General features: G+C 45.2%; 51 protein-coding genes, 1 tRNA gene and 1 pseudogene. 29 read left to right on the plus strand and 24 right to left on the minus strand.

Annotation, left to right across the window (positions count from 1 at the left end; translation table 11 throughout):
* Nucleotides 1–44: 44 nt before the first annotated feature.
* A complete protein-coding gene (locus BP688_RS10745; RefSeq protein WP_290597018.1) occupies nt 45–1,055 on the plus strand; it encodes a DUF1464 family protein in 1,011 nt (336 codons plus the stop codon).
* On the opposite strand, the gene BP688_RS10750 is transcribed toward BP688_RS10745, so the two are convergent.
* Nucleotides 1,052–2,455, minus strand: a complete 1,404-nt coding sequence (locus BP688_RS10750) for an NAD(P)H-hydrate dehydratase (RefSeq protein ID WP_290597017.1) — start codon at nt 2,453–2,455, stop codon at nt 1,052–1,054. The genes BP688_RS10745 and BP688_RS10750 overlap by 4 nt on opposite strands.
* 48 nt (nt 2,456–2,503) lie before the next feature.
* Here BP688_RS10750 and BP688_RS10755 point away from each other — a divergent pair, with 48 nt between their 5' ends.
* Genes BP688_RS10755 through BP688_RS10775 form a run of 5 tightly spaced genes read left to right on the plus strand, consistent with a single transcriptional unit; the run spans nt 2,504 to nt 6,982 of the window.
* Complete coding sequence (locus BP688_RS10755; RefSeq protein WP_290597016.1) at nt 2,504–3,769, plus strand: serine hydroxymethyltransferase; 1,266 nt, start codon at nt 2,504–2,506, stop codon at nt 3,767–3,769.
* 25 nt (nt 3,770–3,794) lie between these two features.
* Entirely contained in the window at nt 3,795–4,748 is a 954-nt protein-coding gene (locus BP688_RS10760; RefSeq protein ID WP_290597015.1) for an NOL1/NOP2/sun family putative RNA methylase, read from the plus strand.
* The gene (locus BP688_RS10765; RefSeq protein WP_290597014.1) at nt 4,679–5,140 is read left to right on the plus strand and encodes a methyltransferase RsmF C-terminal domain-like protein; all 462 of its coding nucleotides are present in this window, start codon (nt 4,679–4,681) and stop codon (nt 5,138–5,140) included. Before BP688_RS10760 ends, BP688_RS10765 begins: the two co-directional genes overlap by 70 nt.
* Before the next feature lie 31 nt (nt 5,141–5,171).
* Nucleotides 5,172–6,056, plus strand: coding sequence for a malate dehydrogenase (gene mdh, locus BP688_RS10770; RefSeq protein ID WP_290597013.1), 885 nt, complete (start codon nt 5,172–5,174; stop codon nt 6,054–6,056).
* A gap of 50 nt (nt 6,057–6,106) precedes the next feature.
* The gene (locus tag BP688_RS10775) at nt 6,107–6,982 is read left to right on the plus strand and encodes an SDH family Clp fold serine proteinase (protein WP_290597012.1); all 876 of its coding nucleotides are present in this window, start codon (nt 6,107–6,109) and stop codon (nt 6,980–6,982) included.
* Here the strand turns inward: BP688_RS10775 and BP688_RS10780 are convergent.
* On the minus strand, nt 6,975–7,919 hold the full coding sequence (locus BP688_RS10780) for a TPD domain-containing protein (protein ID WP_290623520.1): 945 nt from the start codon (nt 7,917–7,919) through the stop codon (nt 6,975–6,977). The two genes, BP688_RS10775 and BP688_RS10780, sit on opposite strands and share 8 nt — an antisense overlap.
* Nucleotides 7,916–8,188 carry an NMD3-related protein gene (locus tag BP688_RS10785; RefSeq protein ID WP_290597010.1) on the minus strand — a complete coding sequence of 91 codons (273 nt, stop codon included), beginning with the start codon at nt 8,186–8,188 and terminating at the stop codon, nt 7,916–7,918. The genes BP688_RS10780 and BP688_RS10785 overlap by 4 nt, the downstream gene beginning before the upstream one ends.
* 76 nt (nt 8,189–8,264) lie before the next feature.
* Between BP688_RS10785 and hxlA the strand changes: the two genes are divergently transcribed.
* Nucleotides 8,265–9,563, plus strand: a complete 1,299-nt coding sequence (gene hxlA, locus BP688_RS10790) for a 3-hexulose-6-phosphate synthase (protein ID WP_290623522.1) — start codon at nt 8,265–8,267, stop codon at nt 9,561–9,563.
* Nucleotides 9,564–9,575: 12 nt separating this feature from the next.
* Here hxlA and BP688_RS13575 read toward each other — a convergent pair whose 3' ends face one another.
* The 3 genes and pseudogenes from BP688_RS13575 to BP688_RS10805 all read right to left on the minus strand — a co-directional run bounded on the left by BP688_RS13575 (nt 9,576) and on the right by BP688_RS10805 (nt 11,320).
* Nucleotides 9,576–10,013 carry a class I adenylate-forming enzyme family protein gene (locus BP688_RS13575; protein WP_394335550.1) on the minus strand — a complete coding sequence of 146 codons (438 nt, stop codon included), beginning with the start codon at nt 10,011–10,013 and terminating at the stop codon, nt 9,576–9,578.
* 45 nt (nt 10,014–10,058) lie between these two features.
* Nucleotides 10,059–11,107 (minus strand): annotated as a pseudogene (locus tag BP688_RS13530) (AMP-binding protein); the annotation flags it as partial.
* A 120-nt stretch (nt 11,108–11,227) separates the two neighbouring features.
* Nucleotides 11,228–11,320 (minus strand) — tRNA-Ser (locus BP688_RS10805).
* Nucleotides 11,321–11,396: 76 nt separating this feature from the next.
* Here BP688_RS10805 and BP688_RS10810 point away from each other — a divergent pair.
* The 15 genes from BP688_RS10810 to BP688_RS10880 all read left to right on the plus strand — a co-directional run bounded on the left by BP688_RS10810 (nt 11,397) and on the right by BP688_RS10880 (nt 25,360).
* Complete coding sequence (locus tag BP688_RS10810; RefSeq protein WP_290597008.1) at nt 11,397–12,716, plus strand: FAD-dependent oxidoreductase; 1,320 nt, start codon at nt 11,397–11,399, stop codon at nt 12,714–12,716.
* A gap of 175 nt (nt 12,717–12,891) precedes the next feature.
* Nucleotides 12,892–13,902 carry a radical SAM protein gene (locus BP688_RS10815; RefSeq protein ID WP_290597007.1) on the plus strand — a complete coding sequence of 337 codons (1,011 nt, stop codon included), beginning with the start codon at nt 12,892–12,894 and terminating at the stop codon, nt 13,900–13,902.
* Nucleotides 13,899–15,521 (plus strand): DEAD/DEAH box helicase, encoded by a 1,623-nt coding sequence (locus tag BP688_RS10820; RefSeq protein WP_290623524.1) that lies wholly within the window; start codon nt 13,899–13,901, stop codon nt 15,519–15,521. Before BP688_RS10815 ends, BP688_RS10820 begins: the two co-directional genes overlap by 4 nt.
* Nucleotides 15,522–15,598: 77 nt before the next feature.
* A complete protein-coding gene (locus tag BP688_RS10825) occupies nt 15,599–16,024 on the plus strand; it encodes a cobalamin-dependent protein (protein WP_290597005.1) in 426 nt (141 codons plus the stop codon).
* Nucleotides 16,025–16,028: 4 nt separating this feature from the next.
* Nucleotides 16,029–16,424, plus strand: a complete 396-nt coding sequence (mce, locus tag BP688_RS10830; RefSeq protein WP_290597004.1) for a methylmalonyl-CoA epimerase — start codon at nt 16,029–16,031, stop codon at nt 16,422–16,424.
* A gap of 9 nt (nt 16,425–16,433) precedes the next feature.
* The gene (gene mmdA, locus BP688_RS10835; RefSeq protein ID WP_290597003.1) at nt 16,434–17,984 is read left to right on the plus strand and encodes a methylmalonyl-CoA decarboxylase subunit alpha; all 1,551 of its coding nucleotides are present in this window, start codon (nt 16,434–16,436) and stop codon (nt 17,982–17,984) included.
* 9 nt (nt 17,985–17,993) lie between these two features.
* Nucleotides 17,994–18,119 carry a hypothetical protein gene (locus BP688_RS10840; protein ID WP_290597002.1) on the plus strand — a complete coding sequence of 42 codons (126 nt, stop codon included), beginning with the start codon at nt 17,994–17,996 and terminating at the stop codon, nt 18,117–18,119.
* A complete protein-coding gene (locus BP688_RS10845) occupies nt 18,116–18,532 on the plus strand; it encodes a biotin/lipoyl-containing protein (protein WP_290597001.1) in 417 nt (138 codons plus the stop codon). Before BP688_RS10840 ends, BP688_RS10845 begins: the two co-directional genes overlap by 4 nt.
* Nucleotides 18,533–18,541: 9 nt before the next feature.
* Entirely contained in the window at nt 18,542–20,188 is a 1,647-nt protein-coding gene (locus tag BP688_RS10850; RefSeq protein WP_290597000.1) for an acyl-CoA mutase large subunit family protein, read from the plus strand.
* A gap of 147 nt (nt 20,189–20,335) precedes the next feature.
* Nucleotides 20,336–21,286: a GTP cyclohydrolase MptA gene (gene mptA, locus BP688_RS10855; RefSeq protein ID WP_290596999.1), complete on the plus strand. Its 951-nt coding sequence runs from the start codon at nt 20,336–20,338 to the stop codon at nt 21,284–21,286.
* The gene (locus tag BP688_RS10860; protein ID WP_290596998.1) at nt 21,240–22,559 is read left to right on the plus strand and encodes a phospholipase D-like domain-containing protein; all 1,320 of its coding nucleotides are present in this window, start codon (nt 21,240–21,242) and stop codon (nt 22,557–22,559) included. Before mptA ends, BP688_RS10860 begins: the two co-directional genes overlap by 47 nt.
* Before the next feature lie 36 nt (nt 22,560–22,595).
* The gene (locus BP688_RS10865) at nt 22,596–23,231 is read left to right on the plus strand and encodes an Era-like GTP-binding protein (RefSeq protein WP_290596997.1); all 636 of its coding nucleotides are present in this window, start codon (nt 22,596–22,598) and stop codon (nt 23,229–23,231) included.
* A 10-nt stretch (nt 23,232–23,241) separates the two neighbouring features.
* Nucleotides 23,242–23,589, plus strand: coding sequence for a DUF2073 domain-containing protein (locus BP688_RS10870; protein WP_290623526.1), 348 nt, complete (start codon nt 23,242–23,244; stop codon nt 23,587–23,589).
* Between the two features lie 8 nt (nt 23,590–23,597).
* Nucleotides 23,598–23,921 (plus strand): Zn-ribbon domain-containing protein, encoded by a 324-nt coding sequence (locus BP688_RS10875; RefSeq protein WP_290596995.1) that lies wholly within the window; start codon nt 23,598–23,600, stop codon nt 23,919–23,921.
* Between the two features lie 47 nt (nt 23,922–23,968).
* Nucleotides 23,969–25,360 (plus strand): PAS domain S-box protein, encoded by a 1,392-nt coding sequence (locus BP688_RS10880; RefSeq protein ID WP_290623528.1) that lies wholly within the window; start codon nt 23,969–23,971, stop codon nt 25,358–25,360.
* On the opposite strand, the gene BP688_RS10885 is transcribed toward BP688_RS10880, so the two are convergent.
* From BP688_RS10885 to purS, 6 genes are all read right to left on the minus strand, one after another.
* Complete coding sequence (locus BP688_RS10885) at nt 25,344–25,730, minus strand: 4Fe-4S binding protein (protein WP_290596993.1); 387 nt, start codon at nt 25,728–25,730, stop codon at nt 25,344–25,346. The genes BP688_RS10880 and BP688_RS10885 overlap by 17 nt on opposite strands.
* Nucleotides 25,731–25,736: 6 nt before the next feature.
* Complete coding sequence (locus tag BP688_RS10890; protein ID WP_290596992.1) at nt 25,737–27,212, minus strand: homocysteine biosynthesis protein; 1,476 nt, start codon at nt 27,210–27,212, stop codon at nt 25,737–25,739.
* A 94-nt stretch (nt 27,213–27,306) separates the two neighbouring features.
* Nucleotides 27,307–28,194 carry a 3-hydroxyacyl-CoA dehydrogenase NAD-binding domain-containing protein gene (locus BP688_RS10895; RefSeq protein WP_290623530.1) on the minus strand — a complete coding sequence of 296 codons (888 nt, stop codon included), beginning with the start codon at nt 28,192–28,194 and terminating at the stop codon, nt 27,307–27,309.
* Nucleotides 28,195–29,022 carry an enoyl-CoA hydratase-related protein gene (locus BP688_RS10900; RefSeq protein WP_349677328.1) on the minus strand — a complete coding sequence of 276 codons (828 nt, stop codon included), beginning with the start codon at nt 29,020–29,022 and terminating at the stop codon, nt 28,195–28,197. It lies immediately after the preceding gene.
* Nucleotides 29,023–29,087: 65 nt separating this feature from the next.
* Entirely contained in the window at nt 29,088–31,388 is a 2,301-nt protein-coding gene (gene purL / locus BP688_RS10905) for a phosphoribosylformylglycinamidine synthase subunit PurL (protein ID WP_290623531.1), read from the minus strand.
* Nucleotides 31,389–31,392: 4 nt separating this feature from the next.
* Nucleotides 31,393–31,635 (minus strand): phosphoribosylformylglycinamidine synthase subunit PurS, encoded by a 243-nt coding sequence (gene purS, locus BP688_RS10910; protein WP_349677331.1) that lies wholly within the window; start codon nt 31,633–31,635, stop codon nt 31,393–31,395.
* Between the two features lie 113 nt (nt 31,636–31,748).
* Between purS and hisI the strand changes: the two genes are divergently transcribed.
* Genes hisI through BP688_RS10925 form a run of 3 tightly spaced genes read left to right on the plus strand, consistent with a single transcriptional unit; the run spans nt 31,749 to nt 34,604 of the window.
* The gene (gene hisI, locus BP688_RS10915; RefSeq protein ID WP_290596987.1) at nt 31,749–32,081 is read left to right on the plus strand and encodes a phosphoribosyl-AMP cyclohydrolase; all 333 of its coding nucleotides are present in this window, start codon (nt 31,749–31,751) and stop codon (nt 32,079–32,081) included.
* On the plus strand, nt 32,065–33,834 hold the full coding sequence (locus tag BP688_RS10920) for a PINc/VapC family ATPase (RefSeq protein ID WP_290596986.1): 1,770 nt from the start codon (nt 32,065–32,067) through the stop codon (nt 33,832–33,834). Before hisI ends, BP688_RS10920 begins: the two co-directional genes overlap by 17 nt.
* Nucleotides 33,831–34,604 (plus strand): presenilin family intramembrane aspartyl protease PSH, encoded by a 774-nt coding sequence (locus tag BP688_RS10925; RefSeq protein WP_290596985.1) that lies wholly within the window; start codon nt 33,831–33,833, stop codon nt 34,602–34,604. Before BP688_RS10920 ends, BP688_RS10925 begins: the two co-directional genes overlap by 4 nt.
* A 7-nt stretch (nt 34,605–34,611) precedes the next feature.
* Here the strand turns inward: BP688_RS10925 and BP688_RS10930 are convergent, their stop codons facing one another.
* A complete protein-coding gene (locus tag BP688_RS10930; protein ID WP_290596984.1) occupies nt 34,612–34,941 on the minus strand; it encodes a nucleotidyltransferase domain-containing protein in 330 nt (109 codons plus the stop codon).
* A complete protein-coding gene (locus BP688_RS10935) occupies nt 34,934–35,290 on the minus strand; it encodes a HEPN domain-containing protein (protein WP_290596983.1) in 357 nt (118 codons plus the stop codon). Before BP688_RS10935 ends, BP688_RS10930 begins: the two co-directional genes overlap by 8 nt.
* Before the next feature lie 147 nt (nt 35,291–35,437).
* On the opposite strand from BP688_RS10935, the gene BP688_RS10940 reads away from it, so the two are divergent.
* Entirely contained in the window at nt 35,438–35,674 is a 237-nt protein-coding gene (locus BP688_RS10940; protein WP_290596982.1) for an antitoxin VapB family protein, read from the plus strand.
* On the plus strand, nt 35,647–36,018 hold the full coding sequence (locus BP688_RS10945) for a type II toxin-antitoxin system VapC family toxin (RefSeq protein ID WP_290596981.1): 372 nt from the start codon (nt 35,647–35,649) through the stop codon (nt 36,016–36,018). Before BP688_RS10940 ends, BP688_RS10945 begins: the two co-directional genes overlap by 28 nt.
* Before the next feature lie 19 nt (nt 36,019–36,037).
* Here the strand turns inward: BP688_RS10945 and BP688_RS10950 are convergent, their stop codons facing one another.
* Genes BP688_RS10950 through BP688_RS10965 form a run of 4 tightly spaced genes read right to left on the minus strand, consistent with a single transcriptional unit; the run spans nt 36,038 to nt 39,716 of the window.
* Nucleotides 36,038–37,771, minus strand: coding sequence for an Ig-like domain-containing protein (locus BP688_RS10950; protein WP_290596980.1), 1,734 nt, complete (start codon nt 37,769–37,771; stop codon nt 36,038–36,040).
* Nucleotides 37,772–37,830: 59 nt separating this feature from the next.
* On the minus strand, nt 37,831–38,100 hold the full coding sequence (locus BP688_RS10955; RefSeq protein ID WP_290596979.1) for a ubiquitin-like small modifier protein 1: 270 nt from the start codon (nt 38,098–38,100) through the stop codon (nt 37,831–37,833).
* Complete coding sequence (locus BP688_RS10960) at nt 38,087–39,259, minus strand: pyridoxal phosphate-dependent aminotransferase (protein ID WP_290596978.1); 1,173 nt, start codon at nt 39,257–39,259, stop codon at nt 38,087–38,089. Before BP688_RS10960 ends, BP688_RS10955 begins: the two co-directional genes overlap by 14 nt.
* Nucleotides 39,225–39,716 carry an Lrp/AsnC family transcriptional regulator gene (locus BP688_RS10965; protein WP_290596977.1) on the minus strand — a complete coding sequence of 164 codons (492 nt, stop codon included), beginning with the start codon at nt 39,714–39,716 and terminating at the stop codon, nt 39,225–39,227. The genes BP688_RS10960 and BP688_RS10965 overlap by 35 nt, the downstream gene beginning before the upstream one ends.
* Before the next feature lie 105 nt (nt 39,717–39,821).
* Between BP688_RS10965 and BP688_RS10970 the strand changes: the two genes are divergently transcribed.
* Complete coding sequence (locus tag BP688_RS10970) at nt 39,822–40,625, plus strand: sulfite exporter TauE/SafE family protein (protein WP_290596976.1); 804 nt, start codon at nt 39,822–39,824, stop codon at nt 40,623–40,625.
* On the opposite strand, the gene BP688_RS10975 is transcribed toward BP688_RS10970, so the two are convergent.
* From BP688_RS10975 to BP688_RS10985, 3 genes are read right to left on the minus strand one after another with little or no spacing between them, the layout of a single operon-like run.
* Nucleotides 40,617–41,267, minus strand: a complete 651-nt coding sequence (locus tag BP688_RS10975; RefSeq protein WP_290596975.1) for a DUF166 domain-containing protein — start codon at nt 41,265–41,267, stop codon at nt 40,617–40,619. The genes BP688_RS10970 and BP688_RS10975 overlap by 9 nt on opposite strands.
* Nucleotides 41,264–42,010, minus strand: a complete 747-nt coding sequence (locus tag BP688_RS10980; protein ID WP_290596974.1) for an ATP-binding protein — start codon at nt 42,008–42,010, stop codon at nt 41,264–41,266. Before BP688_RS10980 ends, BP688_RS10975 begins: the two co-directional genes overlap by 4 nt.
* A gap of 22 nt (nt 42,011–42,032) precedes the next feature.
* Nucleotides 42,033–43,439, minus strand: coding sequence for a radical SAM protein (locus BP688_RS10985; RefSeq protein WP_290596973.1), 1,407 nt, complete (start codon nt 43,437–43,439; stop codon nt 42,033–42,035).
* Nucleotides 43,440–43,512: 73 nt separating this feature from the next.
* Between BP688_RS10985 and BP688_RS10990 the strand changes: the two genes are divergently transcribed.
* Nucleotides 43,513–44,136, plus strand: a complete 624-nt coding sequence (locus BP688_RS10990) for an SCP2 sterol-binding domain-containing protein (RefSeq protein ID WP_290596972.1) — start codon at nt 43,513–43,515, stop codon at nt 44,134–44,136.
* 44 nt (nt 44,137–44,180) lie between these two features.
* Here the strand turns inward: BP688_RS10990 and BP688_RS10995 are convergent, their stop codons facing one another.
* The 3 genes from BP688_RS10995 to BP688_RS11005 all read right to left on the minus strand — a co-directional run.
* Nucleotides 44,181–44,588: a hypothetical protein gene (locus BP688_RS10995; protein ID WP_290623533.1), complete on the minus strand. Its 408-nt coding sequence runs from the start codon at nt 44,586–44,588 to the stop codon at nt 44,181–44,183.
* Complete coding sequence (gene ilvD, locus BP688_RS11000; RefSeq protein WP_290623535.1) at nt 44,572–46,215, minus strand: dihydroxy-acid dehydratase; 1,644 nt, start codon at nt 46,213–46,215, stop codon at nt 44,572–44,574. The genes BP688_RS10995 and ilvD overlap by 17 nt, the downstream gene beginning before the upstream one ends.
* 58 nt (nt 46,216–46,273) lie before the next feature.
* Nucleotides 46,274–47,574 (minus strand): DUF362 domain-containing protein (locus BP688_RS11005; protein WP_290624650.1); only part of this gene is annotated, 1,301 nt, incomplete at its 5' end.

The raw sequence follows: 47,574 nt of genomic DNA on the forward strand, positions 1-47,574 counted from the left end.
CAAAAATTTCAGGACTATACACATGGAAATGAAGGGTAGATAAAATGATAGCTGCTGGAATTGATCCCGGAACGGGTTCTTATGATGTTGTTGCCATTGAAGGCAGAAAGGTCGTTTTCAGAGAGAGTGTTCCAACGAATGTTATGAGAAGAAGCCCAGAAGAACTCATTTCTGTCATTGAGAGCTCTGAGGCAGAAATTATTGCCGGTCTCTCAGGCTACGGATTACCAATAAAGAAGTTCTCAGAGCTTGATGATGTTGATATGCTTTTAATGACACTGAACTTTGATGAAGAAAAGTCCATAGGTTTGAGAAATCTTGTAAAAATTGTCAGAGAAAAAGACCTAAACCTCTATACAGTTCCCGCCGTGATCCACCTACCGACAGTACCCGCATGGAGGAAAATGAACAGAATTGACCTTGGAACAGCTGACAAGCTCTGTTCTGCAGTCCTTGCTGTTGCAAAGCTATCGGAGAGGGAAGAGATCACAAAGCTGAACTTTATTCTGGCAGAAATTGGAGAAGGGTTCAATGCCTTCATAGCTGTCAAAAACGGGAGAATAGTTGACGGAATTGGTGGAACAGCATCATTCCCTGGCTACTCCTCGATCGGTGCTCTGGACGCAGAGCTTGCTTATCTCATCGGAGAATTCCCAAAATCAATGATTTTCGATGGAGGGGTGAGAAGCTTTGCCAAAGAATGGAGGCTGAATGATGTTGAGACAATGAATGTCCTCGCAGAGTTCGTGATGAAGGGGCTTAAGGCAATGGAGGTGTCCGTAAACCCCGACTTTTATGTTTTGTCCGGCAGATTTGCTTCAGAGATGGCGAGAAGGATAAGAGGAGAGGGCAAAGAAGTGCAGATACTAAGAGGATTCGGAACAGGAAAGCAATCCGCACAGGGAGCTGCAATCATCGCTGATGCAATCGGCGGTGGAGAGTTTAAAGAAATTGTGGAGTACATGAGGATTCTCGAAGCCAAAGGAACGGTGCTGGATTACATAACCAAAGACATTATGGAGCACGTGAAAAAAGGGATGCAGAGAAGGTATTAGAATTCGACGCAGCGCGAAAAAGCTTCGGGCAGAGCTTTTATAAGATCAACAGCGGTGTAATTATACCCAAACCTGTCGAAGCATTTATCCCCGGCATAACCATTCACGAAAGCTGCTGCACATGCTGCATGAAAAGCATCGTCGCTGCAGAGTAGGGCACCACAGACTCCCGCAAGAACATCTCCAGTCCCGCCTACAGTCATCCCGGCGTTTCCTGAATAGTTCACCTTAACCTTCTCTCCATTCGTGATCAGATCCTCCTTGCCCTTGAGCAGGATAACGCTTTCAATTCTCTCAGCCACTCTCACAACATTATCGGGCTCAGGTTCTCCGAAAACCTTTCTGAACTCCCCTTTGTGAGGGGTTAGGATGCACTCGCAGGTTTCCGGTATGTCTCTGACAATGCCTTGAGCGTCCAGAACAGCCTTTTTACAGCTTTTCAGCATCTCGACCACAAACGCACCAAACTCATCATTGTCGCCAACACCCATCCCGGCAACTACTACGTCGTGCTTTCCGATAAGTTTCTCAACCTCTTTCAGATTTTTAAGAGTGATCACATCACCCTTTGTCCCTTTCACTATCAGATTGGGGCTGTAGGCTGCAACTATCGGCTTTATGGTTTCGGGCACCACTGTCGTGACGATGTCCGCGCCGGAATAGTAAGCAGCAAGACTCGTGAGGGCTGGAGCGCCAGTATAATCCCCGCCCCCAACAACAAGCACTCTGCCATGCTCCCCTTTATGCGCATCCTCTCTCCTTCTGTAGCTGCTCTGAACGTCCCCGGGACCGCACAGCCTTTCAAATCTCTCAGGAATTCCGATATCTTTAATGACGATTTCCCCACAAACTTCTCTGGCTTTAAGCAAACCGGGCTTTGCTTTGTGAAAAGTTACGGTCATATCCGCTCTAACAGCTTCCGAATACTCTCCAGTGTCTGGATTTAGACCAGTAGGAACGTCAACTGCAACTGTAAAAGCATCACTGTGATTTATCATCTCGACTGCAGAGGCATATGGCTCTCTTAACTTCCCTCTCACACCCGTCCCGAGCATTGCGTCAATAATCACATCAGCCACTATCTCGCCCGGTAATCCATCTCTGACGGGAATCTCAGAGGTGCAGCATATCTCGAAATTCCTTCTTGCTATCTCAGTCTTAGGCTGCCCCATCAGGTAAACCTCAACATGAAAGTTTTTCAGATGTCTTGCAGCTACGAATCCATCTCCACCGTTGTTACCGCTTCCAGCAAAAATTAACACCTTTCCGCTTTCAAACCTCTTCACAATCTCATCTGCAAGAGCTTTTCCGGCATTCTCCATTAACTGTAACCTGCTCAAACCGTAATACTCGCAGTTAGTGTCGAGAATCTGCATATCTCTTGATGATATAACTTCCATGCTGAAGGTTCGCGGAAGCCTTAAATATTTTTGTCAGTAGCAGACCTCATGAATCCCTCAGAAGTCTTCGAGATTATTGAGAAACACACCAAAATGATGGACGATTCAATCCCACTGATTGCAAGCGAGAATCTCACATCTCTTGCCGTAAGGAGATGTTATGTTTCCGATTTCGGCCACAGGTATGCTGAAGGACGGGTAGGAGAGAGATTCTACGAGGGTTGCAAATACATAGACGAGATAGAGGAGCTTGCTCTTGACCTCACGAAGAGGATTTTTGAGGCTCAGCATGCGAATGTTCAGCCCATTTCTGGTGTAATTGCAAATATAGCAGCCTTTTTTGCCATCACAAATGTTGGAGATACGATTATGAGCATATCTGTTCCGTGCGGAGGACATATAAGTCACGATACTGTCTCTGCTGCCGGACTTAGAGGTTTGAATGTCACTCACTACCCCTTTGATAATGAAGCTGTGAATATTGATGTTGACGAGACGGCAAAGATTGCGAGAGAGGTAAGACCAAAGCTCTTCGTTCTCGGATCAAGCCTGATCCTCTTCAGACAGCCCGTGAAAGAGATCAGGGAGATTGCAGACGAGATTGGTGCTTACGTCATGTATGATGCAAGCCATGTTCTTGGACTTGTAGCCGGTAAAGCCTTCCAGAACCCGCTGAAGGAGGGGGCTGATGTCATGACCGGCAGCACCCATAAAACCTTTTTCGGCCCGCAGAGGGCTATAATAGTAAGCAAAGAGGAACTGGCAGAGAAAATTGACAGGGCAGTTTTCCCGGGCGTCGTGAGCAACCATCATCTCAACACCCTTGCAGGATACGTTGTCGCTGCAATGGAAATAATTGAATTCGGGCAGGATTACGCGAAGCAAGTAGTGAGAAATGCCAAAAAGCTCGCTGAAGAGCTTTATAACCTCGGATACAGAGTTCTGGGCGAGGAACATGGTTTTACGGAGACGCATCAGGTTGCGGTTGATGTGAGTGATTATGGAGGAGGAGAGAAGGTGGCAAAAAAGCTTGAGGAGGTTGGAATTATCCTCAACAAGAACCTTCTCCCCTGGGACCCAATTGACAGGTCTGCAAATCCGTCCGGGATAAGGATTGGCGTACAGGAGATAACAAGGCTCGGAATGGGAGAGGATGAAATGGGAAGACTTGCAGAACTTATAGACATGACAGTTAGGGAAAGGAAAAGTTTTGATGCGATAAGAAAGGAAGTTAAGGAATTCAGAAGACCCTTCAGAAGGATAAAGTATTCATTTGATGAACGGGAAGCTTACAGATTTCCTGAGCTGAGATGAGTTGGGATAAAGGTAAGATTCCGAGATGAAAGTCTGGATAGACCCAGAGGCAGATATCGAGGAGATAAAGGAGCAGATTAAAGCTATAAACAGAGAGCTTTACGAGCGAATGATAAAGATTGACCCAAGTGACGCTTTTTTCAGATACATGGTCAAGCCTCTGAGAAATAGCATCAGGGTAAATACTCTCAAAGGCAAAATCGATCTGGTAAGAGGAAGTCTAGAGGAGATTATCATCGGAGAAGTACCGTGGTGCAGGGAGGGATTTTTTGTGAATACAGATGATTTTGGAAAAATACCTGAGCACCAGCTCGGAATAATATTCTCTCAGGAAGCATCCTCGATGATACCGCCCGTGGTCATGGCACCCGAACCGGGTATGACCGTTCTGGATATTGCCGCTGCACCGGGTGCAAAGACAACTCAAATCGCCCAGTATATGGAAAATGAAGGATGTATCGTTGCGAACGATGTAAAGCATTCGCGGATTAATATTCTGATCTCCAATCTGCAAAAATGTGGAGTTCTGATTGCGAGAGTTACAGAAAAGGATGGACGGTTTTTTGGGCGCTTTAGGGAAAGATTCGATGCCGTGTTAGTAGACGCTCCGTGTAGCAACATGGGGATGATAAGGAAGAACTACAAAAACATACGCTTATGGAGACTCAGAGACTGTTATGGGCTCTCCAAGCTTCAGAAAAGCCTGTTAATGTCCGCCTACAGTGCTGTTAAGCGGGGTGGTGTTGTTGTTTACTCGACCTGCACACTTGAGCCGATGGAGAACGAGGAGGTTGTAGATTATCTTCTGAGAAACACAGATGCTGAGATAGAGAGAATAGACCTACCTGTAAAGAGGACAAAGGCATTTTTGGAGTTCGATGGGAGAGAATACGTCGAAGAGGTGAGTAAATGTCTGAGAATTCACCCTCAGGACAACGACACGGAAGGATTCTTCGTGGCGAAGCTGAGAAAACCATAAAAGATTTGATAAAAGAGCAGTTTGGAGTAGACTTGGAGGAGCTCGAACTGAAATTTTACATTGGTGGGAAGGGGAGGGTGTATGCATACAGAGAATGTGAATTTGATGACATTGCCAAGCACAAGGGGATTTACTTCGGCACACTGGAAAGGGATGGATTGAGGCTTTCGATTGAGGGGAGCTTCATAGTTGGAAAGCTGGCGAGAAAGAACGTCATTGAACTCGATGATTTGCTTGCACTTAAATGGCTCTCAGGAGAGGACATTGAAACAAATGTTTACGGTTACCACATCGTAAAGTGGAAGGGAAAAGATTACTTTCTTGGGTGTGGGAAGGGGAATGGAAGAATCCTGAGAAACTTCGTTCCCAAAGATAGGAGGATAAATAAGTGAAATCTTTTAAAGTAGACATTGATTTTTTAATATGAAACTCGGATTTGTTGGTGCTGGAAGAGTTGGCAGCACATCTGCTTTCACTTGTCTTCTGAACCTCGACGTTGACGAGATTGCACTTGTTGACATTGCAGAAGACCTTGCAGTTGGAGAAGCTATGGATTTATCCCATGCAGCAGCCGGAATTAACAAGTATCCGAAAATTGTGGGTGGAAGCGACTATTCTTTGCTGAAAGGCAGCGAGATAATTGTTGTAACTGCTGGACTTGCCAGAAAGCCCGGAATGACGAGACTTGATCTTGCAACGAAAAACGCCGGGATTATAAGAGATGTGGCAAATAAGATTGCGAAAAATGCTCCGGAGAGCAAGATACTGGTTGTTACAAACCCAATGGATGTGATGACCTATATAATGTGGAAGGAGAGTGGAAAGCCGAGAAACGAGGTCTTTGGGATGGGAAATCAGCTCGATTCGCAGAGACTGAAGGAAAGACTGTACGCTGCGGGGGCAAGAAACATAAGAAGGGCATGGATTATCGGAGAGCATGGAGACAGCATGTTTGTTGCCAAGAGCCTCGCAGACTTTGATGGAGAGATTGATTGGGACGCTGTCGAGAAGGACACAAGGTTCGTTGCTGCAGAGGTCATAAAGAGGAAAGGTGCCACAATTTACGGTCCTGCTGTTGCCATCTACAGAATGGTCAGGGCTGTTGTTGGGGATACAGGAGAAATAATCCCGACAAGTGTTGTTCTGCAGGGTGAATATGGTATAGAAAATGTAGCCGTTGGAGTTCCAGCAAAGCTCGGTAGAGACGGGGTGGAAGTTGTCAATATGAACTTAACCGAGGAGGAAATTGAGAAACTGAAAAACTCCGCAAGAATACTGAGGGAAAGATTGAGTGAGCTTGGTTATTGATTCTAAAAACACACCAAAATTTATTTAACAATAAAAAAGGCAAAAAGTCTATGAACGGATACTCCGATCCATTTGGTTTCCTGAGCGGATTGTTCTGGATACTTCTGTTCCTTTATTTGATTTTTGCCCCTCAGATCAGACACCAGCAGCTTCTGGCAGCGAGAAGAAAAACTATGCAGAGAATCGGAGCCAAGAGAGGTAGTAATGTCATAACGATGATACACAGGCAAGAAAGTATCGGCTTCCTCGGCATACCCATCTATAGGTTCATTGATATAGACGATTCCGAGAAAGTTTTGAGGGCAATAAGGAGCACACCAGAGGATAAGCCTATTGACCTAATCGTACACACTCCCGGTGGGCTTGTTTTAGCTGCAACGCAGATAGCCAAGGCTTTGCACGACCATCCAGCAAAGACCACTGTAATTGTGCCACACTACGCCATGAGTGGAGGAACATTAATTGCCTTAGCTGCGGATGAGATTCTGATGGACCCTCATGCAGTCCTTGGACCGGTTGACCCCCAGCTCATGAACTATCCAGCACCATCAATTCTTAAAGCTGTAGAGAAGAAGGAGGCGAAGGATATTGACGATCAGACCCTCATCATGGCAGATATCGCAGAGAAAGCCATTAAGCAGGTCAAAGATACAGTTTTCAACCTACTAAAGAACAAAATGGATGAGGAAAAGGCTAAAGAGGTTGCAAACATTCTCACAGAGGGTAGATGGACTCACGATTACCCGCTCAGTGTTGATGTCCTGAAGGAGCTTGGGTTGAAGGTCTCAACTGATGTGCCCAATGAAGTATACGAGCTTATGGAGTTCTATCCTCAACCGATGATGCAGAGACATCCCGGTGTGGAATTTGTACCAGGCCCAACCCCGAAAGGGAGAAACGGCCAAGGTTTTATCAAATTCAGATAACAACAACGTCAAACCCCATATTTTTCAATATTCTGACAACCTCTTTCTTTCTCTCTGTATGAGCCAAAACCCTACCATCCGAGTATGCGTCCACCACTTTTTCAGCCGCCAATACTTCATTGTCCTCGCTGACCTCGACAAAAGTAGCATTTAACCTTTCAGCGTAGCTTTCATCCTTTGAATCTGTAACATAGATAAGCATATCCAGCAGGGAATTCCTGTAACTATTTCTGAGCTCTGAGCCATCACTGACCTCAAAGCCATTAACACAGCCAAGCCAGTAAACCACCAGTCCATTCCCAAACATCTCATAGTATTTTGAATACTGTTTTTTCCAGTAAAGTTCATGGCTTCTTGGGTCTCCAAATAGTGCTTTGCTCTCTATCCACTTCAACTCTCTACCAAGAAACTCTACGGGCTCTTCAAAGTAAAAATCAGGTGTTTTGCTGAACTTACCCTTCAAGTCCCTCTCCGTCTTAAACTCAATCCCTGCCTTCTCAAGTTCATGGGCAAGTGCTTTTTCCCCTAGATTCCCCCTCGCCCTCTGAAGTCTCGCAGCGATAGGTGAGTAAACATAGTCCCTCAGAACGGCCCTTCTAATTTGCTCAGCGAACCTCTCATCCTCAACTACCTCGTCAGGAGTTCTGAGAGCTTTGTTTATTGACTTAGCTGAGAATCCCATCCCCTTCATCAGCAGCCTTATTTTCATGACAGGAGGAAGGGTGAGCCATTTCGGAAAGGTTTTGTGCCTCTCCCAATACGTCGTTATCTCGGGAATTCTCTCGGCAAAAGTGTGGTACTTTCTCTTGACGCTGTCAACCTTTTTCTGCTGTAGAATGCAGTGCAACGTTCCCCTCGGATAAGAAAACTTTCCAATATCCCTGATTGTTTTCAACTCTCTCCTTACTCTCAAAAATTCGTTCACTGGAATCCTCATCGGCATCCCCTTAATGAATAGACAAATAACACTCTAACTCTGCTCCCTCTAAGTCCTGCATATTTCGTTGACATCTTAATCTTGAACCTCATAGACTTTCTAAGCTTGGAAATAAACTTTCTCGCCTCATTAACATCCTCAAAATAGATATCCAGACCGTTCTTTGAATCCTCAATTTCAGCATTCCTCTTTAAAGCCATATTCCTCACAATTTCAATTTTTTCAGATTTTATATCTCTCACCTGTACTATGCAGGGATGATTCACCACTCTATCTACTGCGATCTCGCGATTTTAAAGTTATCTTCTAAAAAAGATTAAATTTCCCACAAAGCTATAATCCTTCATGAACCGACCTATCCTTCAGGTTGCCCTTGACCTCCTTGAACTTAAAAGGGCAATCGAGATTGCTGGAGAGGCAATAGAGGGTGGAGCTGACTGGCTTGAAGCTGGAACGCCCCTGATAAAAAGTGAAGGGATGGATGCAGTTAGAGAACTGAAGAAAAGATATAAAGGATACAAAATCCTTGCAGACATGAAAACTATTGACACCGGCGCAGTTGAAGTTGAAATGGCTGCCAAGAGCGGTGCTGATGTTGTGATTATCCTTGCCCTTTCTGATGACGATACTATCGCAGAAGCGATAAGGGCTGCAAGAAAATACGGCTGTCAGGTAATGGCTGACCTCATCAATGTGCCTGATCCGGTAAAAAGAGCGAAGGAGGTTGAGGAGTTAGGTGTTGACTATCTGAACATCCACGTTGGCATTGATCAGCAGATGAAGGGTATGGACCCGCTTGAGGTTTTAAGTGACGTGGCAAAGAATGTATCCATTCCAGTAGCTGCAGCAGGTGGTTTGGATGCTGATAGAGCAGCAGCATGCGTTTCCATGGGAGCAAGCATTGTCATAGTGGGGAGCAACATTGTGAAGTCGAGAAATGTAACTGAATCAGCAAGAAAGATCAGAGATGCCATAGATAAAGCCTCAGAGAGAGCAGAGATGCAGATAAGGAAGAAAAGTCTCGATGACGAGATAAGGGAATTGTTGATGAAGGTCTCAACGCCCAATGTAAGTGATGCAATGCACAGAGCAAGGGCGATGGATGGTGTTTACCCCCTTGTTAGAGGTAAGAAGATTGTTGGAAGAGCTGTAACTGTAAGCACAATGGATGGAGACTGGGCTAAAACCGTGGAGGCGATTAATGTAGCTGGTGAAGGAGATGTTCTGGTTATTAAATGTTCAGGAGATACAGCAGCGGTCTGGGGAGAGCTTGCAACGAGAAGCTGTCTGAACAGGAAGATTGCGGGAGTGATAATTGATGGAGCGGTAAGAGATGTTGATGATATCAGAGAGCTTGGTTACCCATTATTTGCAAGGAAAGAAGTTCCAAATGCGGGAGAGCCAAAGGGTTTTGGTGAGATAAACGTCAAGATAATCTGCGGTGGGGTTGAGGTTAATCCTGGCGACTGGATTATTGCCGATGACAATGGAGTTATGGTTATTCCGAAACAGAGAGCTTATGAAATAGCGAGAAGGGCACTTGAGGTTAAGAAGTCGGAGGACAGAATAAGGGGTGAGATAGAGGAGAAGGGAAGGACTTTAGCAGATGTTGTTGAACTTTACAAGTGGGAGAAGGTTCAGTAAAAATGAATTTGTCTATTCAGCCGACTTCCAGTACTTCTCCCTTAACTCCCTCTTGTTCACCTTTCCGAGTGGGGTGAGAGGCAACGAGTCGGCGAATTCGACCCTTTTCGGTACCTCATATCTTGCCAGTTTAGCCCTACAGAACTCGATGATTTCTTCTTCTGTCACCTCCATCCCCGGTTTCAGTTGAATGACAGCCGTAACGGCCTCTCCCCACTCTGGATGTGGTGTCGCGATAACGGCGACGTTTGAAACGGCTGGATGCTGGGAAATAACATTCTCTACTTTTGTTGAGTAAACATTGTAACCACCACTTACAATCATATCCTTCTCTCTGTCAACAAGGTAGAGGTAGCCTTCCTCGTCCATATAGCCTACATCGCCCGTGAGAATCCACTCTCCCTTTACCGTTTTTGCCGTTTCCTCCTCATTTTTCCAGTAACCTTTCATGTTGTATGGGGTTTTTGCAGCAATTATCCCAATCTCCCCTTGTTTCAAAACCCTACCCTCTCTATCAACAATCCTCACATCAGCCATTAGCGATGCTCTGCCAGCTGACCTGAGAATCTTCTCCTTGCCAGCAATTCCAATTGCGTGATCATCCTTTGTCAGAACCGTGATAAGCTGAGGAACTTCCACCTGTCCGTAAAGCTGAATGAAAATGTTGCCAAAAACTTCAACGGCCTCGCGAAGTCTCGCTGGGGAGATTGGGGCAGCGCCGTAGACAATAGTCCTGAGTGAGGAGAGGTCGTAGTCCTTTACTTTTCCGCTATCCAGCATCCTGTAAATCATCGTTGGAACAGCCCACAGCCATGTTATCTTCTCGTCCTGAATCAGCCTCAAAATCCTTTGATAATACTTGCAAGAGCTATAGCACCGGCAGCGTGAACGAGAGGTGTAACCAACAGTAACTTCTCTCCATCCCTTATGTCGAATTCCACAACATGGGCAAGCATATTCATCGCCATGCCTTGGTGGGTGTGAATTGCACCCTTGGGCACACCTGTTGTTCCACCCGTGTAAACCAAAAATGCAATGTCGTCAGGTCTTACATCTACCTTCAGTTCTTCATTACTACCTTCCTCAATTAAGTCATAGAGGTTTATAAATTCCTCATACACCTTGCCGGTTTCTCCATAAGGCGCGGCAATAATGTATTCTATCCCCATTCTTTCATATCTCTCCCTAAGGAAATCCTGAAGCCAGTAGTCAACCACCACCGCCTTGGCTTCGCTGTTTCTGATTATGTGCTCCATATCATCCTGGGAAAGAATTGGATTGATCCCCACACCAACCAATCCGCTCCTGATGGATGCAAAATTTACAGTCACAGTTTCGGGCCTGTTCAGAAGCAAATAGGCAACTTTGTCTCCTTTCCTTAACCCAAGCTCTCTCAAGGAGTTGGCAAATTTTAAGGACATGAAATCGAACTCTGAATACGTTATTTCCTGCCTTATCCCTCTCACCGAGTCCACATAAGTCATCAGCACCCTTCTTGAGTGTCTGTTGAGGGAGCTTTCAACTAATCTCTTTAATGTCAGCATATTGATATGTGAAATTTTAAAGATATAATCATTTTTATCCGATTGCCTGAGTGTTAAAACCTCTATCTTGATTTCTATTTTCTAAAATTTCAGAGAAAAGATTAGTGATTCTGACAAACACGCCGGGGGTGGGATTCGAACCCACGCGGGCGAATGCCCACACGCTCTCTGTAAACACTCCAGGCGTGCGCCTTACCACTCGGCAACCCCGGCTTTTACGTGGTTTTGATACTACGGAATTTAACCTTTGCCTACGAAAACCTTAAAAATTATTATTTTTAGTGGCAGTGTGAAAGTTGCAATTATCGGCGGTGGAGCAGCTGGGATGACTGCAGCTTCAAGGGTTAAGGCTCTCAGACCAAATTGGGATGTGATGGTCTTCGAGAAATCCGGATTTGTCAGCCACGCTCCATGTGGTATCCCATTTTATGTTGGCGGTGCGGTCAACCACTTTGAGGAATTATGTGCCTATGACATCCAGCACTTCAGAGTTGAGAGAGGAATTGACGTTCACGTGAATTCAAGAGTTGTCTCCGTTGACGATGGGCAGATAACGGTTGAGGAGGAGGGAAGAGAGAAAGAATACGAATGGGATAAACTACTCTTTGCCACAGGCTCAAGGGCTCAAAGGCTTAATGTTGTCGGAGAGGAGCTTGATGGAATTCTTTGCGTTAATGATGTTGACAGGGCACAGGAAGTTAAAGCCAAGGCTATGAATTCAGAGAACGTCGTTATTATAGGTTCAGGATACATCGGGGTTGAGATGGCTGACGCCATTTCAAGATTGGGCAAAAAGGTTACAGTCATAGAAGTGAGAGAGAGACCACTACCCGAATACGACGCTGAAATTGCAGCAATAATAAAATCGGAGATGGAAAAAGTTGTCGAATTGAAGCTTAGTGAGAGAGTGGTGGCTTTTGAAGGCAAAGAGAGAGTTGAAAAGGTTATCACGAACAAGGGTGAGTATCCTTGTGATTTAGCAATAGTTGCCGTGGGTGTGCATCCCAACACGGAAATTGCATCAAGATTCATCAAACTTGGAAAGAGTGGGGCGATTAAGACGAACAGCCGCATGGAGACGAGTCGAGAGAACGTTTACGCTGCTGGTGATTGTGCAGAATCAACCAATGTTGTTACAGGCAAAGAAGACTGGATACCACTTGCCGCTCCAGCGAACAAGATGGGGTATGTTGCGGGTGTAAACATTGCCGGGCTGGAGATGCACTATCCCGGTTCACTCAAAAGTCAGCTAACGAGCTTTCGAGACCTCGAGATCGGAAAGGCAGGTTTGAGCGAGAGTGAAGCAATAAGAGAGGGATTCGAAGTCGTTTCAGCGTTTATAACTTCAAGGACTTCCGCGAGATATCTCCCCGGAGGGCTGATACATCTCAAGGTTGTGGCAGACAGAAATGGAAAACTACTTGGAGTTCAGGCTGCAGGAAAAGATGTTTCGATGAGGATTTACGCAGCATCAGCCCTGCTATATAACGGCTGCAATGTAAAAGACATGTTCTTCACGGACTTCCCCTACTATCCGCCAATATCGAGGGTATGGGATCCGCTCGTTGTTGCAGCACGAAATCTGTTCAGGAAGCTCGGCATACCCTGATGTTGATTTTTTAGGTCATGCGTTGTTGAATCTTCGATATCAATACCGCAAGTAAAACAATCAGCCTCTTAACATACTGTTCATAGTGAACAGGAGAAAGGGACTAAGAGGATGAATAAACACAGCTTCATCGGTTTCAATAAATGTTTTTAATTCTTCAATCAACTCTTTTAATGTGGTGAAGGGACTTGAGAGGTACGAGGCGATAAATAGGAGTGAGTGTCCGGCAAAGTTCCAGATAGCCAGAAGAATTGAAGCTGAGAGGGTAGATAGTCTTGAAGAAATGCTAAAAATACATGGAAGGTTGAAGAGAGAATTCAAGAAAATTCTAAACAATTCGGATTCTTCGCTTCTCAGAACTGAACCCTATGAATACTCGCTTCTGCATCTAAAGAAGGACATCCTCTACGAGATGCTGAAAAATTGTAACTTCTGCGAGCGCAGATGTGGAGTGAACAGGTACGTGAAGAGGGGTTTTTGCAAGTGTGGAATCACGAGTTACTTTAGCAGTGAGTTCCTGCATGTTGGGGAGGAGCCTGAGCTTATACCTTCTCACACCATTTTCTTCAATCGTTGCACCTTCGCGTGTGTTTTCTGCCAGAACTACGACATAGTTTACGAGGACGATTACATTGCTGACCCGAAAGAGCTTGCTTATATCATAGACAGGCGCTACAGGCAGGGTAGCAGAAACGTCAATTTTGTCGGAGGCAATCCTGACCAGCATGCACACACAGTAGCCGAAATTCTGCTTCATGTCCAGTCAAACATCCCAGTGGTGTGGAACTCGAACATGTATCACAGCACAGAACTTGCAGAGATAGTAGAGGACATTGTTGACGTCTGGCTTGGGGATTTTAAGTATGGAAATAACGATTGTGCAAAAGAATACTCGAAGGCTCCGAAGTACTGGGAGGTAGTAACAAGAAACTTTTTGAGAGCTAAAGACAACGGAGAGCTGTTGATAAGACATCTTGTCCTGCCCAACCACATAGAGTGCTGCACAAAACCCATTGTGAAGTGGGTTGCAAAAAATCTTGGCAGTGACACCCGTTTCAACCTGATGTTTCAGTATTACCCTACATTCAAAGCGTGGGAATTCGAAGAGATTTCGAGGAGATTAACTTCTGAAGAAATGAAAAAGGCTCTTGAGATTGCAGAGAAATATTTGACCAATTTGGTATGATGGAAGAGCTAATTGAAATTTTGAACAGGATAGAAAAGTCCGCCACGCAGAAGGTTCTAAAAAAGGAGATTTTCAGTGCTGAACTGGTAGCAAGGAGAGGAGAAGTTGCTGTTATACTTTCTTCTGGCTATATAAGAGCAGGAAGTGCTGTTGCAAGCGTTGACGATTCTACGGTAACCCCTTTTGGCTGGGTGGTAGATGCGAGAAGATATGGAGATAGATACCTGCTGGCAGTAAAGGAGTATGAGGATTTCGAGGGAGGGGCAATTGTTGAAGCGGAGAACGTTTTGAGCATAGTGCTGAGAAGGGAGGCAGCTGAGAGGGCTGGTGAAATACTGAGATTTGAAAACTGGACAGGTAATATAAAGGATTTGGATGTTCCAGATTGGCTCGATAGGTGGCAGAAGCAGTGTTTCTTGGCAACATGTTCTTTGGATGAGGGGGAAATTCTGCTTGTTGTCGGCCCTCCGGGAAGCGGGAAAACAACCTTCATTGCAGAAGCTGCAAAGAGGCTCTCAGAGGAGGAGAGGGTGTGGATTACATCAAACACGAACATTGCAGTTGATAACGTTCTCGAGAAACTCCACAGAGCGATCAGAGTAGGACATCCGTCGAAGATTACCGAGGGGGTTAAGAAGCACAGTGTCGAATATACTATCCTATCGAGGATAAGGTTTTCAGATTACAGAGAATATGCGTCAAAGGTTGCAGAGGCTTACAGAGAGATATCAAGGATTCAGAACGAGTTAATCGGGAAAGGAAAAATCGTGGTCGGTTCCACCATTCTTAAGGGTGTCATGAGCCCTGTTAAAAATTACGATTACGACACCGTCATCATTGATGAGGCGAGCAATACATGCATCTCAACAGCCCTCCTCGCCTTGGAGAGAGCAAAGAAGGCTGTTGTCGTGGGTGACCCCTATCAACTTCCACCGGTTTATGAGGTGGGGAGTTACAAAGCCGCTAAATTCAGCGCCTACAACTACCTCCATAAGATTTATGGGAAAAATCTATGGTTGAGGAAGCATTATAGGAGTAACGCCAAGATTGTCGAGTTTGCTGCCAGAAACATTTATGGCTTCCTTGAAATTGATGAAAGATGTAGAAACATCAAAATTGAAGAATGCAAGACGACTATCCCGGAAATAGGTGATCCGAGTAAACCCGTTATCTTTGTGGACTGCAATGGGGCTGAGAGGAAGGCAGGAAAGTCAAAGATTAACGAGGCTGAAGCAGAATACGTCTGCATGATATGTGAGGAACTTGCTGACTGCATTGGGGAGGACAGAATTGGAGTGATTACTCCATACGTGAAGCAGGTCGAGCTTATAAAAAGCCTGATGGCTGAGTTTGATCTTTGTATTGAAGTGAACACTGTTCACAGCTACCAAGGAAGAGAGAAGGACGTGATCGTTTATTCTATTACAGCAACCGAAAATCCCTATTTCGCTTCCGAGAAGAGGTTGTTCAACGTCGCCTTAACGAGGGCACGAAAGAAGTTTATTGCTGTGGGAAATTCGAAAGCTTTGCGGAGCAGAAATTTTTTACTTTCCAAGTTTCTGATGTATGTAATAAAAGAAGGGGGTTACGTTAAGCCAGGAGAGATGCAAGGATATTGAGAAATTAGCCCAAAGATACGAATTAATCCGAAAAATTTAAACCTATATGATAACGACAGCTATTGGGGTGAGCATTTATGGAGGCACAGCTTACCAGAAGAATCAGAGTTATTGTTGCCAAACCCGGCCTTGATGGTCACGACAGGGGGGCAAAGGTCGTAGCGAGGGCTTTAAGGGATGCCGGTTTTGAAGTTATTTACACCGGCATAAGAAGAACTCCTGAGGAGATTGCCGAAACAGCACTGCAAGAGGATGTTGATGTTGTAGGGCTAAGCATTCTCAGTGGTGCACATCTCGAAATAACACCGATGGTCATCGAGGAGCTTAAAAAGAGAGGTCTCGAACCTAACAAAGATGTGCTGGTTGTGCTTGGAGGAATAGTGCCGGAAGAGGACGTGGAGAAGCTAAGGGAGATGGGTGTTGCAAAAGTCTTCGGTCCCGGCACTCCACTGGAAGAAATTATAGAGTTTATAAGGGCAGAGGTGCCCAAGTTAAAGAGGTGATAACTTGATCAGAAAAATTGACCATGTTGGTATTGCGGTTAAAAGTCTTGAAGAAGCTGTGAAAACCTACAAGTTACTTGGCTTCGAGGTAGAGGAGGTAGAGGAGGTTGCAGAGCAAAAAGTGAGGGTGGCTATGCTTCCTGCTGGAGAGAGCAGAATCGAACTTCTTGAAGCCACCTCTGAAGACAGTGCCATAGCCAAATTCATAGCCGGAAGAGGAGAGGGGATTCACCACATTGCCGTTAACGTGGAGAACATAGAGAAGGCTTTGCAGAAAGCCAAAGATGCTGGGCTGAGACTTATTGACGAGAAGCCGAGAATCGGAGCTGGGGGTAAGAAGGTTGCCTTTGTCCATCCTAAAAGCACGCATGGCGTGCTGCTTGAATTTGTTGAAGGTTGAGGGGATAGGATGAGGAAAGAGCTGGTTGAAGACCTTTACAGTAGAAAAGAGAAAGTTAGGCAAATGGGTGGAAAAGATAGGATAGAGAGGCAGCACCAGCAGGGAAAGCTGACTGCACGAGAGAGGATAGAACTTTTGCTTGATCCCGGAAGCTTTGTGGAAATCAACCCATTTGTAGAGAAAAGAAACACAGACTTCGGGCTTGACAAGATGGATTTACCGGCTGATGGTGTTGTAACGGGCTATGGCACAGTTGATGGCAGGCCTGTTGCAGTTTTTGCTCAGGATTTCACAGTGATGGGTGGAAGTTTGGGAGAAATGCACGGTTTTAAGATAGCCTATATCCTTGATTTCGCGATGAAGCTCGGAATACCTGTTGTAGGTATGAATGACAGTGGAGGAGCGAGGATTCAGGAGGGTGTGGATGCCCTTAAAGGTTATGGAGATATTTTCTACCGCAATACGCTTGCGAGCGGTGTTATACCACAGATAAGCGTGATAATGGGGCCATGTGCTGGAGGTGCTGTTTACAGCCCCGCAATCGGAGACTTCATTGTGATGACAAAAAATCCGAACTGCTACATGTTCATAACGGGCCCCCAAGTTATAAAGACTGTCACAGGAGAGGAGGTCTCAGCTTTTGATCTCGGAGGATGGCAGGCCCATGCGATGAAGAGCGGAAACTGCCACCTTGTTGCTGAGGATGATAGAGACGCAATGATGCTTGTCAGAAAGCTTTTGAGCTATCTGCCCCTGAACAACATGGAGGATCCACCTGTTGTTAAAACCAGCGATGATCCTGCCAGGACAACACCAGAAATTTACGACATTCTGCCCGATGATCCTCAGAAACCCTACGATGTTAGAGATGTTATAAGGGCTATAGTAGATAACGGAGAGTTTCTCGAAATCCACCCGTATTATGCTCCCAACGCTACTGTTGGATTTGCGAGAATGGATGGCAGAAGTGTTGGTATAGTGGCGAACAATCCAAGACATTATGCTGGCTGTTTAGATGTGGACAGCAGCGACAAGATAGCAAGATTTGTGAGGTTCTGCGATGCTTTCAATATACCCATAATTACTTTCGTAGATGTTCCCGGCTACCTGCCCGGGGTTCAGCAGGAGTACGGGGGTATAATAAGGCATGGAGCAAAGGTTCTTTTTGCCTATAGTGAGGCAACAACACCGCTTGTCACGATAATCCTCAGAAAGGCCTATGGAGGTGCATATCTGGCGATGGGGAGCAAACATCTCGGAGCTGATGTTGTTTACGCCTATCCAACTGCAGAAATAGCGGTTATGGGTCCTGAAGGTGCTGCAGAGATCGTTTTCAGGAAGGAAATAAAGGCGGCTGAGGATACAAAGGCCATGAGAGAGGAGAAAATAAAAGAGTACAGGGAGAAGTTTGCAAACCCTTACAGGGCTGCTTCGAGGGGCTACATTGACGATGTTATTGATCCGAAATTCACAAGACCGAAGATAATCTCCGCATTGAGAGTTCTGGAGAGTAAGAGAGAGAGGCTACCTCCGAAAAAGCACGGAAACATCCCGCTTTGAGGTGGTGTGATGACGCCTGAAGAGTTCTTAGCTGCAATAGCAGCGATAAACCGCTACATGCGAGAGGTGGAGAGGCCGATTGAAGTTAAAGATTATCCGAGGAATTGGAAAATGGCAGCGAGGTTGAGAGAATGAAGTATGAGGTGACTGTTCAGGGAAAAAAGTATGAGGTTGATGTGAGAGAGATATCGCCAAAAGTCTTTGAAGTTCAGGTTAACGGGAAAAAGGCAGTTATCGAGGTGGAAAAGAAGTTTGAGTTTGCAGAATTTCAAAAAGCCGCGATAACGGAGAGGAGATTTCAGGAAGCACGAAAGGAGGAGAGACCGAAGGCTGAAGGGAGAGCCATCACAGCCCCAATGGCAGGTGTCGTTACCAAGATTCTCAAGAAAGTCGGAGATAGGGTTAAAGCCGGCGAAACTGTGCTGATAATAGAGGCAATGAAGATGGAAAACCCGATTTCCTCTCCTGAGGATGGAGAAATCACAGAGATTGTTGTTAAGGAAGGAGATAAGGTTGGGAGCGGGGATGTTCTCGTGTATTTGAAGTAGGTGGTTTTTATGAACAAAAAGGAGTGGGAGGAGAAATACGTAAAGCCCCTACTGGAAAAATCTCCCGAAAGGAAGGAGGAGTTTAAGACGTCCTCGGGAATCATGGTTGATAGAGTTTACACGCCTGAGGATGTTGAAATAGATTACGAGAGTAAGCTGAGCTATCCTGGCGTTTACCCCTTCACGAGAGGCGTGTATCCGACGATGTATAGGGGAAGATTGTGGACGATGAGACAGTATGCAGGCTTCGGAACTGCTGAGGAGACGAACAGGAGATATAAGTTCCTCCTTGAGCAAGGACAGACTGGTTTGAGTGTAGCTTTTGATTTGCCGACTCAAATCGGTTACGATTCAGACCATCCAATGGCTCTCGGAGAGGTTGGTAAGGTGGGAGTTGCGATTGACACGATAGAGGACATGGAGATTCTGTTTAACGGAATCCCCTTGGGAAAAGTTTCGACGTCCATGACCATCAACTCAACCTGCGCTCAAATTCTGAGCATGTATGTTGCGGTAGCGGAGCAGCAAGGGGTTGAGAGATCAAACTTGAGAGGAACAGTGCAGAACGACATGTTGAAGGAGTATATTGCAAGAGGAACCTATATCTTTCCACCAGAGCCATCTCTCAGGCTGGCAACGGACATAATCATGTTCTGTGCCAAGGAGATGCCGAAGTGGAACTCAATAAGCATCTCGGGCTATCACATGGAGGAGGCAGGAGCGACGCCAGTTCAGGAGGTCGCCTTTACGCTTGCTGATGGAATAACGTACGTCGAAAAGGTCATTGAGAGGGGAATGGATGTTGACAGCTTTGCTCCAAGGTTGAGCTTCTTCTTTGCAGCAGGAAACAACTTCCTTGAGGAGATTGCAAAGTTCAGGGCTGCAAGAAGACTCTGGGCGAGGATAATGAAGGATAGGTTTAGTGCCAAGAATCCAAGGTCTATGATGCTTCGTTTCCATGTCCAGACTGCAGGCTGCACCTTGACAGCCCAGCAGCCTGAGAACAACATCGTAAGGGTTGCTCTGCAGGCTTTAGCTGCAGTTCTTGGTGGCTGTCAGTCTCTGCACACCAACAGCTTCGACGAGGCTTTGTGCCTGCCGACAGAGAAGGCTGTGAGAATTGCCCTCAGAACACAGCAGATAATTGCTGAAGAGAGTGGTGTGGCTGATGTCGTTGATCCGCTCGGTGGGAGCTACTACGTTGAGTGGCTGACTGACAGAATAGAGGAGGAGGCGATGAACTACATCGAGAAAATTGACGAGATGGGGGGGATGATAAAGGCGATTGAGAGCGGTTATGTGCAGAGAGAGATTCAGAAATCTGCCTACGAGAAGCAGAAGGCAATTGACGAGGGAGAGACTACCGTAGTCGGAGTGAACAAGTATCAGATCGAGGAGGAGATTCAGATTGAGCTACTGAGGGTTGATAGAGCGGTTGTAGAGAAGCAGATAAAGAGGTTGCAGGAGTTCAGGAAAAACAGAGATGCTGGTAAAGTTGAGGAGGCTCTGTCAAAACTGAGGAAGGCTGCTGAGAAAGAGGATGAAAATCTCATGCCTTATGTGCTTGAAGCAGTGAAGGCAAGGGCAACATTGGGAGAGATGACTGACGCGTTAAGGGATGTTTTCGGAGAGTTCAGAGCTCCCGAGATTTTCTGATTTTTAGATTTATTTTTCGCCTTTAATGTGCGTTCTATGTCACTGAGCCTCCAATTGTTCAAGAACAGAGTCTGAAAATTCTCCCACCTACCATCTCTACCAACACAAAACTAACAACAGTTATTAAGCTCCTTACAAACTTTCACCATGCTTCCCGATGTTCAGTTACTTAAGCCCGAAGTCCCCATTGGCCTAAGTAGAGTGGGTGCCACTGGAATTAAGAAGCTCGTTGAGGTTCAGAGAGAGGGGAAAAGGCCTATCATCCTCATATCTTCATTCGATGTTTTTGTTGACCTTCCCGCCCACCTCAAGGGTGTCAACCTCAGCAGAAACTTTGAGGTGATAGATGAGGTGATAGAGGCACTAACGGCAAAGCCAATAGAAAACATAGAGGACCTCGTTGTTGAGATTGCCCACCACCTGCTTGACAGACATGAGTATGCGACAAAAGCTGAGGCAAAAATGACTTCAGAACTGATAATGAGAAAGAGGACGCCAAAAACCAAGCAGAGGACACAGGAAGTAGTTAAAATATTTGGAGAAGCTTCCTTGTCGAGGAGTGGAAAGAAGCTTGTTTTGGTGGGCGTGGAAGTTACGGGAATTACAGCTTGTCCATGTGCGCAGGAGCTTGTCAGAGCAAGATCAGCTGAAAAACTTGCCGAGTTGGGTATGGATGAAGGGCTAATCCAGAAAATACTCGACACCATTCCTGTTGCCTCCCACAATCAGCGCGGAAAAGCTACGTTGAAGGTTCAGGTAACAGAGAACTTCAAGGTTCCGATAGCAAAGCTGATTGAAGTTGCCAAATCCTCGATGAGCTATGAAACTTACGAAATTCTCAAGAGAGAGGATGAACTTGAGGTTGTTGAAATTGCCCATCGCAACACGAGGTTCGTTGAGGATAGCGTGAGAATAATGGCAATGGAATTACTCAAAGCTTTCCCAGACGCACCAGACGACATACTGGCATTCCTAAAGCAAGAGAACGAGGAAAGTATACACCAGCATAATGTCGTCGCGGAGAGATACGCCACTTTCGGGGAGCTGAGAAATGAAATTGGCTCTGCTAATGCTTCTGGCAGCGACGCAGCTAATTGAAGTTTATCCAAACCCATACGGACTTGATGAGGCAGAATATATCAAATTCCACTGCGATTCCGACTGCATCTTAACGGATGGGGAAGGAGAAATAACAGTTGATGCTGGAACACATATTGCTACAAAAAATCTGAGCTACTTCAAAGAAAGATTCGGTCATGAAGCCGACATTGAATTCCCACCAAAAATGGCTCTATCTAATGAGGGAGAAGAAATTTGCCTGAACGAGGATTGCTTTTACTATGGCAAAGATGTAGATTTCCTCGACGATGGTGTGATTTACTACAGAACTGAATCAGGCTGGGATTTCAGATATGAAGACTGGAGCAACTTCTCATGCGTTACAGACAGGGTTGAAGGGAGATTGATAATAACACATACTGACTACACCCTCAATGATGGATGGATTGTCGCATCATATACTTTCTCAGCTCCCTTTAAACCAGCAAAGCTCTACGTTGATGCAAATCCTCCATACATACCATGTAGAGAGCTTAAAATCCCCAACACTTACTTTCTGAGCGCAAATTCTTACAGGAACTTCCACTACAAGTTTGCAGTTAAAGGTGAGAACGTAGTTTTAACAACAGAGAACTGGGTTTTCACGAAGAAGGGCTACATTGTGGAATTTAAGAGTGAGAAAATCGCTAAGACGCTACTAAAGCTTCTCGAAAGCGATGAAAAGTTCTCCAAAAAACCTGAATACTGCACTGATTCAAATTATAGAAATGGACACGGGAGTAAATCTGCGGAATTCTCAGCAAACGTAACGTTATTTATAATCCCGGACTGCAACCCCATTCTTGACTTCATCTCATCCGCGCGTAGCAGGCTTTACATTATCTCTCCCTACATGAGCCTTGACTGGTATACCACTGGAGGCCTATGTGATTCGATAAAAAGGGCTGTCGAGAATGGAGCTGAAGTTTCCATTTTCTTGGATTCGAGGTATGCAGACAGAGATGTCGTTGAATCTTTGAGGAAATTTGGTGTAAAGGTGAATCTGATTGGTGGTCTGCACGGAAAAGCGATTGTTTCAGATGACAGATTGCTGATAACGTCTGCAAACATGAACATGTATGGATTGAAGCTGAACCGAGAGGTTGGCATAATAATAGATAACAAAGAGCTTGCAAATTTTGTTGTTGAGGATATCGAGAGTGTAAAGAAGAACGAGATAACAACCTTAGATTTGACAGTCACAGTGATTGCATTCCTGATCTCGTCGGCCATCTTCATCAAGTATCGAGGGAGGGGAAAGGATAAGCTTTAATTATCACCTATCAGAAAAATAAAGTGAGGTGTCGTGATGGGATTAATGCTCGCTCTTAGGAGAAGATTTGGATTCATACTGAAACTGTTCTTCAAGAAGGACAAGATGAGAATTGGAATTTATGGCCCTCCAAACGCAGGTAAAACGACCCTCGCAAATCGCATTCTAAGGGACTGGACTGGTGACATTCTCGGATCGCCGAGTGATGTTCCTCACGAAACGAGGAGAGCGAGATTGAGAGAGGGTGTAAAAATAGAGGTAGACGGAAAATCTCTGACAATAGATATTGTTGATACTCCCGGTTTGGCGACTAAGATAGATTTTCAGGAGTTTTTGAAATACGGTTTGGAGGAGGAGGAGGCGAGGAGAAGGGCGAAAGAGGCTACTGAAGGTGTTATTGAAGCAATAAAGTGGCTTGACGACCTTGATGGAGTATTGCTGGTTATGGATGCTACCGAAGACCCCTTCACCCAAGTCAATGTAACCATAGTTGGAAACATGGAGGCAAGAAAGCTTCCATTGCTTATCGTGGCGAATAAAATTGATTTGCCCAACGCATCTCCGGCAAGAATTAAATCAGCCTTCCCACAGCATCCTGTTGTGCCAATCTCAGCTCTGAAGGGTATCAACATTGACTCGCTCTACAAGGCGATGGCGGAGAGGTTTGGCTGAGGTGGTGGAAATGGAAGGAGTGCAGATGAATTTGATATCCAAGGACATGCTCGAAAAAATGCCATCAATGGAAAAACTCAGAATGATACTGGATAGTGTAAAAGAGGGCAAGATAGTCGTTCTGGAGACTGGCCTAACTCCCGAGGAGGAAACAAAGCTCATAGAAATGACGATGCTTGAGATAGACCATGACAAGTTCATCGGGATTGAAGTAGAATCATATCCTGCAAGGGAGAGAACCTTCCTATCAAGACTTTTCGGCAAGAAACAGGGAAGACTGACAGTAATAGGTCCTGCAAATAGGCTGAAGACTCTCGAAAAGCAGGAGGATATGATAAAGGCACTTGTACAGATATAGTGGTCAAAATGGCTCACAGATGCACCAAATGTGGAAAACTGTATCCTACGGGTGACATGCGGTTACTCAACGGTTGTGAATGTGGAAACAATAAGTTCCTCTACGTTCCAGATGAGAAAAGAGAAGTAAAGAAAGAAGAGGTTGAGCAGGAGATTAAGAGAGAACTTACGCAGATGGGTATAGAAACCGTCAGAATAATCTCACCGGGAAGATACGAAATAAACATAGAAAAGCTTCTTCAAGGTGAAGGAATCGTGATTGCACTGCAAGAGGATGGCAGATACATCATTCATCTTCCATCTCTTCTAAAAAAGCGTCGAACTGAGAAGTGATATTGGTTAAACTTAAATAAACAACAATTTAGTTTTTCACCGATAGAATGAAAGAAAATATATTTGATACAAGATTCTGGAAAAATGTTGCCGATAAATCCTTAGCGGCCATATACATCACAGATGAATCTGGCAAGGTTATCTACGTTAACGATGTTGTTGAAAGGGCTACTGAGTATTCAAAAGAGGAAATATACTCCTTCAATTCCATTTTCGAGCTTGCACATCCCGATGACAGAGAAAGGTTAATCCAGATGTTCCTTGAACTCTCGCAAACAGACAAGCCAACCTTCTACGAGAGCAGATACTTAACAAAGAGTGGTAAGGAAAGATGGGTGTGGGGGTTCACAGTCCCAGTCACCTACGAAGGGGAAAAACTTTACATTGGAAACTGGATTGACGTAACGAGGGCAAAAAAACTGGAACAGATGTTAAAGGAAAGTGAAGAATTTTACAGAACCCTCGTTGAGGATTCTCTAACTCCAATTTACCTCCTTCAGAATGGCGTAATGGTTTACGTCAACAAAGCCTTCGAGGAAGTTACGGGATACAGGAAAGAAGAGATAGTGGGTAAGGAACCATTTTTTCTCATACATCCAGAGGATAGAGAGGTTGTCTACAGGAGGTATGTCGAGAGAGAGAAGGGTTTGAGAGAGACCGAAACCTACAGCTGGAGGATAATAACAAAAAGTGGTGAGGTGAGGTGGGTCACTGCAAGACCCGGCAGAGTTACCTACAAAGGAGAACCAGCAGTTGCAGCCACAGCTATTGATACCACAGAGATTCACAGACTCAATGAAGAGCTAAAGAGGAAGAGTGAGTATCTTGCATTTCTTAATAAGGTTATGAGACATGATATTGCGAATGCCATCACTGCAATAAGAGGTGTGCTGGAGATAATCAGAGAGGAACCCAAGGAAGTAGAAAGAGTGGTTCCTGTAACCCTAAGGAAGATTGACTACACTATCAGGCTTATTGAGGATGCAAGAGAGCTCGAAAAGGCGCTTGAAGAGCTTAAACCTGTAGACATTGATGAAGCCGTAAAAGAGGTGGTAGACTACTATAAAGATGTAGAATTCGATTTAAAACTTGAAAAAGTTACCGTTCTGGCAAACGAGGGACTGAAAACGATAATAAACAACATAATCCACAACGCTATTGTTCACGGGAAAGATGACGGGATCAAAATAAAGATAGAGACATTTTCAGATGGGCAGTGTGGAATCATAAAAATCTCAGATACTGGAAGAGGTATTCCAGACGAGATAAAGGAGAAGATTTTCGAAGAGGGGTTTACAACGGGCGAAGGAACAGGATTGGGACTTTACATTGCAAAAAGGATAGTTACCATCTACGGTGGAAAAATTGAGGTAAAAGATGGTGTGCCCAAAGGGACTGTTTTTGAAATAAAGATTCCAAAGATTAAAGGGGAAGGTTGAGAGCTTTCGTGGGGCAAACCTTCACGCATGCTCCACAGTGTACACATTTTTCTGCGGTTATTACCACCTTCTTCTCTCCGTTGAAACTTATCGCCTCAGTTGGACAGATGCTCACGCATGCTCCACAGTGTACACATAGTTCATCATCTTTCTGGACAGCCTCTGCAAGCTCTACCACATCAACACCAAGTCTCTCCAAAACTCCCTCTATCTCTTTGGCTTTCTTGTCCTCAACTTCTATGAGTATCTCTCCTCTCCTCGCTCCAACTGATGCTCTGAGGATGTTTATTAAGGCTCTTGTTTCGAGAGTGGTTCTGGAAATCACTGGCTCTCTAACAGTCTTCGAGTCAAATCTCAGTAACAACCTCACTTTTAATCACCTCGCTATCAACCTGCTCAAATCTTCACTTGTCACAATCCCAAGAACCCTCTTCTTCGAATCCACTACAGGCAACGCTGAGATGTCGTTCTTTTCCATTTTTCTCGCTGCAACCTCCACCGGTTCGTCAGGATATGTGTAGATGACATTTTTCGTCATTATCTCCCCAACCATCCCTTTTCTGTTCCTCGCCACAGCTTTGGCAATATCCCACGATGTGATTATACCCACAAGAGCATCCTTTTCAACCACTGGCAAATGGTTGAGCCCTTTATCTATCATCAGCCTGGCAGCCTCCTCAATCGGAGTTTCTGGTGGGATTGTGTATGCTTTAACCATAACGCTCTTCACAACCTTTATTTCTCTCTGTCTCATGGGCTTGAAGACTTCCTTCGTGGGAATTCTGTCTACCGGGCTCGTCAGGAGAAAGTCTCCTTTTTCAATCTCTTTCTTGAGTTCTTCCATTATCTTCTCTGCCATATAGAAGCTTGAGAGTGGAGAAACTCTTACTTCTTCGCCGTTTATCTCAACTTTTCCGCTGATTAGCTCCTCGTAGGTCACCTTCCTTACCACTGGCCTACCTCTCCTCGCAACACCGAAGTCGAGGATGTTTGTCTCTATCTCGCTATTTCTCACAGCTGTGAACTTTGCCATCTCTGCATCGAGAACTGGAATTGGTATCCCAACACCAACGAAAAGTGTTGCACCGTAACCGGGGAAGTAAGCTGCCTTCATATATTCGGGCTTCATCTCCTTCAGATTTCCCTTAACCATAAGAGTTCCGTAGGGCGGTGCATGCTGCGTCCCCTCCCCGATAACGTAGCCTTTGGCCCCACAGAGGAATATTCTTGTTCCAATACCTATTGTCCTGTATTCGGGGTCGTTGTTGAGGGGGCTGATTTCTCCTGTGCCTGCAAAAGTGACATTGCCGAAGTTTGGTAGCAGAGTGCCCATGTAAGTCCTCAGAAGCCTGTTCGAGCTGTTAGTTGCGGCATTATACCTCTGATAGGCGTTTCTTGGGTTAAGCATGACCGCCTGGTTGACATCCTCAAGAGAAATTTCGGTAACGATTTCCTTTCTTGGATAGCAGTCTGTTCCGTAGGCAGTTGCCTTGAGTTCAACTTCTCTGCCCCTGACGAGCTCCTCTATAACATGCCCTCCGCCATACTCTTCAACACTCTCTGAAAGCTGGGTCACACCGAGATAGGCATCAACAGCAGCAACGCCAGTGTAGGCTTCAACATCATTCATCCACACCCTCTGCATCTTAATTGGTGGGTCAGCATGACCGAAATTGAAAAAAGCTCCACTTGAACACATCGCTCCAAATGTGCCAGTTGTGACAACATCCACCTCCTTTGCAGCACCCTCAGCCCCAAGTTCCTCTACAATCTCTTTCATCTCGGCAGCAGTGACAACTACAACGTTTCCCTCTTTGATTTTCTGATTAATCTCCTCAACGGTTTTGGCCATGCATTCAGCAGCATGTTAAGGTATATAAACTTTTGTAATGTTGAGTCAGTGTTAAATTACGATTAGTAATATTGAGGAAGAAAAAAGAGAGAATTCATTTCTCGATGCCATAGAAATCATACCAGCCTCCCTTGCTGCCGGGCTTTCTTCCAAGATAGCCAGAGAAAACCAGCTTTTTCAGTGTTATGGGGGCAGCATAATGTTGCTCCTTCGTTTCCTCATACATATACTCTGCGATGTGCAAGACCGTATCGAGGCCAATTAAGTCCATAAGTTCGAAAGGCCCCATAGGGAAGCCAAAGGCGAGCTTGCACATCTCGTCTATCTCCCTTATCCCGCCAACTCCAATCTCAAACAGCCTTATAGCTTCGACAAGCCATGAATTAATGAATCTGGTTGTGAAAAATCCAGGCCCGTCTCCAGCTTCGATTGGGATTTTACCCATCTTTTTTGAAAGCTCTACAGTGAGGTTGAAGGTCTCGTCAGAGGTCATGGCTCCTCTAATAACTTCGATGAGCTTCATGACCGGAGCAGGATTGAACCAGTGCATCCCTACGAATTTGTCCTTCCTTTCTACAGCAGTTGCAAGGTCGGATATCATGATTGCAGAGGTGTTGGAGGCGATGATGGTTTCAGGCTTGCAGATTTTATCGAGTTCTGAAAATATCTTTTTCTTAAGGTCAGCGTTCTCAGTAACGGCTTCGATTATAAAGTCTGCATCCTTCAAACTTTCGAGTGATGTAGAGGTCTTTATCCTGTCCAAACACTGCTTTGCCTCCTCCTCACTCATTTTTCCCTTCTCTACCAGCCTTTTTAGACCGAAAGGTCCTGATTCGATGAGCTCCATTGCCTTCCTCAACACCTCCTCGCTTACATCCACCATAACGACATCGTATCCGCTTCTCGCAGCAACCTGAGCTATTCCGTGGCCCATAACTCCAGCCCCAATAACGCCAATAACTCTAACATCTTCCAGTTTCATTCAATCACCTCCTTCAACATACTTCCAGAAATCGGGCTTTCTTTTCTCCATGAAGGCATTCCTACCCTCGATTGATTCTTCGGTGCCATAGTAAAGACTTAACCCCCCAACTCCAAGCTCCGTTATGCCTGCTAAACCTTCTGTATCGGCGAGAAATGCATATTTCAGCATCTTCAGAGCTGTTGGGCTTTTCTCCAGCAACTCCTCGCACCACTTCCTGACTTCCTCATCCAGCTTCTCGTGAGGTACAACAGCATTCACAAGCCCTATTTTCAGCGCTTCCTCTGCTGAATAAAGCCTGCATAGGAACCAGATTTCCTTTGCCCTCTTCATCCCTACATTTCTCCACAAATCCCCAGTTCCGAATCCCGGGTCGAAGCTCCCAACCCTCGGCCCCGCCTGGCCAAATTTTGCCTTATCGCTTGCAATGGAAAGATCACAGTTTACCTGCCAAACATGCCCCCCACCAACTGCGTAACCGTTAACCCTTGCGATTACTGGTTTGGGTACGTGTCTGATTAGAAAGGTGACAATCTGCCATCCCACTTCCAGCGGTAAAGCAGCAATCGTCCCCTTAAGTTCCTCGCTACTGTATCCCCTATATCCTCCTAAATCTCTGATGGACTGATCTCCACCAACGCAGAAGGCTTTATCCCCTGCACCAGTGAAAACAATAACTCCAATTTTTCTGTCAGTCCATGCATCAATGAAAGCCCTGCTAATCTCGTAAACTGTCACAGGTGTACAGGCGTTAAGCTTTTCAGGGCGGTTTATGATTATCGTAGCAACTCTCCCATCCTTTTCGTAGACTATGTCTTGAAATTTCAAGGATTGCACCCCCGTAGGCAAAGAAATAATAGTTTTACCAATACTTAAGGTTTCTCATTTTTAATTTAAACCAAGTATTCTGACATCCCCCTCCTCCACGCTTTATCTGCCTCGCCAAGGCCAATGGCGAATGTCTTGAAGTTCAACATCTCTCCTTCACTGTAACCAATGACTTCAGCCTTCAGTCCCCTATTCTTGAAAAATTCAACGTAGCTCTCCGCGTCCTCAGCTTTAAGCTCAACGACCCATCTGGTGTTGGATTCCGAGAAAAGCTCGATGAAGCTCAACTCTCTTGCAGCCTCAAAGCCAACCCCCCTACCGAAGCTCATCTCTGCAACCGCAACAGCAAGACCACCCATGCTAATGTCATGACACGCCATCACCTCGAATTTTTTGAATGATTCAAGCATCGCATCCGTGTAAGCTTTTAGCCTTTCAGGAGAAGTTCTTGGCACCCTGTGACACCTCTGCCCCATCACCACCGAGTATAGGCTGCCGCCAAATTCCTTTTCCGTCTCGCCAACCAGAATAACAATTCCATTCCCCTTGAAATCGCTTGTTATCGCCTTCCTTACATCCTCTACCACTCCGATGCCGAGAAGCGACGGAGTGGGAGCAACAGCCCCATAAGGTGTTTCGTTGTAAAAGCTCACATTCCCGCTCACGCACGGAATTGCGGTTCCTTTAGCCATCCACCCTATTGCCTTGACACACTCAACGAACTCTCCCATTCTCTCCGGCTTCTCCGGATTGCCAAAGTTCAGGCAGTCGTTGAAGGAGTGCGGAATGGCATTTACCGCCACAAGATTTCTCACCATCTCGTCGAAAGAACTCGCTGCCCCCCAGTATGGGTCAATTTTGCACATCCACGGATTGACATCAGCGGTTATTGCCAAACCTTTGAAAGACTTTGTGGGTTTTATAACTGCAGCATCTCCGTGCGTTTCATAATTCATTCTTCCCTGTAAGGGTTTTAAGACAGTAGAGCCCCTAACTTCATGGTCATACTGTCTGACTATCCAATCCCTAAATGCAACATTTGGGTGGGACAGCATTTTCATGAATACTTTGACGTAATCTGCTGGTGGCTCAATTTCTTCATGTAGCTCCTTTTCAGGCTTTTTTGAGATGTAGGGGCGGCAGTATTCAGGGCCAGCTGTCACGAACTCCGTGTCCATCTCGTATATCTTATATCCCTTGTAGTATATTCTGGTAATCTTTTCCGGAATGACCTTTCCAACCACAGTTGCCGGAACATCCCACTTCTGAAAGATGTAAAGCACTTCATCAATATGCTCAGGTCTCACTGTCAGCATCATCCTCTCCTGACTCTCGGAAATCCAGATTTCCCACGGAGCCATTCCCTCCTCCTTCAGCGGAACCTTGTCCAGATACACTTCCGCTCCGTAACCAGCAGCCAAAGCCATCTCTCCGATGACACAGCTAAGCCCACCTCCACCCAAATCCTTCATTCCCGTCAGCAGGCCTTTCTCCACAACCTCAAGACATGCATGGATTAGGGGTTCCTTCATGATGGGATTTCCGAGCTGCACAGCACCTCTCGCTTCCTCCTCGCTCTTCTCGTCAAGTTCAGCCGAGGCAAAGGTCACTCCATGAATCCCATCCCTTCCCGTCTTACCTCCAGCAAGCACGAACAAATCTCCCGGTCCGCCAGCTCTGCTGTGAGTAATCTTATCTTTCTTAACAATCCCCACACAGCCCACGTTAACCAGACAATTTGTTAGATATGAATCGTCGAAGAAGACCATTCCTGCAACCGTGGGAATTCCAACCCTGTTGCCGTAATCCCTTATACCCGCAACCACACCTTTTAGCAGATAGAGCGGGTGCTTTGTTCCCTTTGGCAGTCCCTCGTAGGGTGTGTCAAGATTCCCGAAAAACAGTGGGTCTATTAAGGCAATAGGCTGGGCGCCCATACACAGGACATCCCTTAATATCCCTCCTATGCCAGTAGCAGCGCCACCATATGGCTCGATGGCAGATGGATGATTGTGGCTCTCAAAGGCTGTAACGTATGCATATTCATCATCGAACTCCACTACACCCGCATCCTCCTTTATGGCTGAGATGACATAATCCGCTTCGGCAGCCTCAAGCAGGTACTGTCTGAGGTAGTACTTCGAGCTCTTGTAGCAGCAGTGCTCGCTCCACGCCTGGGCAAGGCTTTGGAGTTCAATGTCATAGGGGTTCCTGCCCTTGCTGCGGAAGTATTCTTTGATCCTCTTCATTTCATCAACGTTTAGGGCAAGACCCATTTCTTCGCTGATTCTGGCAAGTTCTTCATCACTTGCAGTAAGAATCTGAATCTCATAAAGCTCGAAGGGGACATTTACTTTCCTGTACATACTCTCACTCTCTCCAGACTATGCTGTATTTCTGAATGACAGGATTTGCCAACAGTTTTTCGCACATCTCTGCAATTTCTTTCTCAGCCTCCTCCTTGCTCCTTGCTTCAATGTCTATTCGGAAAACCTTGACACTTGCCACTTTCTTCACCCTCTTAAAACCGAGAAGGCGGAGTGCTTTCAGTGTCGCTTCACCCTCTGGATCAGCAACACCCTCCTTGAGCTCGATGTATACATCTGCAATCATGATGAATTCTTGCACATCCACCTTAAAAATCAAGCGATATTGAAAAACTTGTAACTCCACTATCCAATTCATACTCCAGAAAGTATTTTTTATCATCCGTCGTAACTTTGGTCATGGAACTTAAAACTCTAAAATTCAACGAAAAAGGTCTAATTCCTGTCATCGCTCAGGATATAAACACGAAAGAAGTGCTCATGCTCGCCTACGCCAATAAAGAAGCAGTTGAGCTAACCCTTAAAACGGGTTATGCCCACTACTGGAGCAGGAGCAGAAGAAAATTGTGGATGAAAGGTGAAACCTCAGGAAATGTTCAGAGAGTTGTTGAAATCAGATACGACTGCGATTGTGACGCTTTATTGTATTTAGTTGAACAGAATGGTAATGCATGTCACACCGGAAATTATTCATGCTTCTACAGGAGGTTGGATGATGAAATACGTTGTTGATACGAGTGTTGTAATTTCAGGTAGATTCTCAAAAATGCTGGAGAGCGGAGAGGTTAAAGGGACGATAATTATCCCTGAAGCCGTGATAGCAGAGCTTGAGGCTCAGGCAAACTTCGGCAAGATGTCAGGTTTTCAGGGTCTTAATGAGGTGGAGAAGATAATCAAGCTGGCAAAGGAGAGGGGCTTTGAGGTAATCTTTGCTGGAAAGAGGCCCACACTTGAGCACATTAGACTGGCAAGAGGTGGAGAGATAGATAACCTTATCAGGGAGGTTGCGGATGAGTTTAACGCCATTCTCGTTACTTCCGACAGAGTTCAGCATCTTGTGGCGAAGGCAAAGGGAATTGAAACAATTTACGTGAGGCCTAAGATAATAAAACCTGAAGACACTCGTATCATGTCCTTTTTTACCCCAGACACTGCCAGCGTTCACTTAAGAGAGGGTGTTCCGCCTTATGCCAAAAAGGGGAAGATTGGTGATTTAAAGCTTGTCAAGCTCGATAACAGACCTATGAGCTATGAAGAACTCAATACTATCGCCAATGAAATACTGGAGGCTGCAAGGCAGGATGAAGACAGCAGTGTGGAGATAGAAAGAAGGGGGGCAACTGTTGTTCAGCTCAGGGAATTAAGAATTGCCATCGCTGAAAGACCCTTCGCCGATAGGATGGAAATAACCGCTGTAAGGCCCATAGCTCGGGTGTCCATAGATGAATATGGCGTTAGCGAGGAGCTGAAAAGGAGGATCGTTGAGAGGCAAAGAGGAATACTTATTGCTGGCCCACCGGGAGCGGGCAAATCAACGTTTGCTGCGAGTGTCGCAAACTTCCTGCTTGAAAATGGCTATGTTGTGAAAACGATGGAGAGTCCGAGAGACCTGATGGTAAGTGATGAGATAACCCAGTACGCCCCGCTTGAAGGAGATATGTCCTTAACATCAGATATTCTGCTTTTAGTAAGGCCGGACTACACGATTTACGACGAGCTGAGGAGAACCTCGGATTTTCAGGTCTTTGCAGATATGCGTTTGGCAGGGGTGGGGATGATCGGTGTCACGCACGCAACGAGGGCTGTTGATGCAATTCAGAGGATGATAGGTAGAGTAGAGCTTGGAATGATACCCCAAGTTGTTGACACGGTTGTTTTCATAGAGTCTGGCAAGATTGTGAAGGTTTACGAGCTTAACTTCACCGTTAAAGTCCCTACAGGAATGTTTGAGGCTGACTTGGCAAGACCCGTGATTGAGGTCAGAGACTTCGAAACCAAGAAGCTTGAATTCGAGATATACACTTATGGTGAGCAGGTAGTTGTTATGCCGATAGAGAGCGACGAAAAGCTGAAAGCAGCGTTGGAGGAGAAAATCAGCAGATACGTTGATGATTACGAAATCGAACTCGTGGGTAGAAAGGCCGTGGTTAAGGTGCCTGAGAGAATGGTATCAACCCTCATAGGCAGAAAGGGTAGGAGGATAAGAAACATTGAAGAAGAACTGCAGCTTTCAATAGACGTTGTGCCGAAAGAGTTTGATGGGGAGTTTGAGGCAGAGGTTGAGGAAACTGGAAAGCATTACGTGATTCAGGCGAAGGGGTTGGAAGGCAGAACAGTTGACGTGTATGCGGGTGATGAGTATTTGTTTTCGGCTCTTGTGAGCAGAAAGGGCTGGATAAGGATTAGGAAGGATAAAGAGGGGGGAAAGAATTTAAGACTCGCTCTGGCGAGAGGATTGCCGGTCAGGCTTAGGGTGGTAGGTTGAGATATCTTTTCGGATTTATTTTTATCTTGACGGCTTTATTAGCCTTGGGAGCGACTCCAAAGTATAAAGAGGCAGGAATGGTCGTTTTCGAGAATCCATCAGATGTTTCCAACTCATTGCTTTACTTTGGTCTGATTGTAGCATTCACAGCCTTCATTCTTCTTGCAGTTAAATACTCTGTGGTTTTAAAAGCCGTTATTTACTTTCTGACGTTTCTATCAATATTCTATGTATTATCTCCGTTTGTTGGTGGGATATCGCTCATCTTTGCCGCTGTTGTTGTTGCACTGCTTGCAAAAAAGCCACATTGGCTTCTCATCAATTTCTCGGCATTGATGCTCGCAGCGGGCATTACAGCCATTTTTGGTATAAGCCTCGAACCCCTGCCTGTTGTAATTCTCCTTGTGATTCTTGCTGCCTACGATTTCATATCTGTTTACAGAACAAAACACATGCTTAGCCTTGCTGAGTCTGTGACATCCATTAACGCTCCCATGCTATTTGTTATTCCGAAAAAAGATGGAAATGCCTACATGGGCGTAGGGGATGTTGTTATGCCCAACATACTTGTTGTTTCAGCCCAAGCCTTTACAAACTCTCCGGAAGTGGGGTTTATAAAGTTAACAGCTCTTTTCTCACTCCTTGGCGGTTTTGTCGGTCTCATGTTGCTGCTCTATATTGTCGAGAAGAGGGGTGGTGCACACCCCGGACTGCCATTTGTGAACTTCGGGGCTATAGCTGGATTTGCTTTGGGGTTGCTGTTGTCGTAGAACGGAATCAAACCGGTAAACGTGGTGAGTACATCTTCTCCAGGTCTTTAAACTTCTTTTTGTTCAGCAGGTGGATGTTGATCCTGTGGTCGTCAGTGAGGTTTTTCACGGTGTCTCTGTACCACTCAAAGTCCATTTTTTCTGGGATGTCGTCTGAAACTATGAGTACATCGAAATCGGATGACAGAGTGTGGGTACCTTTTACATAACTGCCCACTATGTAAACCTCGCAATCCGCAAAAATTTTCCTCGCCCTGTTTTTAATTTCTTTGGCGATAGACAGGGCGTTGTCGAACATTTCCTTATTTTTTTCGAGCATTTTGTAGTATTCAAACAATTCTCGTCACCTCAGCGAACGTTTTGGCCAATTTTAAGCTGTTTTCAGCAACCTTTTTTGAGTATTCAACGTCAAAGTATCTTGAAGCGATGTATGCCAGCTCTATGTCCCTAAGCGCGTCGATATGTTCCCTGTAAAAGCAGATCAGTTTTTCGTCTTTTATAAGCTCGAAAAGTACTTTCAAACTGTGTGTTTTTGGAAAATCTCCATACCTCTTTGCTATCAGGTACTCCAAACTGAGCTGGAAAAACTGTTCAACGAAAAACATTGCGAAGTTGTACTCACCTCTGTTCATACTTTCTTCAGCCTTTTCCAAGAATTTGTTGGCGTTCTTTCTGAGGAATTCCATTAATCTTTTTTGGTTAGGTTGGCTTATAATTTTATTGTGATCCAATCCACGATACAATGTCAGCACGCATGTTCACACCGAGTTCAGTTTCTGCATATCTTTTTTCCCCAGCGCAATTTTTATAAGTTGAATGCACTCAACTTAAATATGGTAAAGACTGTGACAATAGCTGATGACGTTTACGAGGAGCTTGTGAGAATAAAGGGAAATAGGAGTTTTTCAGAGGTGATAAGGGAGCTTCTGAAAAGTAGAAAGGGTAATACGGATGCTCTCGTGAAGATTTTTGGTGTACTTAGTGAGGAGGAATACACGGAAGCGAAAAGTAAAATTGACGCCCTCAAGGAGGATTTTGAAAAATGGGGACAATCCTTGACACAAATGTGATCATCGAGATAGCGAGGGGTAATGAATCAATTTTCAAAAAAGTTTTATCAGTGGATACCTACTTCTACATAACCACCATAACAAGTTTCGAGATACTTGTCGGAGTTCCAAAACTGAGGGAGATGGATTTGCTTAACTCCTTTGAGAGGTTGCCCCTTGATGACAGGGCTGCGGAAGTAGCAGCTAATATTTATGGGAAAATTAAAAAAGATGGGAAGATGACGGGGATAAGAGACCTTTTTATCGGCTCAATCTGTATAGCCCACAAGCTACCACTGGTGACTATGGACAGGGACTTTGAGCGTCTGAGAAGGTTTGGTTTGGAGTTGGTTTTGGTTGGGTAGTCAGAAGCATAAAATGGCGTTAAGTAAACAGATCGAGTTCTATGTAATCAGTGTAGATGTACGAATCTTCATTACCGCTCCACGTTTGTGTCCAGTGGTTTTGAACGATAAGAATATACGCCTTTCCGTTGTTTATAAAATTGCCAGTTTTCTGACACTCTAACCACACTTCGCTACTTGATGTCGTGTCGCAGAGATATTCCCAACTACTCCCGTTCCAAACGTATAGCACAACTCCGTCATTTCGGTTGTTTTGTCCACCCAACCAAGCGATACCATTCCAAAGGACTTTCAAACTATTTATCTGCACATCTCCAACATTGAACTCAAACAATTGAGAAGCGTGATTCCTTTGGCTACTTTGAGTAGATTTAGCATTACTTCGATATTCTTCCAGATAGTTAACATAGCCAGTCCACCAGCTATAATACCCGTCATTGTATGCAGCCAGCTCTACATCGTCATTACTGTACTGGTCCCAACTCGCATCATTAATTAAATCACTTGGGGTTTCTACGGGTGGATTTGATGAGTTAATGAATCCATCAATGGGTCCATGATAGATATCAATTAAACCCTTAGCTGCAGGACTGAAATATGCTGAAAAGCCTCCTCCACTTCCTCCGCTTAAGGTAGAAACGGTTATGGAATATGTCGTTTTATTGTATTGTGAGCTTATCTTATACAACAAAAACTCAATCTTACAATTTCCAGCGTTCAATGCCTCAACTGTAGCCTTGAATTTTCCTTCTTCATCCGTCTGCGGGGAAGATGACACAATACGGCATTTATCGCTTCCAGATACTACGGATAAGCCTACATACGGATATCCCCGGACAGGGTTACTATAAATGTCAAGAACTTTAACACTCACTTCTCTCTGCTCACTTTCTAACATAGAGAGCGTGTTGTTGGAGAGAGGCACGATTCTATAAGGTTCAACACTCTCACTAACTTTAACACTCCCACCACTCGAAACCTGAGCTATCAGGTAGCTCGTGCTCAGTGTTGTGTTGAAAAGCTCAATGGTTATTTTTTTGCTGTTTTTATCTGCCGTAACGTTGCCCGCTCCAAAAATATCCTTCAAAGTTTTATTCCACCAGTCAAAAGCCTCATTTAACACTTTTACCGTTATTGTTGCATTCTTGACAAAAACATCTCCACCATAAGAAACAGGGTTAAACTGAAGATTCAGAAGACGATTTGCTGAAATCGAACCAAACGTGGCGTTTACGATGAAAAGGTGAACTTTATTCTTTGCAAAGGAGATTGGCGAAGAGATGTTAATCGCCGAACCTCCGCTGGTTTCAATGATTGCCGAGTGCTCAATGATTATCTTTGGTCTTTGCGTGTAAAAGTAATTCGGCTGAACGACGATTGCATAAGTGGTAAAATTAACAGGACTGTAATGAAATATGCTCCCATTGGGCATCGTCTCGTTAAATTCAACTTCTATCCTGAGCGGGACTGCTGTTACAGTTGTTGATGCTGTGGGCGGATTTATCAAAAATCCTCTGCTCGGGTATTCACAACCCGCATCTATGCTTACAGTCCCCTGCTTTCCAGTAGTGGCTGAAATAAACATGATTTTTGGGATTTCTGAAATCTCAGACTCAAGCTTTGATAAATGCTCAGCCTCAACAGCCTTATTCCACTCAGGAACCCAGCGGGACTGAACAATACCTATGAACCCCATGATTATTGCCAGAAGCAAAACAAATCCGATAAGAGGTGAGACTGCTTTGCTGTCCATCCAAATTAAATAAAGTTTGATGGAATAAAAAATTTATCTTTCGAAATTGAAAGTTTTATTCATAAACCCCCGCTGACTGGTGGAAATATCGCAACAACGTCTCCATCCTGCAGCCTGTAGTCAACATTTCCCCTGAGGTTTCTGCCGTTAACCATTATGTTCACGTACTCCCTCAGCCTCCCCTCTTCATAAAACAGCTCTCTGAGCTTTGGAAATTCCTCGCCAAGCTTTTCAAGAACATCAGCAACCCTATCCACATCTATATCTATCTCTTTAACCCCGGCAGCCTCCCTGAAGTTGGCAAACAGCTTTACCTTAACCCTCGCCATACTCATCAACAAATTCAATTATCCTTTCAATAGCTTCCTTGAGCTTCTCAAATTTAACTGCATAGGCCATCCTTATATATCCCTCTCCACACTCTCCAAAGGCATTTCCGGGAACAACTGCTACGTTTTTCTTCATCAACAATCCTTCTGCAAACTCCTCGCTCGACATTCCTGCTGAGGAAATCTTAGGAAATGCATAGAATGCTCCTTCGGGCTTTTTCAGCTCAAATACTTCGCTTAGTTTTTTGACCACGAAGTTTCTGCGCCTCATATACTCCGCCCGCATCCTGTCAACCTCGTCCAGACTCTTCAAAGCTTCAATCGCCCCAATCTGACCGGTTATCGGAGCGCAGAGCATGCAATACTGATGTATCTTCAGCATTCCAGCAAAGATGTCTGGTGGGGCGATAACGTAGCCAACCCTCATACCAGTCATCGCGAATGCCTTCGAAAATCCGTTGAGCACTACAACTCTATCCTCCATTCCATCAAGCGACGCAATGGAAACGTGTCTGCCGGTATAGGTCAGTTCTGCATAAATTTCATCTGACAGGACGATTAAGTCCATCTCGTTAACAGCATCAGCTATCTCCTCAAGCTCTTTTTTTGAGTAGCTCACACCTGTAGGATTCGCAGGATAGTTCAGAACCAGAATCTTCGCCTTGGCATCAGCATATTCCATGAGCATCTCATACGTGAGCTTGAAATCTGGAGCTGTTGGTATTGTAACAACCTCCCCACCACATATCTCCACCAGTGGTTTATAGCTAACATAGCAGGGCTCTGGAACTAAAGCCACATCTCCCTGCTCAATCAGCGTTCTTACTGCCAGATCAACTCCCTCACTTACACCAGAGGTAATCAAAATCTGCTCTGGCAAAGCTCTGACACCAAATCTCGTATAATACTCGGCGATACCCTCTCTTAGCTCCGGTAAACCAAGGTTAGAGGTGTAAGAGGTGAATCCCTTCTCCAGAGAGTATATCATCTCCTCCCTGATTCTCCAAGGCACAGGGAAATCGGGTTCACCAACTCCGAGGCTTATTACATCATCCCTTCCAACAACTAAGTCGAAAAACCTCCGTATTCCCGATGGTTTCAGCTCTTCAACCTTTTTTGCAACTCTACGGGACAAAGGCAAGCCTCCTATCTTCTTCATCTTCAAAAAGGTTTACTCCCTCTTCCTTATAAGTTCTCAGCACGAAATGGGTGAAGGTGTCCCTCACTTCAGGAATCGTTGATATTTTCTCTGCAACGAAGAAGGCTATATCCTTCAAACTCTTACCCTTGACAACAACTTGAAAATCATACTCACCACTGACGAGCCTTACAGCATGAACTTCAGGAAACTTTGCAATTCTCTTTGCTATATCGTCATATCCCTTCTCCCTCGTCAAAGAAACCTTTACATTTATCAGGGCATACACAAAATCCTCGTGAACTTTCTCCCAGTCTATTATAGCCTTGTATTTGAGAATGACTCCCTCATCTTCAAGTTTTTTGATTGTCTCCTCCACCCTCTCTTTGGGAAGTGCCAGAATTTCTGCCATCTCCTCAACACTCATTCTCCCATTTTCTTCCAGAAGCTTAATCACTTCGATTTCCTGATCCTCCACGAACTCGGTTTTCCTGTTATTGTATTTAAATGTAGCCCCCACTTTAATGTTGTATGAGTTGCCGAAGTTGGTAAACTCTTTATAGTCTCTTAAAAAAGAAAAACCATGCCCCTACCTTTCATTGCCGCCTTTGTCATAGGTCTTATATGTTCCCCTGCCGGAGTTACAGGAGCTTTTTTGCTTTTACCCTTCCAAATTAGCGTTCTTGGTGTAACCTCTCCAGTTGCAAACTCCACAAATCTCCTGTATAACGTTATGTCAATTCCAGGAGGAGCGTTTAACTTCTGGAGGGAACGGAGATTTATCTCCTCCCTCGCCGCCTCCCTCGTTACTGGCTTTCTGCCCGGAATATACCTCGGCTCCCTTGTCAGAGTAACTTTGCTGAGCAATGTTAAAATCTTCAAACTCTTCGTTGCCTTGGTTCTACTCTATCTTGGACTGAGATTGCTTTTTTCAAAGTCAAAACGGATTGAGGGAGATGTGATGGTTCTGAAAGCTTCTGCCACAAAAGTGGAATTCAAATTTGCCGAGAGCAACTTCACTTTCAGTCCTGTTGTCGTCGCGCTCACCTCCTTCGTTATTGGGATTGTCGCCTCAGCTTATGGGATTGGTGGTGGGGCACTCATGGCTCCAATGCTTGTTTCACTTTTCGGCCTTCCAATCAAAGCCATAGCCGGTGCAAACCTGATTGGGACTTTTGCAGCCTCTGTTTTTGGCATAGCCTCCTACACGTCCCTCGGTTATCCCCCAGATTTCACCAATGGAGTGGCAATGGGAATGGGAGGGGCATTGGGCATCTTCATCGGTTCGAAACTCCAGAGAAGAATTGAGGAGAGAAAATTGAGGATTCTTCTTTCCTTCCTTATTCTTGGAATCTCAGTGAAATACATCACGGAATGGCTAACCTAACGCCCTCTCAATGGCTCTCTCCACCGCCCTCTTGTGGGCTCTCGCAGCCTTGTGAATCCCTCCATCATGCCCTCTGGAAGCTAAACAGGGAAAAATCTGTGTATAGTATCCCGCCTTGGTTGGAGCTTCCTCCAGACTTACTCCTTTAATCTTCTCGGCAACGTAGTATGTTGCTCCGCAAAATGCTGCCCTCTTCACCTTAACGTCCTTAATTTTTCCACCTTCAATCTCAACCTCAACCTCCGGAGCGCCAAAATGCTCAAAAAACTCCTTCGTCTGTTCATCTTCTACCTTGGGAGTTGCACAGCAAATCTCCTCCCACACAACCTTCACCCCTCTTCTCTCTCCTTCCTCCTTTAGCTGCTTGTATGCTCCCCCCTTTGCCCCTCCCGAGACTATGATGAGCTTTATGCCGGCTTCTGCAGCCTGTTTTATCAGCTCAAGGTTGATATCAGGGTGAGCGGCGAAGGAAACGATCATGTCCACGTCAAAATCTTCTGGGAGCTTCAAAAACCTCTCAGGTTCATCTATCAGCTCAGGAAGTTCCTCTGGAAGCTCGTAAATCTTTACCTCAAAAAACTGAGAGAACATTCTTACATCTTCCTGTCTCTTCCCCTTCCTCGTAACAACTCCCAGCTTCATTTTACTAACTCCTCAACCTTTCTTTTTATCTCCTCAAAGGGTTTTAAATCGCAAACCTTGTAGGGCGGGATGTTTTCAAGGTCAGCGGTAACAAAGCACTGGTTGTAGGGAATAATACCAAGAATTGGGTATCTTACCCCCGAAATCAACTCCTTTGCTTTCTCCGACTCTATGAACTTGTTCACAACAACCGAAATTGTCTCTATTCCAATATCCTTCCCAAGCTTCTCTATTCTCTCAAGGGTCTCAACGGCTCTGGTTCCGGGTTCGATAACTGCAATAAGCAGATCAACCCCTCTCGCAGTCCCCCTCCCGAGATGCTCAATCCCGGCTTCCATGTCTAAAATCAGCACATCTTCCCGCTTGAAAATCGCATGCCTGAGTATAGCCCTCAAAAAGGCATTTTCAGGACAAAAACATCCTTCTCCACCCTTTTCGATTGTTCCAAGCACCAAAATCCTAACACCATCTTCATTGTAGACGGAATAATCTTCGAAAACGTCATCAACCTTTGGATTTAGTTTATACATCCCCATTGGTCCAACGACTCTCTTCTCTATTATTTCGTGAAGCTCTGACAATGGCTTTGGTTTTTGCTTCACACCAAGCGCTGATGGCAGGTTGATGTCGGCATCGCAGTCTATCGCTGTAACTCTATAGCCATCCTTTGCGAAGAGATGAGCGAGGGTTGCTGCAAGAGTCGTTTTTCCCACACCGCCCTTACCTGAAATTGCAATTTTCATCGCCTTTTGATTAGCAGGATGATTAAAGAGTTTTTGTTATTTTTTCGTATTCCTTCAAAAGCGTGCTCTTCTTATATCCGTGATCAATAAAGTCCCACGGGAGGGTGGAGTCAACGTCTATGGCCTCCAAATACCTCTCGAACTTTCTGTAGTTTGCACCTTCGAGAATCTGTGAAACCTCTCTATCACCTCTCGAAAGAATGGTTTGAAGGGCAAATTCTTTGTAACCAGAAACATTTGCCTCTATTCCCACTTTTCTGGCTTCATTCTTTAAAAATCCCAGCTTCTTCTTGAGTTCAGCAATCCCCTCTTTTAAATTCTCCTTACCACCAAAGGGCATCCACTGAAGCGGAGTGTGAGGTTTTGGAACCAAAGGATTGACTGAAATTTCCACTCTTCTCACAAGCTTTTTCACCCTACTCGCCTGCTCGATAATCGCCTTCACATCTTCAAAATCTTCTCCTGGCAGACCGACCATATAATAGAGCTTCACCTTCTCAAACCTTTTTGATGCAAGCTCAGCAGCGTTCAACACATCTTCCTCACCGATCCCTTTGTTTATGACATCCTGAAGTTCTGATGAGGCTGTTTCAGGAGCTATGGTCAAAGTGCTGACTCCTGCTTTTTTTAGCAATTCAGAAAGTTCCTCATTAAGTGTGTCTGCCCTGACAGAAGATGGAGAAACCTCTTTTCCCTTCTCCACATAATGCTGAAGGATTTCCCTGAACTCCGGATGGTCTGATGGCGAGGGGGCGATTATTGCAATCTTGCCCGTTTCAACGTCTTCTGGAAGCATCTCTTTCCTCCTCCACCTTGGGGGGAAGTAAATTTGCCTAACTATGCAGAATCTGCACCTCCTGACACAACCTCTGCCGATTTCGAGAAGAAAGCATCTACCGTAAGCTCCCTCACTAATTATCTCTCTTTCCATGTGCTTACCCAGTTTTGAGTAAACTCTCTTTACATTCCCCTCTTTTCCCGTAAAAATCCCCGGAATTTCTGAGAGTTCATCCACACTTTTCGCACTAACTATCTCCTCAAGCTTTCCCTCAACTTCCCCGATAAAGAAGGCGTCAAAGTAATCCAAGAGTGGTAAAGGGTTTTCCATCACGCATGGACCGCCAGCTATCTTTATCCCCCTAAAACCACTTTTCTTTAGAATCTCAACAGCTTTGAAGTAATCAGCCTCATACTGTAGGCTGAAAAATGCCACATCAAATTCGGAAAGAGGCGTGGCTGATTCAACACTCCTTAAACCCTCAAAAACGTCGGAATAGAACCTCTCGCATACTGCATCAATTTCGTTAATCTTTGCGTAGATGTATTGTAAGCCAGTGTTTGCTATTCCACCAACATACCTGTTGGGATATACCAAAGCAACCCTTTTCATTCCTCTCCGGTACTTCTTCGCGAAGGGATTGAATTCCACATAATGGGTAGTGTGGAGAAATATTTAAAACTCTCACAAAAATTTAAATATGCCCCATTACTAATTATTCACTATGGCAGTCGTTTATCCGTCAAAGGATTGGTTAGATGAGCTAAAAAGGGTTGTAAATAGTGATGAAGAATACAAGAAGGTTGCAGCGAACTGGGAAGGTGATTACCTTGTCATTTCTGAGGTTGACGAAGAAGCTCTGAACGACTTTAAGAATCCGAAAATTTTGAAGGGATTTCTGTCAATGATATACGCGTTACCCAAAGAGAGGAGAGCGAAATACAAAGGGACTCCTTCTGAGGTCTTTCTAAACAAACTGGGTCTTTCCCTTGATGAAGATGTTGACTTGGACTCCCTCAATTACGAAGAACTTACAGCAAAAGTGGCAGAAATCAAGATCGAGGAAGTTAAAGGTGCAGCTTCATATATCTGGCTGGACTTCTGGCATGGTGAGCTAAGGCATGCTGAACCAGTTGCACCGGGAGAGAAGGATGATGCAAGGTTTAAGCTGAGTGGTCCATATGCGGCTTTTAAGGAGATGATTTTCAAGAAGATTGACCCAACTACCATGATTATGCAGGGGAAGCTGAAGCTTCAGGGTGACTTGGCTTATATGATGAGGAACATTGCTGCCGTCAGAAAATACAACGAGCTTCAGAACTCGATTGAGATTGATACTGATCCCTAATTTTTTCTATTCGACTTGCGCTTACTGTTATCCCAAGCCTGATTTTAAAACCTCGTCGGATGCATAGACGGTGGTGGAGTGAAGAACAGCATCCATGCTCCAAATAACACCATTAGCACGATGGCCGTAAGGAAGATTATCACTCCAGCGATTATGGTGGCTAAAAAGGCTTCGAGGAAGCTCACATCGAGAAGGGTCTTGAGGATGTAGAGGTAGAGGATAAAGGCGATTAAAGGCAGGAAGACTACGAGAGGTGTGAAATGCAGTAGGAGCGAAACCACTGCCGTAACAAGAAAGGCGGCAAAGTTGGCAAATCCGCAATGAAGGATTCCCCTATCCTTTCTCAGCACCTTAAAGGCTACCCAGATGAAGAAGCCCGGAACTATTATTGAAATCAGAAAAAATGCAAGCGTTGCTATGCCGAAGGATAAAAAATCAAAGAAGGGCGGCACCTTCCTCAGCCCCCTTTACCAGCCTAACATATTTCGCCAGATAGCCCTTAAGTTCCTTCTCCCTTGGTTTCCACCTCGCCCTTCTATCCGCAATCTCCTCGTCGCTAATCTTTACTTCCAACTTTCTCTCCGGGATGTCAATCAAAATTGTATCGCCATTCTCAACAAGGGCAATGTTTCCTCCAACTGCTGCTTCTGGTGAGACATGACCAATACAAGGCCCTCTCGTTGCTCCGCTAAACCTCCCGTCTGTGATCAAAGCTACCCTCTGTAATCCCAAGCCAGATATAGCTGCGGTTGGCAACAACATCTCGGGCATTCCTGGCGCACCCTTAGGCCCCATGTACCTTATAACCACCACATCACCCTCTTCAACCTTTCCATCAAGAATTGCCTTCAAAGCCTCCTTTTCGCTGTCGTAGACCTTTGCCATACCCTCAAATCTAATCATATCCTCGCTCACAGCCGCTGCCTTAATCACAGCCCCTTTCTCAGCTAAATTACCCTTTAAAATCGCTATCCCACCCTCCCTGTGGAGCGGGTCGTCGGGAGAGCGTATTATATCTCTGCCCCTCAAAACCGCCTCCTCGGCAATCTGGTAGAGAGTCTTTCCGCTAACCGTCATTTCATCATGGAAGTACTTCTTGGCCTTCTTTATTAGCATCGGCACCCCACCGCTCTCGTCGAGGTCAACAACCATTTCTTTACTTGCAGGGTCGATTGAGACAATGTGGGGAGTTCTTCTGCTTATCTCGTCAAAGAGGTCGAGACTCAGCTTTATTCCAGCCTCTTTCGCAATTGCGGGGAGGTGGAGGACGGTGTTTGTTGAGCCTCCGACAAGCATGTCCATCGTAATCGCATTCTCAAACGATCTCTCGTTAACGAAGTCAAGGGGTTTTAAGTCCTGCTTGACGAGCTCAACCACCCTCTTCCCGCTCTGCTTCGCTATTCTGAGTTTTCTTGAAGAGGGGCAAGGGGAGGTGGAGCAGTATGGAAGGCTGAGGCCAAGGGTTTCAGTGAGTAGCTGCATGCTGTTTGCCGTGTAAAGACCCTGACAGCTACCGCAGTATGGAGCGCAGTAGTCCTCGTAGAGCTTCAACCCAGCATCATCAAGCTTACCAGCCTTATACATCCCCGCAGCCTCGAAGGCATCCTTGATTGACACCTTCTCTCCACCAACCCTCTCGTAGGGCATTGGACCGCCAGTTACAGCCACAGTTGGAACGTTGAGTCTGAGCATTGCCATCAGCATTCCCGGAATGATTTTGTCACAGCTCGCAACAACCACAAGCCCGTCAAACCTGTGGGCCTCAACCATCGCCTCTATGCTGTCAGCAACAATCTCTCTTGATGGCAAAGAGAAGCACATTCCCTCATGCCCCATGGCAATACCATCACAGATTCCTATTATTCCAAACTCAAAGGGAACGCCGCCAGCAGCATATACTCCCTCCTTCACAGCCTGCGTGAGCTTGTCAAGAGTCATGTGTCCGGGAACAATTGTGTTGTAGGCATTGGCAACTCCGATGAAGGGCTTATCCATTTCGTCATCAGTCACACCAAGAGCTTTGAGAAGAGCCCTATGAGCTACCCTGTCAATTCCCTTTTTAACTTCATCACTTCTCATGCACCTACTTTTATTGCTCCCATGTTTTTTAGTTTTCCCTTCAGACTCTCCTGCAGTGTTAGAATATGGAAGGTGTTAGGGCTGTCGAGCCACGCAGCTTGGCTTTCAGCCGAGTCACTATGAGGCTGGCAGTTGAAATTGGGACGATGTCGGTAGCCTTCAACCCCGTGAACTTTAAGAGCGAGTCCGTTACAGCAGCAAGGTCATTGCAGTAGGGAACTATCCGAACCCTTTTGTATTTTTGTTTCAAAAACTCTCCAACCTCCTCTGCGGCGCATTTACCCACCACGAGGATAGGCTCCTTAAGGTTTTCAATCTCCTCTCTGTCAAATCCCTTGCCAAACACAATTGAGAACTCTCCATCTGCCCCATAATCAACGTGAAGCATTTCAAGAACCATAAGGGTATTGTCCAAGCATCCTTCATTGCAGGCTCTCTCTTTCCCCTTCACGAAGGTTACACCTTTCGGATATATTCCAAGGGGTTTGCAGGGGAACTTTTCGGTCTGTAATCCTTCCCGAACTCTATCTTCCCCCTCAACCTCAATCTTTCCTGCGATTTTGTATTTCTCTTCAGCAATCCTCAAGTGATTCACCTCTTCCACCTCGTAGCCCAGCATTCTCGCTGCCACAATATCTGCAGCAAGGGCTGAGGGGCTTGCGATGAGAATTCCCATCGGAACAGCGAATTTCTCAAACATCTTTTCGAGGGGATAATGACCATGGATAATCGCATACTCTCCATCAATTATAGAAAAATTCGGCTTTATGAAGTCGTAAATCGCCGCAATGAATTTATGTAAGTCGAATTTGCTGTGATAAACTCTCCTATCCTTGTGATATATGAAACCGAACTGGTTCTTGAGATTGAGGGTCACAGTCGTCATGTCGTGCGTTTTCAGCTTTGGCATTGATAAATAGAAAGAATCACCATTAACTATCTCTTTGTAAACGATCTTCGGAAAATCTACACGGAAACCACCAATTTCCACCTTCACCGCTTTTTCTTCATCGAGATATATCGGCTTAGCACCACAATCCCTCACAACCTTCTCAATTCCAGTCACCTTGAAAACTAACCGGGTAAAGTTTCCTTGGGTGGAGTTTTCCATAACATATACTTTTTCCGCTCCGATTTTATACAGAGCCTTTATCGCTTCCGCGATAATTCGGGGGGAGGTGTAGCATCCTTTCCTGAAATCAACTGCGTTCACCTTGATATAAGCATCACGTCCTGTCAAATCCACATGGTAACTTTCGAGTATTCTTCCAATCTCCTCATGCAGTGGTTCACGGATTCCAGTGATTGTTATTTTAATTTTCTCAGCATTTTCCATAGTGTATAGTCCTGAAATTTTTG

Origin of the sequence: Archaeoglobus sp. UBA230, from assembly GCA_002507545.1 — an archaeon.
GTDB lineage: Archaea > Halobacteriota > Archaeoglobi > Archaeoglobales > Archaeoglobaceae > Archaeoglobus.

Excerpts from the sequence above, each read along its gene's own strand:
- BP688_RS10745 (WP_290597018.1), top strand. The coding sequence starts at position 45 with ATGATAGCTGCTGGAATTGATCCCGGAACGGGTTCTTATGATGTTGTT.
- BP688_RS10750 (WP_290597017.1), bottom strand. The coding sequence starts at position 2,455 with ATGGAAGTTATATCATCAAGAGATATGCAGATTCTCGACACTAACTGC.
- BP688_RS10755 (WP_290597016.1), top strand. The coding sequence starts at position 2,504 with ATGAATCCCTCAGAAGTCTTCGAGATTATTGAGAAACACACCAAAATG.
- BP688_RS10760 (WP_290597015.1), top strand. The coding sequence starts at position 3,795 with ATGAAAGTCTGGATAGACCCAGAGGCAGATATCGAGGAGATAAAGGAG.
- BP688_RS10765 (WP_290597014.1), top strand. The coding sequence starts at position 4,679 with ATGTCTGAGAATTCACCCTCAGGACAACGACACGGAAGGATTCTTCGT.
- mdh (WP_290597013.1), top strand. The coding sequence starts at position 5,172 with ATGAAACTCGGATTTGTTGGTGCTGGAAGAGTTGGCAGCACATCTGCT.
- BP688_RS10775 (WP_290597012.1), top strand. The coding sequence starts at position 6,107 with ATGAACGGATACTCCGATCCATTTGGTTTCCTGAGCGGATTGTTCTGG.
- BP688_RS10780 (WP_290623520.1), bottom strand. The coding sequence starts at position 7,919 with ATGAGGATTCCAGTGAACGAATTTTTGAGAGTAAGGAGAGAGTTGAAA.
- hxlA (WP_290623522.1), top strand. The coding sequence starts at position 8,265 with ATGAACCGACCTATCCTTCAGGTTGCCCTTGACCTCCTTGAACTTAAA.
- BP688_RS13575 (WP_394335550.1), bottom strand. The coding sequence starts at position 10,013 with ATGAAAGGTTACTGGAAAAATGAGGAGGAAACGGCAAAAACGGTAAAG.
- BP688_RS10820 (WP_290623524.1), top strand. The coding sequence starts at position 13,899 with ATGATGGAAGAGCTAATTGAAATTTTGAACAGGATAGAAAAGTCCGCC.
- BP688_RS10825 (WP_290597005.1), top strand. The coding sequence starts at position 15,599 with ATGGAGGCACAGCTTACCAGAAGAATCAGAGTTATTGTTGCCAAACCC.
- mmdA (WP_290597003.1), top strand. The coding sequence starts at position 16,434 with ATGAGGAAAGAGCTGGTTGAAGACCTTTACAGTAGAAAAGAGAAAGTT.
- BP688_RS10840 (WP_290597002.1), top strand. The coding sequence starts at position 17,994 with ATGACGCCTGAAGAGTTCTTAGCTGCAATAGCAGCGATAAACCGCTAC.
- BP688_RS10845 (WP_290597001.1), top strand. The coding sequence starts at position 18,116 with ATGAAGTATGAGGTGACTGTTCAGGGAAAAAAGTATGAGGTTGATGTG.
- BP688_RS10850 (WP_290597000.1), top strand. The coding sequence starts at position 18,542 with ATGAACAAAAAGGAGTGGGAGGAGAAATACGTAAAGCCCCTACTGGAA.
- mptA (WP_290596999.1), top strand. The coding sequence starts at position 20,336 with ATGCTTCCCGATGTTCAGTTACTTAAGCCCGAAGTCCCCATTGGCCTA.
- BP688_RS10860 (WP_290596998.1), top strand. The coding sequence starts at position 21,240 with ATGAAATTGGCTCTGCTAATGCTTCTGGCAGCGACGCAGCTAATTGAA.
- BP688_RS10865 (WP_290596997.1), top strand. The coding sequence starts at position 22,596 with ATGGGATTAATGCTCGCTCTTAGGAGAAGATTTGGATTCATACTGAAA.
- BP688_RS10870 (WP_290623526.1), top strand. The coding sequence starts at position 23,242 with ATGGAAGGAGTGCAGATGAATTTGATATCCAAGGACATGCTCGAAAAA.
- BP688_RS10875 (WP_290596995.1), top strand. The coding sequence starts at position 23,598 with ATGGCTCACAGATGCACCAAATGTGGAAAACTGTATCCTACGGGTGAC.
- BP688_RS10880 (WP_290623528.1), top strand. The coding sequence starts at position 23,969 with ATGAAAGAAAATATATTTGATACAAGATTCTGGAAAAATGTTGCCGAT.
- BP688_RS10890 (WP_290596992.1), bottom strand. The coding sequence starts at position 27,212 with ATGGCCAAAACCGTTGAGGAGATTAATCAGAAAATCAAAGAGGGAAAC.
- BP688_RS10895 (WP_290623530.1), bottom strand. The coding sequence starts at position 28,194 with ATGAAACTGGAAGATGTTAGAGTTATTGGCGTTATTGGGGCTGGAGTT.
- purL (WP_290623531.1), bottom strand. The coding sequence starts at position 31,388 with ATGTACAGGAAAGTAAATGTCCCCTTCGAGCTTTATGAGATTCAGATT.
- purS (WP_349677331.1), bottom strand. The coding sequence starts at position 31,635 with ATGATTGCAGATGTATACATCGAGCTCAAGGAGGGTGTTGCTGATCCA.
- hisI (WP_290596987.1), top strand. The coding sequence starts at position 31,749 with ATGGAACTTAAAACTCTAAAATTCAACGAAAAAGGTCTAATTCCTGTC.
- BP688_RS10920 (WP_290596986.1), top strand. The coding sequence starts at position 32,065 with ATGAAATACGTTGTTGATACGAGTGTTGTAATTTCAGGTAGATTCTCA.
- BP688_RS10935 (WP_290596983.1), bottom strand. The coding sequence starts at position 35,290 with ATGGAATTCCTCAGAAAGAACGCCAACAAATTCTTGGAAAAGGCTGAA.
- BP688_RS10940 (WP_290596982.1), top strand. The coding sequence starts at position 35,438 with ATGGTAAAGACTGTGACAATAGCTGATGACGTTTACGAGGAGCTTGTG.
- BP688_RS10945 (WP_290596981.1), top strand. The coding sequence starts at position 35,647 with ATGGGGACAATCCTTGACACAAATGTGATCATCGAGATAGCGAGGGGT.
- BP688_RS10950 (WP_290596980.1), bottom strand. The coding sequence starts at position 37,771 with ATGGACAGCAAAGCAGTCTCACCTCTTATCGGATTTGTTTTGCTTCTG.
- BP688_RS10955 (WP_290596979.1), bottom strand. The coding sequence starts at position 38,100 with ATGGCGAGGGTTAAGGTAAAGCTGTTTGCCAACTTCAGGGAGGCTGCC.
- BP688_RS10960 (WP_290596978.1), bottom strand. The coding sequence starts at position 39,259 with ATGAAGAAGATAGGAGGCTTGCCTTTGTCCCGTAGAGTTGCAAAAAAG.
- BP688_RS10970 (WP_290596976.1), top strand. The coding sequence starts at position 39,822 with ATGCCCCTACCTTTCATTGCCGCCTTTGTCATAGGTCTTATATGTTCC.
- BP688_RS10975 (WP_290596975.1), bottom strand. The coding sequence starts at position 41,267 with ATGAAGCTGGGAGTTGTTACGAGGAAGGGGAAGAGACAGGAAGATGTA.
- BP688_RS10980 (WP_290596974.1), bottom strand. The coding sequence starts at position 42,010 with ATGAAAATTGCAATTTCAGGTAAGGGCGGTGTGGGAAAAACGACTCTT.
- BP688_RS10990 (WP_290596972.1), top strand. The coding sequence starts at position 43,513 with ATGGCAGTCGTTTATCCGTCAAAGGATTGGTTAGATGAGCTAAAAAGG.
- ilvD (WP_290623535.1), bottom strand. The coding sequence starts at position 46,215 with ATGAGAAGTGATGAAGTTAAAAAGGGAATTGACAGGGTAGCTCATAGG.